This window comes from Rhizobium freirei PRF 81, from assembly GCF_000359745.1.
GTDB lineage: Bacteria > Pseudomonadota > Alphaproteobacteria > Rhizobiales > Rhizobiaceae > Rhizobium > Rhizobium freirei.
Genome location: NZ_AQHN01000089.1, coordinates 411,852 through 455,000, shown reverse-complemented (window position 1 = coordinate 455,000; position 43,149 = coordinate 411,852). Strand labels below are relative to the sequence as shown.

Annotated in this window: 44 protein-coding genes and 1 other RNA gene (2 of these 45 running past the window's edge); 30 read left to right on the top strand and 15 right to left on the bottom strand. The window is 61.5% G+C overall.

Annotated features, from left to right (window positions below; genetic code table 11):
- Together RHSP_RS29865 and RHSP_RS29860 are read right to left on the bottom strand one after the other, a co-directional pair.
- On the bottom strand, positions 1-1,305 hold the 5' portion of the coding sequence (locus RHSP_RS29865) for an ATP-binding protein (RefSeq protein WP_004127863.1). It extends 48 nt beyond the left edge of the window; the window shows 1,305 of its 1,353 coding nt (coding positions 1-1,305); it begins with the start codon at positions 1,303-1,305; the stop codon falls past the left edge of the window.
- Between the two features lie 3 nt (positions 1,306-1,308).
- Positions 1,309-2,028, bottom strand: a complete 720-nt coding sequence (locus RHSP_RS29860) for a response regulator (protein ID WP_037155306.1) — start codon at positions 2,026-2,028, stop codon at positions 1,309-1,311.
- A gap of 338 nt (positions 2,029-2,366) precedes the next feature.
- Between RHSP_RS29860 and RHSP_RS29855 the strand changes: the two genes are divergently transcribed.
- From RHSP_RS29855 to RHSP_RS29830, 6 genes are all read left to right on the top strand, one after another.
- Positions 2,367-3,203: a pseudouridine synthase gene (locus RHSP_RS29855; protein ID WP_037155303.1), complete on the top strand. Its 837-nt coding sequence runs from the start codon at positions 2,367-2,369 to the stop codon at positions 3,201-3,203.
- A complete protein-coding gene (locus RHSP_RS29850) occupies positions 3,190-3,873 on the top strand; it encodes a phosphoribosyltransferase (protein WP_004127857.1) in 684 nt (227 codons plus the stop codon). The genes RHSP_RS29855 and RHSP_RS29850 overlap by 14 nt, the downstream gene beginning before the upstream one ends.
- Positions 3,874-4,016: 143 nt before the next feature.
- Positions 4,017-4,961 carry a phosphoribosylaminoimidazolesuccinocarboxamide synthase gene (locus RHSP_RS29845; protein ID WP_037155522.1) on the top strand — a complete coding sequence of 315 codons (945 nt, stop codon included), beginning with the start codon at positions 4,017-4,019 and terminating at the stop codon, positions 4,959-4,961.
- Between the two features lie 340 nt (positions 4,962-5,301).
- Positions 5,302-6,768 carry an efflux transporter outer membrane subunit gene (locus tag RHSP_RS29840; protein WP_004127845.1) on the top strand — a complete coding sequence of 489 codons (1,467 nt, stop codon included), beginning with the start codon at positions 5,302-5,304 and terminating at the stop codon, positions 6,766-6,768.
- 38 nt (positions 6,769-6,806) lie between these two features.
- Entirely contained in the window at positions 6,807-7,013 is a 207-nt protein-coding gene (locus RHSP_RS29835; protein WP_037155300.1) for a hypothetical protein, read from the top strand.
- A gap of 478 nt (positions 7,014-7,491) precedes the next feature.
- The gene (locus tag RHSP_RS29830) at positions 7,492-8,328 is read left to right on the top strand and encodes an SH3 domain-containing protein (protein ID WP_037155297.1); all 837 of its coding nucleotides are present in this window, start codon (positions 7,492-7,494) and stop codon (positions 8,326-8,328) included.
- A gap of 338 nt (positions 8,329-8,666) precedes the next feature.
- On the opposite strand, the gene RHSP_RS29825 is transcribed toward RHSP_RS29830, so the two are convergent.
- From RHSP_RS29825 to RHSP_RS29820, 3 genes are all read right to left on the bottom strand, one after another.
- The gene (locus RHSP_RS29825; RefSeq protein ID WP_004127841.1) at positions 8,667-8,909 is read right to left on the bottom strand and encodes a DUF982 domain-containing protein; all 243 of its coding nucleotides are present in this window, start codon (positions 8,907-8,909) and stop codon (positions 8,667-8,669) included.
- Positions 8,910-9,152: 243 nt separating this feature from the next.
- The gene (locus tag RHSP_RS35925; protein ID WP_276307856.1) at positions 9,153-9,284 is read right to left on the bottom strand and encodes a hypothetical protein; all 132 of its coding nucleotides are present in this window, start codon (positions 9,282-9,284) and stop codon (positions 9,153-9,155) included.
- Positions 9,285-9,362: 78 nt separating this feature from the next.
- Positions 9,363-9,551, bottom strand: a complete 189-nt coding sequence (locus RHSP_RS29820) for a hypothetical protein (RefSeq protein WP_037155293.1) — start codon at positions 9,549-9,551, stop codon at positions 9,363-9,365.
- 343 nt (positions 9,552-9,894) lie between these two features.
- Between RHSP_RS29820 and RHSP_RS29815 the strand changes: the two genes are divergently transcribed.
- The 6 genes from RHSP_RS29815 (at position 9,895) to RHSP_RS29790 (ending at position 18,551) form a co-directional block, all read left to right on the top strand.
- The gene (locus RHSP_RS29815; RefSeq protein ID WP_004127838.1) at positions 9,895-12,282 is read left to right on the top strand and encodes a transglycosylase domain-containing protein; all 2,388 of its coding nucleotides are present in this window, start codon (positions 9,895-9,897) and stop codon (positions 12,280-12,282) included.
- A 293-nt stretch (positions 12,283-12,575) separates the two neighbouring features.
- Entirely contained in the window at positions 12,576-14,492 is a 1,917-nt protein-coding gene (gene dnaK, locus RHSP_RS29810; RefSeq protein ID WP_037155287.1) for a molecular chaperone DnaK, read from the top strand.
- Between the two features lie 181 nt (positions 14,493-14,673).
- Positions 14,674-15,819 carry a molecular chaperone DnaJ gene (gene dnaJ, locus RHSP_RS29805; RefSeq protein WP_037155282.1) on the top strand — a complete coding sequence of 382 codons (1,146 nt, stop codon included), beginning with the start codon at positions 14,674-14,676 and terminating at the stop codon, positions 15,817-15,819.
- A gap of 321 nt (positions 15,820-16,140) precedes the next feature.
- On the top strand, positions 16,141-17,268 hold the full coding sequence (recF, locus tag RHSP_RS34405; RefSeq protein ID WP_004127828.1) for a DNA replication/repair protein RecF: 1,128 nt from the start codon (positions 16,141-16,143) through the stop codon (positions 17,266-17,268).
- A gap of 36 nt (positions 17,269-17,304) precedes the next feature.
- Positions 17,305-18,075 (top strand): molybdopterin-synthase adenylyltransferase MoeB, encoded by a 771-nt coding sequence (locus RHSP_RS34400; RefSeq protein WP_004127813.1) that lies wholly within the window; start codon positions 17,305-17,307, stop codon positions 18,073-18,075.
- Between the two features lie 5 nt (positions 18,076-18,080).
- A complete protein-coding gene (locus tag RHSP_RS29790) occupies positions 18,081-18,551 on the top strand; it encodes a GNAT family N-acetyltransferase (RefSeq protein ID WP_200863312.1) in 471 nt (156 codons plus the stop codon).
- Positions 18,552-18,655: 104 nt separating this feature from the next.
- Here the strand turns inward: RHSP_RS29790 and RHSP_RS29785 are convergent, their stop codons facing one another.
- Positions 18,656-19,657, bottom strand: a complete 1,002-nt coding sequence (locus RHSP_RS29785) for a 2-hydroxyacid dehydrogenase (RefSeq protein ID WP_037155276.1) — start codon at positions 19,655-19,657, stop codon at positions 18,656-18,658.
- Positions 19,658-19,847: 190 nt separating this feature from the next.
- On the opposite strand from RHSP_RS29785, the gene RHSP_RS29780 reads away from it, so the two are divergent.
- Positions 19,848-20,387 (top strand): SH3 domain-containing protein, encoded by a 540-nt coding sequence (locus RHSP_RS29780; RefSeq protein WP_037155273.1) that lies wholly within the window; start codon positions 19,848-19,850, stop codon positions 20,385-20,387.
- 193 nt (positions 20,388-20,580) lie between these two features.
- Complete coding sequence (locus RHSP_RS29775; protein ID WP_004127809.1) at positions 20,581-21,192, top strand: cadmium resistance transporter; 612 nt, start codon at positions 20,581-20,583, stop codon at positions 21,190-21,192.
- Between the two features lie 105 nt (positions 21,193-21,297).
- Here RHSP_RS29775 and RHSP_RS29770 read toward each other — a convergent pair whose 3' ends face one another.
- Positions 21,298-22,290: an adenosine kinase gene (locus RHSP_RS29770; RefSeq protein ID WP_004127807.1), complete on the bottom strand. Its 993-nt coding sequence runs from the start codon at positions 22,288-22,290 to the stop codon at positions 21,298-21,300.
- 502 nt (positions 22,291-22,792) lie between these two features.
- On the opposite strand from RHSP_RS29770, the gene RHSP_RS29765 reads away from it, so the two are divergent.
- Together RHSP_RS29765 and RHSP_RS29760 are read left to right on the top strand one after the other, a co-directional pair.
- Positions 22,793-23,737, top strand: coding sequence for an AEC family transporter (locus tag RHSP_RS29765; protein ID WP_037155269.1), 945 nt, complete (start codon positions 22,793-22,795; stop codon positions 23,735-23,737).
- 121 nt (positions 23,738-23,858) lie between these two features.
- Positions 23,859-25,016 carry a patatin-like phospholipase family protein gene (locus RHSP_RS29760; RefSeq protein ID WP_004127804.1) on the top strand — a complete coding sequence of 386 codons (1,158 nt, stop codon included), beginning with the start codon at positions 23,859-23,861 and terminating at the stop codon, positions 25,014-25,016.
- Positions 25,017-25,074: 58 nt separating this feature from the next.
- On the opposite strand, the gene RHSP_RS29755 is transcribed toward RHSP_RS29760, so the two are convergent.
- A complete protein-coding gene (locus RHSP_RS29755) occupies positions 25,075-25,653 on the bottom strand; it encodes a c-type cytochrome (RefSeq protein WP_004127802.1) in 579 nt (192 codons plus the stop codon).
- Positions 25,654-25,804: 151 nt separating this feature from the next.
- Between RHSP_RS29755 and RHSP_RS29750 the strand changes: the two genes are divergently transcribed.
- Together RHSP_RS29750 and RHSP_RS29745 are read left to right on the top strand one after the other, a co-directional pair.
- Positions 25,805-26,560, top strand: a complete 756-nt coding sequence (locus RHSP_RS29750; protein WP_037155266.1) for a 3-deoxy-manno-octulosonate cytidylyltransferase — start codon at positions 25,805-25,807, stop codon at positions 26,558-26,560.
- 24 nt (positions 26,561-26,584) lie between these two features.
- Positions 26,585-27,439, top strand: coding sequence for a prephenate dehydratase (locus tag RHSP_RS29745; RefSeq protein ID WP_037155262.1), 855 nt, complete (start codon positions 26,585-26,587; stop codon positions 27,437-27,439).
- A gap of 141 nt (positions 27,440-27,580) precedes the next feature.
- On the opposite strand, the gene RHSP_RS29740 is transcribed toward RHSP_RS29745, so the two are convergent.
- From RHSP_RS29740 to RHSP_RS29725, 5 genes are all read right to left on the bottom strand, one after another.
- A complete protein-coding gene (locus tag RHSP_RS29740; RefSeq protein ID WP_004127798.1) occupies positions 27,581-27,949 on the bottom strand; it encodes a VOC family protein in 369 nt (122 codons plus the stop codon).
- 120 nt (positions 27,950-28,069) lie between these two features.
- Positions 28,070-28,300 carry a hypothetical protein gene (locus RHSP_RS34960; protein ID WP_004127794.1) on the bottom strand — a complete coding sequence of 77 codons (231 nt, stop codon included), beginning with the start codon at positions 28,298-28,300 and terminating at the stop codon, positions 28,070-28,072.
- Positions 28,301-28,383: 83 nt separating this feature from the next.
- On the bottom strand, positions 28,384-29,070 hold the full coding sequence (locus RHSP_RS29735) for a helix-turn-helix transcriptional regulator (protein ID WP_004127790.1): 687 nt from the start codon (positions 29,068-29,070) through the stop codon (positions 28,384-28,386).
- A 13-nt stretch (positions 29,071-29,083) separates the two neighbouring features.
- A complete protein-coding gene (gene nudC / locus RHSP_RS29730) occupies positions 29,084-30,043 on the bottom strand; it encodes an NAD(+) diphosphatase (RefSeq protein ID WP_037155259.1) in 960 nt (319 codons plus the stop codon).
- Positions 30,040-30,450, bottom strand: a complete 411-nt coding sequence (locus RHSP_RS29725) for an HIT family protein (protein ID WP_081615376.1) — start codon at positions 30,448-30,450, stop codon at positions 30,040-30,042. The genes nudC and RHSP_RS29725 overlap by 4 nt, the downstream gene beginning before the upstream one ends.
- Before the next feature lie 91 nt (positions 30,451-30,541).
- On the opposite strand from RHSP_RS29725, the gene ffs reads away from it, so the two are divergent.
- The 3 genes from ffs (at position 30,542) to RHSP_RS29715 (ending at position 33,016) form a co-directional block, all read left to right on the top strand.
- Positions 30,542-30,638, top strand: an RNA gene (gene ffs / locus RHSP_RS34135) — signal recognition particle sRNA small type.
- A 67-nt stretch (positions 30,639-30,705) separates the two neighbouring features.
- Positions 30,706-32,583, top strand: coding sequence for a DNA polymerase III subunit gamma/tau (locus RHSP_RS29720; RefSeq protein WP_004127781.1), 1,878 nt, complete (start codon positions 30,706-30,708; stop codon positions 32,581-32,583).
- Positions 32,584-32,692: 109 nt separating this feature from the next.
- Positions 32,693-33,016, top strand: a complete 324-nt coding sequence (locus tag RHSP_RS29715) for a YbaB/EbfC family nucleoid-associated protein (RefSeq protein ID WP_037155519.1) — start codon at positions 32,693-32,695, stop codon at positions 33,014-33,016.
- Between the two features lie 18 nt (positions 33,017-33,034).
- Here the strand turns inward: RHSP_RS29715 and RHSP_RS29710 are convergent, their stop codons facing one another.
- On the bottom strand, positions 33,035-33,511 hold the full coding sequence (locus tag RHSP_RS29710; RefSeq protein WP_004127775.1) for an Lrp/AsnC family transcriptional regulator: 477 nt from the start codon (positions 33,509-33,511) through the stop codon (positions 33,035-33,037).
- A gap of 113 nt (positions 33,512-33,624) precedes the next feature.
- Between RHSP_RS29710 and RHSP_RS29705 the strand changes: the two genes are divergently transcribed.
- The 5 genes from RHSP_RS29705 to RHSP_RS29685 all read left to right on the top strand — a co-directional run bounded on the left by RHSP_RS29705 (position 33,625) and on the right by RHSP_RS29685 (position 37,705).
- Positions 33,625-34,167: an RBBP9/YdeN family alpha/beta hydrolase gene (locus RHSP_RS29705; protein ID WP_004127772.1), complete on the top strand. Its 543-nt coding sequence runs from the start codon at positions 33,625-33,627 to the stop codon at positions 34,165-34,167.
- Between the two features lie 87 nt (positions 34,168-34,254).
- Entirely contained in the window at positions 34,255-34,866 is a 612-nt protein-coding gene (locus RHSP_RS29700; RefSeq protein ID WP_004127771.1) for a LysE family translocator, read from the top strand.
- A 229-nt stretch (positions 34,867-35,095) separates the two neighbouring features.
- Complete coding sequence (gene recR, locus RHSP_RS29695) at positions 35,096-35,701, top strand: recombination mediator RecR (RefSeq protein WP_004127770.1); 606 nt, start codon at positions 35,096-35,098, stop codon at positions 35,699-35,701.
- A 185-nt stretch (positions 35,702-35,886) separates the two neighbouring features.
- A complete protein-coding gene (locus RHSP_RS29690; RefSeq protein ID WP_200863303.1) occupies positions 35,887-37,179 on the top strand; it encodes a lytic murein transglycosylase in 1,293 nt (430 codons plus the stop codon).
- A gap of 256 nt (positions 37,180-37,435) precedes the next feature.
- Positions 37,436-37,705: an antibiotic biosynthesis monooxygenase gene (locus RHSP_RS29685; protein WP_004127768.1), complete on the top strand. Its 270-nt coding sequence runs from the start codon at positions 37,436-37,438 to the stop codon at positions 37,703-37,705.
- A gap of 102 nt (positions 37,706-37,807) precedes the next feature.
- Here the strand turns inward: RHSP_RS29685 and RHSP_RS29680 are convergent, their stop codons facing one another.
- Complete coding sequence (locus RHSP_RS29680) at positions 37,808-37,999, bottom strand: DUF6494 family protein (protein ID WP_037155250.1); 192 nt, start codon at positions 37,997-37,999, stop codon at positions 37,808-37,810.
- A 398-nt stretch (positions 38,000-38,397) separates the two neighbouring features.
- Between RHSP_RS29680 and rimP the strand changes: the two genes are divergently transcribed.
- The 4 genes from rimP to infB form a co-directional block, all read left to right on the top strand.
- Positions 38,398-39,006: a ribosome maturation factor RimP gene (gene rimP / locus RHSP_RS29675; RefSeq protein WP_004127766.1), complete on the top strand. Its 609-nt coding sequence runs from the start codon at positions 38,398-38,400 to the stop codon at positions 39,004-39,006.
- A 59-nt stretch (positions 39,007-39,065) separates the two neighbouring features.
- Positions 39,066-40,670, top strand: coding sequence for a transcription termination factor NusA (gene nusA / locus RHSP_RS29670; RefSeq protein ID WP_004127763.1), 1,605 nt, complete (start codon positions 39,066-39,068; stop codon positions 40,668-40,670).
- The gene (locus RHSP_RS29665) at positions 40,667-41,359 is read left to right on the top strand and encodes an RNA-binding protein (RefSeq protein ID WP_004127760.1); all 693 of its coding nucleotides are present in this window, start codon (positions 40,667-40,669) and stop codon (positions 41,357-41,359) included. Before nusA ends, RHSP_RS29665 begins: the two co-directional genes overlap by 4 nt.
- Before the next feature lie 101 nt (positions 41,360-41,460).
- Positions 41,461-43,149: the 5' portion of a translation initiation factor IF-2 gene (gene infB, locus RHSP_RS29660; RefSeq protein WP_004127758.1), read on the top strand. 1,038 nt of this gene lie beyond the right edge of the window; 1,689 of the gene's 2,727 nt are visible here — the first part of the coding sequence; its start codon is at positions 41,461-41,463; its stop codon lies off the right edge, out of view.

Below are 43,149 nucleotides of genomic sequence, written 5' to 3'. Positions count from 1 at the left end.
GTTGAGCCCGCCGCCGTCGCGATCCTCCAGACAAAGCGCGCCACCATGCGCATCGAGAATCTGCCGGACGATCGCCAGCCCCAGTCCGCTGCCGCCAAGATCGCGGTTGCGGGACTCTTCCAATCGGACGAAGGGTTCCAGCACTTCCTTGCGCCGCTCGGTCGGAATGCCCGGCCCGCGATCGCCGATGGTGATGACGCCCTGATCGCCACGCTGCTCGACGCTGATATCGGCACGGCCGCCATAGCGCAGCGCATTGTCCACGAGATTGTCCAGCACCCGCATCAGGGCGGTCTCGGACATGGCGACAGCCAGAGGCTGCCCCGGGAGCGAGAAAGCGATAAGACCGGAGCCATCCAGACGCTCGGCAACGTGCGAGCAGATGGCGGCATCGAGATCGACGATGTTCCTGCCATCCGACCCGACCGTGCTGCGGGCAAATCCCAGCGCATCCTCGACGAGGCGCTGCATGGCCTCGACATCGGCGATGGCGCGGTCGCGATGGGGCGTATCCGGCATCATTTCCATGCGCAGGCGAAAGCGCGTGAGATAGGTGCGCAGATCGTGCGAGATCGCTCCGAGGATCAGGGTGCGGTTGTTGACCAGGGCGGCGATGCGCAGCTGCATCGCATTGATGGCCTTGATCAGCATGCGGAGTTCACACGCGCCTCGTTCGGGGATCGGGACCGGCTGCAGGCCGTTGCCGATGGAATTGACGGTGCGGGACAGGCGTGTCAGCGGCCGGGTTTCCCGCGCCACGGCAACGATGGCGATAACGGCGACCAGCATGCCGAGGACGCCGGCAATGAGGCCGACAGGAACGCCGTGCAGCCGGACCGTCGGCGTATCGGTGAGATTGAAGACGGCGACCTTGCCACCGGCAACGCCGATCGACACTTCCACGATCCTGTCCGGCGCGCCGACGGAGAACCAGCCTTGCTGCCTTGGCGACAGCGAGCGTATGTTGAAATAGCGATTGCCGAAAGCGATGCTGGCGAATTCGCGCGCCAGCTTGTCGGTCAGCGTCATATCAGAGGCATCCCCGCTCTGATCCGGCACAGGGACATCGATCAGGCGAAGCGCCAGGCCATTGGCATTCAGGGCGCGGACCGCCTTCGGCTGCGCCTCCGGCGAAATGGCATCCAGCAGGCGGATTGCCGACTTGACCTGCATTGCCGGCGAAATCTCGGGATTGAGCGGCGTATCCGGCTTCAATTGAGCCGCGGCGAATGCCGCAAGCTGGATGACGAACAGTGCCACGGCGACGATCATGATGATGCGGGCGACGAGACCGAGTTTCAGCATGACTCAGATATCCTTCACGTCGGTGGTGAGGAGATAGCCGGCATTGCGCACGGTGGTGATGATATGGGCGCCATCGGGCAGGCAGTGCCCGAGCTTGGTGCGAAGGCGCGAGACCGTGACGTCGATGGTGCGGTCGAAGGGATCGGCGCCGCGCCCGCGCGTCCAGTCGAGCAATTGATCGCGCGACAGGACACGGCGCGGCCTTTCAAGAAAGCAGACCAGCAGATCGAATTCCGCGGTCGTCAGATGCACGACGCGCTCGCCTTCCATCTCGATCACCCGCCCGTCGAGATCGACGGTCAGGCCGGCAAAACGCTTGCGCCGGGCGGGAACGGCCCCCTCCTCCGGACGCTCCGGGCCGGAACGGCGCAGGATGGCGCGAACACGCGCCAGAAGCTCGCGCGGATTGAAGGGTTTGCCGAGATAATCGTCGGCGCCCATCTCCAGGCCGAGAATGCGATCGATATCCTCGGTCTTCGCCGTCAGCATGAGGATCGGCACCTGGCTGCGGGTGCGGATGCGGCGGCAGGCCGAAAGGCCATCCTCGCCCGGCAGCATCAGATCGAGAATGATGAGATCGGGAAAGCCCTTGGCAAGGATGCGGTCCATCGCGGCAGCGCTGTCGGCGGCCTGCACGGCAAAGCCCTCGCGGCTCAGGAACTCCTCCAGGAGCGCTCTAATCTCGCGGTCGTCCTCGACCAGAAGAAGCGATGCGGAAACCATAACCCTCCATGCGGGGCGGAAGGCGGTTTTGGCAACAGGGAAACCGCCGACGTTACAAACTGTAACAAATCTCGGCCGTTTTGAAAAACTCCAGCAAAGGAAGCGGTGCAGTTTTCCGGGCAACATCATCCCTCCGGAGCGAATGACGGCAGCCGCTTGCCGTCTACCCGACCCCATCGCCCGCTCCGGCCCAAGGCAGGGCTTGCATCCACGAAATGCGAGCCCTGCCGCCCCATTTCCAAACATCCGATTTGCCTCGTGGCGATCCTCGTGCGAAAGGATTGCTCTTCAGGGACATCGCGCCCAAACACTCCAGCGACGAGCACGAGGCAAGACCGTTGAGCCAACGGCATTCACCGCAGCGGTCCGGCAGGACGGCGAAAGGCAGACAGGAGCCCGACGGCAAGCGCGTAACCTTGCCGCGGGCGCTTTCCAAACTCGGCTATTGCTCCCGCACCCAGGCGGAAACGCTGATTGCGGCCGGCCGCGTGACCGTGGACGGCCGCAAGGTGACGGATCCGTCGACCTGGGTCGATCTGGAGCATGGGCAGTTTGCCGTCGACGGCGTTGCGATATCGGCCGAAGAAAAACTCTATTTCATGCTCAACAAGCCGCGCGGGCTGGTGACCACCCGCGACGACCCCGACGGGCGTCCGACGGTTTATGATTGCCTCAAGGATATCGATGCGCGGCACCTCGCCCCTGTCGGGCGGCTCGACAAGGCGAGCGAGGGCCTGCTGCTTTTCACCAACGATACCGTATTGGCGCAGACCCTGCTCGATCCCGTCAGCCATGTCGGCAAGGTCTATCATGTCCAGGTCGACCGCATCATGGACGAAGAGCAGCTCGCGCGCATGGAACGCGGCATCATCGACGACGGCGAGCTTCTGACCGCGAGCTCCGCGCGCCTCCTGCGCAGCGGAGATCGCAACAGCTGGATCGAAGTGGAGCTCAAGGAAGGCCGCAACCGGCAGATCCGGCGGATGCTGGAAGCGCTCGGCATCGAATGCCTGCGGCTGGTGCGTGTGGCTTTCGGCGAGATCGAGCTCGGCGATCTGCCGAAGGGCGCCGTCCGCGCCTTGACCGAGGGTGAAATCCGGCGGCTCCGCCAACGCGCCGACCTGAAGACGAACGGACACAACGGAGCGAAGACAAAACGCGATGCAGCCTCATGATTTCTGGCAGGAACTCCATCCGCCGCAAAGCTTTTCGGCTGAGCAAGAGTGCGGCGATTTCTATGTGGCCGAACTGCCGGATGGGCGTCAGCTGCAGCTGCCGATCCGCGTTCTGGCCGATGGCGAGCACGCGCTGGCATCGCTAATCGTCAACCAGGCCAGTTTTGCGGTGCAGGAAGCACTGGCCGAAGCGCTGGCGGCGCGGATTGCCGACTACGATATCGACGTCGTTGCCGGATTGCCGACACTTGGCCTGACACTGGCAAGTGCGGTCGCGCGGGCTCTCGGCCATGCGCGTTACGTGCCGCTCGGCACCTCGCGCAAATTCTGGTATCGCGACGAGCTTTCCGTTTCACTTTCGTCGATCACCACACCGAACCAGGAGAAGCGCCTCTATATCGATCCGCGCATGCTGCCGCTGCTTAAGGGCAAGCGCGTGGCGCTGATCGACGACGTCATTTCCAGTGGAGCCTCGATCGTTTCCGGTCTCGCGCTCGTCGCCTCATGCGGTATCGAGCCGGTGGTGATCGGCGCAGCCATGCTGCAATCCGAGCGCTGGCGGGAGCGCGTCGATGCCGGCGGCAAGCAATGGAGCGAGCGGATCGTCGGCGTCTTCTCCACGCCGATCCTCGAGCGGAGCGAAAACGGCGCTTGGCGGCGGCCGGGCTGATCGCTTTTCGCTGCTATCCATAGGATAAGAACCGGCTCATATATTATAATCTGTGAAAATCATTCCGATTCCCGCCGCAATGCGCTAAGGGTCCGCTCAAGAAGCATCCGTCGGGCGGATGCACGAGCCTGTTGGTGGACGCGTTGCGAATTCTCTCCGAAGCCCATTTCCCGGAACTGCCCAATTACTATCGCGGCAAGGTGCGCGAAAATTACGACCTGCCGGATGGCAGCCGCATCATTATCAGTACCGACCGGCTCAGCGCCTTTGACCGCATTCTCACCTGCATTCCCTATAAGGGACAGGTTCTGACGCAGACGGCGCGCTACTGGTTCGAGCAGACGCGCGATATCTGCCCGAACCACGTCATCGACTATCCGGACCCGAACGTCGTCATCGGCAAGCGGCTGAATATTCTGCCGGTCGAAGTCGTCGTACGCGGCTATCTCGCAGGCACCACGGGCACCTCGATCCTGACACTCTATAAGAAGGGTGAGCGCGACATGTACGGCATCACCCTGCCTGACGGCATGCGCGACAACCAGATCCTGCCGGAGCCGATCATCACCCCGACGAGCAAGGAATTCGACGGCGGTCATGACGAACCGCTGACGCCGGCCCAGATCGTGGAGAACGGGCTTCTGACGAAGGAGCAATGGCAGACGCTATCGGACTATGCCCTGGCGCTCTTCGCCCGCGGACAGGAGATCGCCCGCAAGCGAGGGCTGATCCTCGTGGATACCAAGTATGAATTCGGCACTGACGAAAACGGCAAGATCATCCTCGCCGACGAGATCCACACGCCCGACAGCAGCCGCTATTGGCTGGCCGACAGCTATCAGGAGCGTTTCGAAAAGGGCGCGCGTCCGGAGAGCTTCGACAAGGATTTCGTAAGGGCCTGGGTTACCGAGCGCTGCGATCCCTACAAGGACGAGATTCCCGAAATCCCGGTCGACCTCGTCGAGCAGACATCGAAGGTTTATATCCGCGCCTTTGAAGCGATTACGGGCATGCCGTTCGTGGCCGATGATCGCGGCGCGACGCCGCGCGACAGGGTTCGCACAAGCCTGGCTCGCTATTTCCCGTAGGCACGAGCTTACCGAATCAGCACAACGAAAGCCATGGGCAAGGTTGTATTGACCGCTATATCGGGTATTTCCCGCACCCCTGAGTAGGGTGCGGAAGGGTATGCTTTTTGCAACACTTCATATTTTTTTTACTCAGACCCTGCTATTTCGCCCGATCACACATATGTTCGCGTTCGAGTTTTCGTAAAAGCCACTGTGCTATTGCAAAACTCATTGCTAGATTGACGACGACTGCTTCGGGTCATTTGTTCGTACTGCGTAAGACTGGAGCGCCTAAACACATGGGGTCAGTTCGACCCTTTAAAACACTGATCAGTAAATTGAATTGTGGGACAATGTGATGGTTTCCATTCGTACTGCCGCCCCCGCCCTGCTGCTTATTCTGGCAGGTTGCGTCACCGGCCCAGACCATAAGCCACCGGAAATGCCTCTGCCGGCCAAGTTCTCGGAGGGCGGTACGAAAATCAATGGCGATATCGCCGGTTCACAATGGTGGACCGCTTTTGGCGACTCCAGACTGAATGCGTTTGCTTCCCAAGGGCTCTCGCAGAACCTCAACATCCAGCAATCGCTGGAACGTATCAATCAGGCCGAAGCTGCAGTCGTTACGGCAGGTGCCGGCGGCCTTCCGAGCCTGACCGTCAGCGGCGATAACACCACCAGCGGCCAGAAGGGCTCGCTGCGTACCCAGACCGGAACGCGAAACGTCACCGGCGGCAGTGCCTCGGTTTCGTGGCTGCTCGACCTCTGGGGTCAGTATCGCCGCGCGCGCGAAGGCGCAAACGCCTCGCTCGACGCAGCCTACTCCAGCGTCGACGTTGCGCGCCTGACCTATCTGCAGGATCTGGCCAAGAGCTATGTCAACGCCCGCTACTACCAGGCACTTGTGTCGATCGCTCAGGAAAACCTGAAGTCTCGGCGCGACACGCTTTCGCTGACGAAGTTCCAGCTCGAAGCCGGTGCTGCCTCCCGCCTCGACGTCGTTCAGGCCGAAGGCCTCGTCAACTCGACGCTTTCGACCATTCCCGGCTATGAAATCAGCTATCGTCAGGCGGTGCATCACATCGCGACGCTGCTGAACGTGCCTTCTGCCACCGTCATCGCGCAGATGCAGGGCGGCGGCAAGCAGCCGGTATTCCGTGGCAGCGTCCGCAGCGGCGTTCCCGCCGATCTCATCCGCAATCGTCCGGACATCCGCGTGGCAGAGCGCAATCTTGCCGCTGCCACGGCCCAGATCGGCGTGGCGGAAGCAAAGCTCTTCCCGTCGATTTCGCTCAGTGGCGCGATTTCGCCGTCCTATATCCACAATACCGGGTCCGCTAGCGGCAGCCTGACCAGCTGGTCGTTCGGCCCGACGCTGAACCTGCCGATCTTCGACGGCGGTTCGCTGCGTGCGGGTGTCAAGAATGCGGAATCCTCGAGCCGCGAACAGTACATCGTCTGGAAACAGACGGTGACGACTGCCGTCGAGCAGGTTGAAAACGCCCTGTCGGCCGTCAGCCGCGATGCTCAGACGGTTGCCGCCCTGCATGCCCAGGTCAAGTCCTATCAGGAAGCCCTGCAGCTCTCGACCGCCAGCTACAAGGACGGCGCGTCCTCGCTGCTCGACGTTCTCGACGCTCAGCGTAACGTGACCTCTGCCCAGCAGAGCCTGGCACAGGCCGTTCAGCAGAGCGCCCTCGACTACATCTCGCTGAACATTGCCATCGGTGCCGGCTATGTGCCGGCCAGCAAGGCAAACGTGGGTCAAGTCCCGGCCGCGGCTCCGGCCAAGGTCATCAAGGCTTCGGTCAAGAAGGCGAGCTAACGATATCGCGCTGGCCCGCTGGCCGCGCTGCTTGAATTTTGAAAACCGCCGCAGTCATCTGCGGCGGTTTTTCTTTTGCGGGAAAGAGCGCTGAAATTGAAAATGGCGCGTTCCCGCCTTCGCAAGAAACACGCCATCGCCATCAAAACAAAAAGGCCGGAACGATCCGGCCTTTCGTCATCCGCCTTCGCAACAGTGCCAGTACATCCGTGGTCAAAGGGAAAGCGGAACTGCAGCCAGATTGATTGTGAAAGGTTAACGAGAGGTCAACTTTCTTCAACAATCCCAAAGGGCGAAACGGCTCGCTTTCAAGCGCGCCAGCCATCCATGGGCTGCATGACTGGGCCGTATATCGGAGAGCAAGGTGGCGATTTCAAGGCCGTGACGATCTTTTCCTTCCAGACCTCCTCTTGCCCGCCGCGAAAGAGGGGAAACACGAAAGCGACAGTAATCCACCGAATAGCAAGCAGACCTTACTAAAAACGCCATGACTTTCGAACATGTCGCGCGCTGCCGTTCAAGCTGCATTCATGCAGATACTTTTAAAACACAGGCAAAGATTGCAGATGCAGCGCTTTATCCTATCATATTCGGTGCATGCGCAGGTCTTTATATTGCCGGAATTGGCAAGTCATACCGAATGGCGCCCGGGGTAGGCGCACCACATACGGAACGGGCACAGGCGGCGATGTCGCAGCGATGGTGTGCAAAGGGAGAATATTCATGAGGTTCAAGGTTCTCGCCGCGAGCTTGCTGGCCGCATTCATTGCGCTGCCGGCCATCGCGGAAGCAGCGGAAGGCTTCGCCACCGCAAACGTCAACATGCGGTCGGGTCCAAGCACCGCCTATCCGGCGGTAACCATGATCCCCGTCGGCGCACCGCTGCAGATCAACGGCTGCCTTAACGAAACTCCCTGGTGCGACGTCTCGTTCTATGGCGGTCGCGGATGGGTCGCCGGCCGCTATATCCAGGCGACCTACCAGTCGCGCCGCATCTATGTCGACAGGCAATATTACCGGCCACTCGGCATCCCGACCATTGTCTTCAATTTCGACGACTATTGGGGTCGCTACTATCGCGGCCGCGACTTCTACCGCGATCGCGACCGCTGGCGTCGTGGCCCAGGCTGGGTCGACCGCCGTCCGGACAACAATTGGGATCGCAATCCGGGATGGGATCGCGGGTCGGACTGGAATAACGGACCGGACCGCAACTGGGACCGCCGCCCTGACCGCAACCGCGACTGGAACAACGAGCCGGATCGCGACTGGGGCCGTCGCCCCGACCGTAATTGGGACGGGCAGCGTGATCGCAATCGCGACTGGGGCCGCCGCCAGCCTGACAACAACCAGGACTGGGGTAACCGCCCGGATCGCCCGCGCGACAACAATCGCCCGGATAACCAGCCACGCCCGCAGCCGCAGCAACAGCCCCCGGTCGCGCAGCCTCAGCCGCAGCCCAACCCTGGAACGCCCGCGCCCTACAGATACAAGGACTGCCCTGCATCGCAGCCGGATTGCAACCTCTCCACCGTCTCTCCCAGAGGGCCAAGCCGCTGACGGCAACCTTCCACCAGAGCACTTCAAGAAAAGTGCACAGCGGCTTTCCGTGCGGAATGTGTGAGGGAGATCGATAGAATAAAGCGTCTTCGCAGTTCGAAGCGAAACGGAAGCGTTCTGGTTCCTGGAAAACCAAAGGCCGGCGGCTTTTCAAAGCCGCCGGCCTTTGTCATGAGAGACATTCCATTCAAGGAGTGATGGCCTTCCGCAAATGCTGCAGCGGCATGATAATGGGCGCCTCTGCCGGGCGGCACCGTCCCGAACCTATCAGTATCTGCATTGCCTCCGTTGGCCCTCGATAGCCGAGCGGTCAAGCAATCGGTCAGGAGCAATGCACCCTAGTGCATTTTCAGATGCGCTTCCCGCGTTGCCGAAATGAACATTTCCCGAGCTTCCTCGGCGGACTTGCGACCGTCGATCGCTGCACGGCAGACACTTCTTGCCGCTACATACAACGGACCGCGCCGGTCAGGCCAGAGATTGGCCATGCAATTCAGGGCCTCCGACGGACCCGTCACGATCTGGAAACTACCTTGAGCAAAACCGATTTCGATTGGATTGCTCCATTTGATGTGTCGCATGAACACTCCTCCTCACGCGCTACCAAACCGTCTGGATCGTCCTCCAAGACAGCTAGATGACAGTACTATAACCTCGATCAGACCATTCGAAAATACGGAAATTTGCGCGCGTCGCGCGAAGTATCGGCGCATGTGATCGGAATGGTTATGCCAGCACATGAAGCGCGCAAAACCAATTCCAATGATCTTTTTGAGGAAACCGAGCATGAGTGCGGATATCCTTTGAGGTCGCGCGCGAGTGACCTATCTTTCGCGCGCGATCCGCTTTGCCTCGTCCGGTGAGAAGCCAGCGCGGCGGGCAAGCCATTCCAGCCCGAAAATCCGGTCGATCAGGTCGACCAAGTCGACCAGCCATTGTTCAAAACGCTTCCACATCGGCATAGCCTCCACCGCTACAAGCCTTTCGGCTGTGACGGCCCACGATGAACATCGCGCCTGGCCAGCTCATCCGGTTCAGCGGAATTGTGGTGGCCTCTGCGCGTTGGCGAGCAGTTCCTGCTTTGTCGCGAAGTCGCCAAACAGCTTTTTCAGCCTGGCTTCCTCCTCCTTGCCGATCCGGTGGCGCCGAGCGAAATCCTCGACGCTCCAGACCTCCCGCAGCTTGCTCTCGCAGACGTCCTCAACCTTGATCAACGAACTCATGCGCTCGCCCCTCGTTTTTGTTATCGGGTAAATGCCTGGAGCGCGAAAAAGTTCCTTGACCGGCTCAACCAGACATCGCAGAAGCCTATGTCGCAGGCTGATCGGAAATGTTCTTAATCCCTCCTTAAATCGCCGCATTTAAAGTTCAGGCGGGATTTGATGTCTTCACGAGGGGGTTCGTGAGCGAATGGCAGGCGACGGCCTGTCCCGGAATCCGGGATCCATTTTTGAGCCGGCATACCGGTGCAGAGCGACCGCATGCGCGAGAGCACCTATGCCGCCGCTATGATCAGCCTGATGGAAGATACGACAACGCTAGGCATCGAGGTACGACCGGCCCGCAATGGCAGATAAGAAAAAGTCACGCCAGAGGATAGAACCATCCTTTTCCAGCGGTCGGGAACGCATCGATGACGGATTCAATGCCGGCGAGCGCATCGTCGGCCATAGGCGCGCGGTCAAGCGGTACGAAGAGCCCGAACCCGACGAAGATGACGACGACGACTATGAGGACGAGCCGGTGGTTGAGAAGTCGCGCCGTTCGCGCAGCCGCCGCAAGCCGGCCCGGCGTGCGCCACGCCGCGGCTTTTTCGGCTTCATCCGGTCAACGATCTATTGGAGCCTCGTGCTTTGCCTCTGGGCCGGTATCGGCCTTGCAGGTCTCGTCGCCTATTACGGATCGCGCATGCCGAGCGCCAGCACCTGGTCCATTCCCGAACGGCCGCCGAACGTCAAGATCACGGGTCTCGACGGCAATCTGATCGCCAATCGCGGCACGACCGGCGGCGAGGCCGTAACGCTCAGCGACATGTCGCCCTACATTCCCGAAGCCATCATCGCCATCGAGGATCGCCGCTTCTATTCGCATTTCGGCTTCGACCCGATCGGCCTTGGCCGCGCCGTCGTGACCAACGTCGTGACGGGACACGCCGCCCAGGGCGGCTCGACGCTGACGCAGCAGCTCGCCAAGAACCTGTTCCTGTCGCCGGACCGCACGCTGGAGCGCAAGGTGCAGGAAGTGCTGTTGGCGCTGTGGCTGGAGCATAAATACACCAAGGATCAGATCCTGACGATGTATCTGAACCGGGTCTATTTCGGCTCGAACGCCTATGGTGTCGAGGCCGCTTCGCGGCGCTACTTCAACAAGTCGGCCAAGGACGTCAATCTCGGCGAAGCGGCCATGCTGGCCGGTCTGGTCAAGGCGCCCTCGCGGCTTTCGCCCGCCCGCGACCCCGCGGCCGCCGAGGCCCGCGCCCAGCTGGTGCTGCAGGCCATGCGCGATCAGGGCTTCATCAGTGAATCCGACATCAAGACGGCGATGGCACAGCCGCCGACGCGAACCAAGAGCTATTGGAGCGGCGCGGAAAACTACGTTGCCGACATGGTCATGGATCAGCTGCCGAAGCTGATCGGCGGCCCCGTCAAGGAGGACCTGATTGTCGACACCACCCTCGACATGTCGCTGGAGGAGAAGGCCGAGAAGGCGCTCAGCGACGTGCTCGAAAAGGAGGGCAAGAAGCTGAACGCCTCGCAGGCCTCGCTCGTCTCCGTCGACGCGACGGGCGCCGTCCGCGCCCTGGTCGGCGGCCGCGACTATGCCCAGAGTCAGTTCAACCGCGCCGTCACCGCCAAGCGTCAGCCGGGCTCCGCCTTCAAGCCGTTCGTCTATACCGCAGCGCTGGAGGCGGGCCTGACGCCCAACTCGATCCGCAACGACCTGCCGGTCAAGATCGGCAATTGGGCACCGGAGAACTACGAGCAGCGCTATAGCGGCCCGGTGACGCTTGCGACCGCCGTGGCGAAATCGCTGAACACTGTTGCCGTCCAGCTCGTCGCCGAGGTCGGTCCCGAGCAGGTGATCAAGGTGGCGCACAGGCTCGGCATCGAATCCGATCTGCAGGCCAATGCCTCCATCGCGCTCGGCACCTCCGAAGTATCGCTGCTGGAACTGACCTCGGCCTATGCCACGTTCATGAACGGCGGCTTCAAAGTGGCGCCGCATGTCATCACCAAGGTGACGACCGCCTCCGGCAAGGTGCTCTACCAGACCAATACCGACAATCCGCAGCGAGTGCTGAACCCGGATATCGTCACCAACATGAACACGATGATGGCCGGCGTCATCGCGTCGGGAACCGGCAAGGCTGCCCGCATTCCCGGCTGGCAGGCCGCCGGCAAATCGGGCACGACGCAATCGTTCCGCGACGCGCTGTTTGTCGGTTTCACCGGCCATCTGACGACCGGCGTCTGGTTCGGCAACGACGACGGCAAGTCGATGCGCAAGGTGACCGGGGGCGGGCTGCCGGCCAAGGCGTGGAAGGAATTCATGGTCGCTGCCCATAAGGGCATCGCTCCGATGCCGATCTTCGGCGGCGGCCAAATCATCGACAGTGGCTTGCCGATGGCGCAGACGGAGCCGTTGGGCGACCAGCCGACGACGATCGGCAATATCATCTCAGGCGCCGGCAATGCGGGACAGCCGACCTTGCAGCAGCGGCCGTCGCAGCAGCCGATCCAGCCACAGGTCGTCAACCAGACCGCAGCCAATGAAGACCCGCAGGATCTGCCGCCGGCAAACCTCACCGACGACACCAACCCCTATAGTTCGAATCCCTACAATTCGAACCCCTATGACAGCGAGATCCCGCCCGCCGATGTCGGCGACAGCGGCCCGCCCAGGGCTGCGCGGCCGCATCGCACCTCGCTGCTCGACGTGATCCTCGGCCGATAAAATCGCAATTTTCTACCTTGCCGCTTGCATGGCTGCGGCAAGGCTGCTCAAATGCGCGATTGCTTCAAATCCACGGGCTCTTGGCGCAACTTCGGCCATGTGGAATTTGGGCGACAAACCATTCGTTTTGCTGGATTCCGGGTGATTTCCTGCCTTGCAGTCAGTAAAACCGCTACTTATATACGCGGCATCACCGCAGTCATGGCTGCGCAATCCTCAAGACCATCCCGTTAGGGGCTGTCAATGGAATGCCTGACAGGGGTTCCGACAGCTTGCTTCAAGGAGAGAATGATATGGCAAAAGTAATTGGTATCGACCTTGGAACCACAAATTCCTGCGTCGCCGTCATGGACGGTAAAGATGCGAAAGTGATCGAAAATGCCGAAGGCGCCCGCACGACCCCCTCGATGGTCGCCTTCTCCGACGACGGCGAACGTCTCGTCGGCCAGCCGGCCAAGCGCCAGGCTGTCACGAACCCCACGAACACCCTCTTCGCTGTCAAGCGCCTGATCGGCCGCCGCTACGAAGATCCGACCGTTGAGAAGGACAAGCATCTCGTCCCGTTCAACATTGTTCGCGGCGACAATGGCGACGCCTGGGTAGAAGCCAACGGCAAGGGCTATTCGCCCGCGCAGATTTCCGCAATGATCCTTCAGAAGATGAAGGAAACCGCCGAATCCTACCTCGGTGAGAAGGTCGACAAGGCCGTTATCACCGTTCCCGCATACTTCAACGACGCTCAGCGCCAGGCAACCAAGGATGCCGGCAAGATCGCCGGTCTTGAAGTTCTGCGCATCATCAACGAGCCGACGGCTGCAGCGCTCGCCTATGGCCTCGACAAGAAGGACGGCAAGACCATCGCCGTTTACGACCTTGGCGGCGGCACCTTCGATATCTCCATCCTGGAAATCGGCGACGGCGTCTTCGAAGTGAAGTCGACCAACGGCGACACCTTCCTCGGTGGTGAAGACTTCGACATGCGCCTCGTCGAATACCTCGTTGCCGAGTTCAAGAAGGACAACGGCATCGACCTCAAGGGTGACAAGCTTGCTCTGCAGCGCCTCAAGGAAGCTGCCGAAAAGGCCAAGATCGAACTTTCGTCCGCCCAGCAGACCGAAATCAACCTGCCGTTCATCACGGCAGACGCCACCGGCCCGAAGCACCTGACGCTGAAGCTGACCCGCGCCAAGCTGGAAAGCCTGGTCGACGATCTCGTCCAGCGCACCATCGCTCCGTGCAAGGCAGCGCTCAAGGATGCCGGCGTCACCGCTGCTGAAATCGACGAAGTCGTTCTCGTCGGCGGCATGAGCCGCATGCCGAAGGTACAGGAAGTCGTCAAGCAGCTGTTCGGCAAGGAGCCGCACAAGGGCGTCAACCCGGATGAAGTCGTCGCTCTCGGCGCCGCCATCCAGGCCGGCGTTCTGCAGGGCGACGTCAAGGACGTTCTGCTGCTCGACGTGACCCCGCTGTCTCTCGGCATCGAAACGCTCGGCGGCGTCTTCACCCGTCTGATCGAACGCAACACGACGATCCCGACGAAGAAGTCGCAGACCTTCTCGACCGCTGACGACAACCAGTCGGCCGTGACCATCCGCGTCTCGCAGGGCGAGCGCGAAATGGCTGCAGACAACAAGCTGCTCGGCCAGTTCGACCTCGTCGGCCTGCCGCCGGCGCCGCGCGGCGTCCCGCAGATCGAAGTCACCTTCGATATCGACGCCAACGGCATCGTCCAGGTTTCGGCCAAGGACAAGGGCACGGGCAAGGAACAGCAGATCCGCATCCAGGCTTCCGGTGGTCTTTCCGACGCCGACATCGAGAAGATGGTCAAGGATGCCGAAGCCCATGCTGCGGAAGACAAGAAGCGCCGCGAGGGCGTCGAAGCCAAGAACCAGGCTGAAAGCCTGATCCATTCCAGCGAGAAGTCGCTGAAGGATTACGGCGACAAGGTCACCGAAGCCGATCGCACCGCGATCTCCGACGCCATCGCAGCCCTGAAGACGGCAACCGAAGCTTCCGAACCGAATGCCGAAGACATCAAGGCCAAGACCCAGACGCTCATGGAAGTTTCCATGAAGCTCGGCCAGGCGATCTATGAGTCCCAGCAGGCGGAAGCAGCTTCGGGCGATCACTCGGCAGGCGGCAAGGACGACGTCGTCGACGCCGACTACGAGGAAATCAAGAACGAAGACGACCGCAAGCGGTCTGCATAAGCGCGAGCCGAAAGGTTCTCGAGGAACTACTGCGCCGCGCGTCCTTTTGGACGCGCAAAGGCCGCAGTGGAAATTAAAGTGGCGCGTAAGCCTTCCTTAAATTGCGCGAATTTAAGGGATTATGCGCATGATCCGGCTGCCTTCGGGCAGCCGGAAATCCATTTCCGGGGTCGAATGCTGAATGGCAAAAGCGGATTTTTACGAGACATTGGGCGTCTCCAAGACGGCGGACGAGAAAGAGCTGAAGAGCGCCTTTCGTAAGCTGGCGATGCAATTTCATCCGGACAAGAATCCGGACGACAGCAACGCCGAGCGGAAGTTCAAGGAAATCAACGAAGCCTACGAAACGCTCAAGGATCCGCAGAAGCGCGCAGCCTATGACCGCTATGGCCACGCTGCTTTCGAGCATGGTGGCATGGGCGGCGGCGGCGGTTTTGGCGCCGGCTTCGGCGGCGGCGGCTTCTCCGATATCTTCGAGGATATTTTCGGCGAGATGATGGGCGGCGGTCGCTCGCGCGGGCGCTCCTCTGGCGGTCGCGAACGCGGCGCCGATCTTCGCTACAACATGGAAATCTCGCTCGAAGAGGCCTTTAGCGGCAAGACGGCGCAGATTCGTGTGCCGACCTCGATCACCTGCGACGTCTGTTCCGGCTCTGGCGCCAAGCCCGGCACGCAGCCGAAGACCTGCGGCACCTGCCAAGGTTCCGGTCGCGTACGCGCCGCACAGGGCTTCTTCTCGGTCGAGCGCACCTGCCCCACCTGTCACGGCCGCGGTCAGATCATTCCCGATCCCTGCAGCAAGTGTCATGGCCAGGGCCGTGTGACCGAGGAGCGTTCGCTCTCCGTCAACATCCCGGCCGGCATCGAAGACGGCACGCGCATCCGCCTGCAGGGCGAAGGGGAAGCGGGCCTGCGTGGCGGGCCTTCCGGCGACCTCTATATCTTCCTTTCCGTCAAGCCGCATGAGTTCTTCCAGCGCGATGGCGCCGATCTCTATTGCGCCGTGCCGATCTCGATGACGACGGCGGCACTTGGCGGCACTTTCGATGTGGCAACGCTCGACGGCACCAAATCCCGCGTTACCGTTCCCGAGGGAACGCAGGTCGGCAAGCAATTCCGTCTGAAGGCCAAGGGCATGCCGGTGCTGCGTTCCAGCCAGGTTGGCGATCTCTATATCCAGATCCAGATCGAGACGCCGCAGAAGCTCACCAAGCGTCAGCGCGAACTGCTGCAGGAATTCGAGCAGATCTCTTCGAAGGACAACAATCCGGAATCGACGGGCTTCTTTGCCCGCATGAAGGATTTCTTCGACACCTTCAGCGACTGATTCGCGAATCAGACATGTTTCGCATGAATCCGGCCGGTGATTCGGCCGGATTTTTTGTTTGGTGCCGAATCACCGCCCTCGTGGTTCGAGACGGCCTTGCGGACCTCCTCACCATGAGGGGTGAATCTCTCATCCGGCCTGCAGTTCACCCTATCCTCTTCCTGCGCTCGCCATTCCACCCTCATCCTGAGCCTGTCGAAGGACGAGGGTGGCCCTTGACGGCGCTTCCATTCCATCGACACCACGAACCATCGGCAAAATCCTTGCACTTGGGCAGGGTTCGGCATACCCCTCGGCCATCGACACGAATCTCAAAGACCCATGCCGGACAAGGTTTTCATCTCGCGCCTGAAGCTCACCGACTTCCGCAATTATGCGGCAGCGGCGCTGACGCTTGACGAGCGACATGTGGTGCTGACCGGCGACAACGGCGCCGGCAAGACCAACCTGATGGAAGCGGTCTCGCTGCTGTCGCCCGGTCGTGGCCTGCGCCGGGCCAGCTATGCCGATGCCACTCGCATCCATGCGCCGGGTGGCTTTTCGATCTTTGCCGAGCTGGAAGGTATGGATGGCGTAGTCGAGATCGGCACCGGCATCGATACCACGGATGAATCGACCGCCCGCAGGCTGCGAATCAACGGGACGCCGGCCAAGACGGTTGACGAACTGACCGATCATTTGCGCGTTCTCTGGCTGACGCCGGCCATGGACGGCCTATTCACCGGCGGCTCTTCGGAACGCCGCCGCTTTCTCGATCGGCTGGTGCTGTCGCTCGATCCCGCCCATGGCCGCCGTGCCAGCGATTTCGAGCGCGCCATGCGCAGCCGCAACAAGCTGCTTTCGGAAGGGCGCTTCGATCCATCCTGGCTTGCCGGCATCGAGGAGCAGATGGCAAGCCTCGGCATCGCCATGGCCATCGCACGACAGGAGATGCTCGGCCTTCTCTCGCGGCTCGTCGCCGAAACGGGCGAGGCAACGCCATTTCCTTCGGCAGCACTGGAGCTTTCCGGCTTTCTCGACGGTCAATTCGACCGGCCGGCCGTCGATCTGGAAGATGCCTATGCCGCGATGCTGCGCGACGGACGCTACCGAGATGCCGCGGCCGGGCGCACGCTGGATGGACCGCACAGGGCCGATCTGCTGGTGCGCCACCGTGAAAAGGACATGGAGGCGGAACGCTGCTCGACGGGCGAGCAAAAGGCCTTGCTGGTCGGCCTGATCCTCGCCCATGCGCGCCTCGTGGGCAATCTCACGGGATATGCGCCGATCCTGCTGCTGGATGAAATCGCCGCCCATCTCGACGAGGGCCGGCGTGCCGCGCTTTTCGACCTGATCGACGGACTTGGAGGGCAGGCCTTCATGACCGGCACGGACAAAGCCATGTTCTCGGCGCTTGGCGAGCGCGCGCAATTCCTTACCGTTTCGCATGGCGGGATTACAAAATCCTAGCATCTCAAAATCGCCGATCATGATAGGATCGTCGCCATGGACCCTTTAAGCTCAGACGAAATCGCCCGCTACCAGCGTCACATCCTGCTGCCAGAAGTCGGCGGAACCGGCCAGCAGAAGCTGAAGGCTGCGAGCGTGCTTGTGATCGGCGCCGGCGGCCTCGGCGCTCCGGTGCTGCAATATCTTGCCGCCGCCGGCATCGGGACGCTCGGCATTGCCGACGATGACCGCGTTTCGCTGTCCAACCTGCAGCGACAGGTGATCCACGATACCGGCACCATCGGCGAGTTGAAGACGCAGAGTGCAGCCGACGCCATCGCGCGGCTCAATCCGCATGTGCGGGTCATCCGCTTCGAAGAGCGCTTTACGCCCGATACGGCGGCCCGGCACCTTGCAGGTTTCGATCTCGTTATCGACGGCTCCGACAATTTCGATACGCGCTACACCGCGGCGGACGCGGCCGAGGCGGCAAGCTTGCCGCTCGTGACGGGTGCGGTCGGGCGATTCGACGGATCGGTGACGACGCTGAAGCCCTACGAGAGCGATGCCGACGGCGCGGCCAATCCGCGCTATCGCGATCTCTTCCCTGCGCCACCGCCGCAGGGTCTCATCCCCAGTTGCGCCGAGGCGGGCATCATCGGCGCGTTGACCGGGGTCATCGGCACGCTGATGGCGATGGAAGCGATCAAGCTCATCACCGGTATCGGCGAACCGCTGATCGGCCGCCTGCTGCTGTACGACGCACTCGCGGCGCGCTTCGAGACTGTTCGTTATCGCCGCAAGCGCGCCAAAGTGGCGGCAGAATGAGCGATATCACGCTTCAACGCCTGGATGGCAGCTTTCATCGCTGGAGCGAATTGCTCGATCTCATTCTCGCTTCTTTCGCTTACATGAACGGACGGATCGACCCGCCCTCCTCCGCGCTCGCGCTGACAGCGCAGTCTCTTCAAGAAAAAGCGCGCAGCGAAATCGGCTATATCGCGCTGGACGATAACAATATAGTCGGCTGTGTATTTTGCCGCACCGAACCGAATACCCTCTATATCGGCAAGCTCGCCGTCCTGCCCCGTGCGCAAGGCAACGGGATCGGCAGGCGCCTGCTGACATCGGCGGAGGCCGAAGCACGCAGGCTGAGCCTTTTCACCCTGCGGCTGGAAACCCGCATCGAGCTCACCGAAAACCACGCCATGTTCGCCGGCTGGGGATTTCGGAAAACTGCCGAAAATCGTCATGCCGGCTTCGATCGCACCACGTCGATCGAGATGCGCAAGGTCCTGACCTAGAGCATTTCCGCTTTTCTTCGAATCGCGAAAACGCTCTATCTTCTTGTTTTATTCCGCATTCCGGACGGAAAATCGCTGCGCACTTTTCCTGGAATTGCTCCGGCTCAGCGAAACGGCAGCACGCGATTGGGCGGGCGATGACCGTCGATGAAGGTGCGGATGTTGATGATGACCTTGTCGCCCATGTCGATGCGGCCCTCGAGGGTCGCCGAGCTCATATGCGGCAGAAGTACCACCTTGCCCTCATTGGCGAGCTTCACCAGCTTCGGATTGACGGCGGGTTCGTTCTCGAACACGTCGAGGCCGGCGCCGGCGATCTTGCCTTCGCGCAGGATCTTGATCAGCGCCGCCTCATCGATGACATCGCCGCGCGCCGTGTTGACGATGTAGCTTGTCGGCTGCAGCAGCGCCAGGCGGCGGGCGGAGATCAAATGATACGTCGCAGGCGTAGACGGGCAGTTGACCGAAACGATGTCGACGCGGGCGAGCATCTGGTCGAGGCTGTCCCAATAGGTCGCCTCCAGTTCGTCCTCCGTCGCCGGATTGACCCGCTTGCGATTGTGATAATGGATCGAAAGGCCGAATGCCTTGGCGCGGCGGGCAACGGCGGTGCCTATGCGCCCCATGCCGACAATGCCGATACGCTTGCCGTGAATGCGTCGCCCCAGCATCCAGGTCGGCGACCATCCGGCCCATTCGCCGGGATTATCCGTCAGGACGCGGGCACCTTCCGCCAGCCGTCGCGGGACGGCGAGAATGAGCGCCATGGTCATGTCGGCGGTATCTTCGGTCAGGACATTGGGCGTGTTGGTCACGGTGATGCCGCGACGAGCCGCAGCTTCGACATCGATATGATCGGTGCCGTTGGAGAAACTGGCAATCAGCTTCATCTGAGGCCCGGCCTCATCGATCAGCTCAGCGTCGATGCGGTCCGTCACCGTGGGCACCAGCACGTCGACCGATCGGATAGCCTGAATGAGTTCGGTCTTGGTGCGCGGACGATCGTCAATGTTGAGTTCGGCATCGAAGAGCTCGCGCATCCGCGTTTCCACTGCATCCGGCAGTTTGCGCGTGACGTAGACTTTCGGTTTTTTCTTCGTCGTCATGGAGAGCGGCGATGCCTTGTTCAGATGTTGTTAACCAAAAAGCGGGATAATTTTCCCGTTCCGGGCATTTCTACCAGACCCGCAAGCGAAGACAAACAAAACTCGCAGGCGCGATCGGAGGATTTGCAACTGGCGGAGCAAAAGGGCGATGCAAGCAGCGCCCTTGTCATGACGAAAGAACGGAAATCCCATGCGTGGCAAGGCATCAAAGTCCTGCGCTATTTTCTCGATCGGCCTGATGATGGCCGTGGCAATGGCGGACCTTGCCGCCGCCCAGGCCGCCAAGGGGCCGAGCGGTTTGCCGCTGCCGCGCTTCGTCACGCTGAAATCCAAGCGCGTCAACTTGCGTATCGGCCCGAGCTCGGATTACGCCGTATCATGGCTCTATCTCAAGCAGGGGCTGCCAGTCGAAATCATTCAGGAATACGATAATTGGCGACGCATTCGCGATGCCGACGGCACCGAAGGCTGGGTCAACCAATCGCTGCTGTCGGGCCAGCGTTCGGCCATTGCCGCACCTTGGATGAAGGGCAAGGGCAAGGCCGTCTTCGTCAATATGCGCCGCGAAGCCCAGCCATCCGCCAGCGTCATCGCCAAGCTTCAGCCCGGCGTGATGATGAGCGTTCGCGAATGCACCGGCGACTGGTGCCACGTCACCGCCGACGGCACCGAAGGTTGGGTGGCGCAGTCCGAGATCTGGGGCGCCTATCCTGGCGAGGCTTTCAAGTAACGCTCCCAAAGACGTCCTGCGAGAAATGCCAAAGCGCATCGCAATTTTTCAGATTCGCTTCTTGCGCTTTGGATCTTTGATTCTACACATGTCGTTATCGCAAAACCGCTGCGCATTTTTACGCGACATGCTTTAGCGCGCAGCTTTTCCGGCGCGATGATAGGTCCCCACGTCGGAAAAGGAGGCAGCTGTCTTGGACTATCTACTGGGTGCTCTGGGCGTTGCAATCGTCGTGTTCGCATCAACGGATGTGGACGACCTCTTCGTCCTTCTCGGCTTCTTCGCCGATCCGAAATTCCGATTAAGGCAGATCATCATCGGCCAGTATCTCGGAATTGCCACCCTCTTTGGCGCCAGCGTCGCCGCCTCTCTTCTCGTGCTCGTCATTCCCGCAGCCTATATCGGCCTCCTCGGCTTGGCGCCGATCTATTTCGGTCTGAAGAGGTTATGGGAGGTCTGGAACGGCATCGACACGGGCGACAATCCCGAAGACCATGAGAAGGCTTCCGCCGGACACGGCAATATCGTGGCCGTCGCGCTCGTGACGATCGCCAATGGCGGCGACAATATCAGCGTCTATACGCCGCTCTTCGCCACACGCTCAGCCTATGAAATCCTCGCCTTCGGCTGCGTCTTTGCGATTCTGACAGCGGTCTGGCTCGGCGTTGCACATGCTCTCGTCAATCACCCGAAACTTGGCGCACCGATCAAGCGGCACGGGTATAGGGTCGTACCGTTCATCCTGATCGCGATCGGCGTCCTGATCCTCTACGAAGCCGGGACAGCAGGGCTTTTCTGGAACTAAAGCTCTCACGCGCTTCACGGCATCACAATGAAAGGGCCGCCCCGACGATCTGCCGAAGGCGGCTCCCATTGTCTGCATTCAAAAAGCTTCAGAGGCCAAGCCCGATCAGAGAAGACCGAATTTCTTGGCCTTTTCCGACAGCGATTGCATCGGCCGCGGGCCGATCTGCTCGATGACGGTTGCTGCGGCGAGGTTGCCGAGCTTGCCACAATCTTCCAGGCTACGGCCCTGCGTGTATCCGAACAGGAAACCGGCGGCGAAAAGATCGCCCGCGCCTGTCGTATCGACACGCTCTTCGATCGGATGGGCATCGACGATATAGCGTTCGTTGCCGCGTATGATCACGGCGCCATCCTTGCCAGTCGTCACGGCTGCGATCTTGCAATCGGCCGCAATCAGCGTCAGCGCCTTTTCGAAATCCTCGGTCTCGTAGAGCGACAGTGCCTCATCGCTATTGGCGAAGACGATATCGACGGTGCCCGAACGCATGAGATCGAGGAACTCCTCGCGATAACGGCCGACGCAGAAGCTGTCGGATAGCGTCATCGACATTTCACGGCCATTGGCATGGGCGATGCGGGCGCATTCGCGAATCGCTTCCTTGGCGCGCGGCGGATCCCAGAGGTAGCCTTCGAAATAGGTGACCTTGGCATCGGCGACGACATTTTCCTCGACATCTTCCGGGCCGAGTTCGACGCAGGCGCCGAGATAGGTGTTCATGGAGCGCTCGCCGTCCTCAGTCACGAAGATCATCGAGCGCGCCGTCGGCGGGAAAGTGCCCTTTGCCTTGGTCTGGTAGTGCACGCCCTGGGCGCGGATATCGTGAGCGAAGATCTCTCCGAGCTGGTCTTCGGCGACCTTACCGAAATAGGCGGCCCTGCCGCCGAAATTCGCGACGCCTGCCGCCGTATTGCCAGCGCTGCCGCCGGAGGCCTCCAAGGCCGGGCCCATACGCGAATAAAGCAGTTCGGCGCGTTCGGCGTCGATGAGGTTCATCGCGGCCTTGGTGATCTTGTTGTCGATCAGGAACTGATCATTGCAACGGGCGATAATGTCGACGATGGCGTTGCCAACGGTCAGTACATCGAAGCGAGTCATCTATAGGAGGATCCCGGTATTGGTGATAGCCGGTATCCGGTAATATCGGTTTTTCCGAAGTTTGGAAGAAGAATCAGCGTCGGCGCGGCCAACTTAATTGCAATCAGTCATTTGCCTGTCACTTTCTATGTTTAAATGCTTATCAAGCGGCTGGGATGGGAAGTTCGAAAGACTTCCGAGCCAGTCTGGGAAGGAATGATGCCTTCCGCCTCACCGGTACGCGGGCCGACCACGGATGAACTGGCGGCATGTGCACCGGGGGGACTCTCCGGCGAGACCGGACAAGTATGAGCGGGCCTAGCCCGCTTTTTTGTTTTTGCGGGCCTGACACCCACTGCGCATCGCGATCTTCCAGATTCGCTCCTAGCGCTTTAAGCTCTTGATTTTGTGCATGTCGTCCTCGCAAAATCACTGCACGCTTTTGCGCGACATGCTTTAAGCAAGCTGCTACAACTCCTCGATCGCCCTTCTCGAGCCACGATTTCCACGGCCCACGCCCGGCATGTCCGAAACTCTCACCGATGTCCTTCCTATCTTCCTGCTGATTCTCGTCGGCTGGGTCATCGTCCGCACCGGCCTGTTGAAGGCCGATGTCGGCGAGGCGATGAGCGAGTTCGTCTTCAAGATCGCCGTGCCGCTCCTGTTGTTCCGGACCATCGCCGAAGCGGATTTTCGCGGCGCTTCGCCGTTTCGATTGTGGATCGCCTATTTTTCCGGCGTCGCCGTGACCTGGGCCGCCGGCCATATCGTGGCCACACGGCTGTTTGGGCGGGATGCGCGTATCGGCGTTCTGGCCGGCGTCTCCTCGGCCTTTGCCAATACGATCTTCATCGGCCTGCCGCTTGTCGGCCGCACGGTCGGACCGGATGGCGTCATGGCCATGTCGATCCTGATCGCCGTGCACCTGCCGACGATGATGATCGCCGGCACGCTGCTGATGGAACAGGCGGAACGCAAGGAAAATGCCGGGGCCGGCCGCACCACCGGCGAACTGCTGCGGCAGGTCGGCCGGAATCTGGTGCGCAATCCGCTGGTCATCGGCCTTTTCTGTGGCCTTATCGTCCACCTGACCGGCATTCGCATCCCCGCCACGCTCCGCAGCGTCGTCGACAGCATCGCCAATATCGCCGGACCGGCTGCGTTGATTTCGCTCGGCATGGCGCTGCGCCAATACGGGCTTTCGGGCAATCTCGGCATCACAAGCGCCATTGCCGCCTTCAAGCTGTTCCTGCTGCCGGCCTGCGTGCTGGCGGCCGGTCATCTCCTTGGCCTGAGCCCGGAATGGCGGGCCGCATTGGTGCTCACCGCTGCCGTTCCCACAGGTGTGAACGCCTGGCTGATTGCCAATCGCTTCGGCGTCGGTCACAGTCTCGCCGCCTCGACGATCACCTTGACGACAGCGCTCGGGGCATTTTCGGTGTCGCTTTGGGCCTATTTGCTCGCATAGCGCAGGCTTTGGCCCGCCGATTCGCAATGACATGTCTCCGCATCCGGAGAAGCAGGCAGGAAAATGGTCATAGTTTTGCGCATCCCGGCCTTCCCACCCGGAGCGCAGCAAAGGATGGCACATGAATATTGCAGCTCCGCATACCAATCCCGCGTCGGCCTATTCGCACAAAGTGTTCGTACTTCAGGGCGGCGGCGCGCTCGGTTCCTATCAGGCCGGCGCCTTTCAAGCACTCAGAGAACAGAATATCGACCCGGACTGGATCGCCGGCATCTCGATCGGCGCCATCAACGCTTCCATCATGGCCGGCAACGTGCCCGGAGAGCGGCTTGAGAAACTGCGCTCCTTCTGGAACAAGGTCACCATCCAGCTTCCCGTCGATGTTCTGATGGAACGACAGCGCGAGACCAGCCCCTTCTATCGCACGGTCAGCAGCTGGTGGGTATCGACCTTCGGAGCGCCGGGCTTCTTTTCCCCCTGGCAGATCCCCGCCTGGTTCCAGGCACGCGGCTCGGCAGGCGCGACCAGCATCTACGATACCGAGCAATTGCGCCAGACGCTGCTCGACCATGTCGATTTCGACCGAATCAATCACGGCCCCGTGCGGCTAAGCCTCGGCGCCGTCAACGTGCGGACCGGCAACTTCGCCTTCTTCGACAACAGGGATATCAAGATCGCGCCGGAACACATCATGGCGAGCGGCGCCCTGCCGCCGGGCTTTCCGGCCATCAAGATCGGCAGTGAATACTACTGGGACGGCGGCCTGGTCTCCAACACGCCGCTCACCTACGTGCTGCGCAATGGCGCAAGCGTCGATACGGTGGTGTTTCAGGTCGATCTCTTCAGCGCCGTCGGCCCCTTGCCGCAGGACCTCGAGGAAGTCGAGGAACGACGTAAGGACATCACCTATTCCAGCCGTACGCGCCTCAACACCGATCTCTTCCTGGAGCGTCATCGCCTGCGTCGCGCCATATCGGAACTTTATGCGCGGCTTCCCGAAGAGGCCAAGGCCGATCCGGAGATCAAGAAGCTGGAGAAGCATTGCTCGGACTATGGCGTCACCATCATCCATCTGATCTACCGCAACAAGCAGTTCCGGTCGAACTCCAAAGATTACGAGTTTTCGTCGCTATCGATGCACGAGCATTGGGAGGCCGGCCTGCGCGATGCCAGAAAGGCGCTGATCGCGGAGGACTGGCGCAAACCGCCAAGCGCCGAAGATGGGCTGAAGGTCTTCGACCTCGATCAAAGGACGCGTTCACGCCGGCATTCGATCTGATTCGCAACCGCGAAAAACCCGGCCTCGACGGCCGGGTTTTCAATCCTTCATGCGGTTTTTAGTTCGTAGCAGCCGGCGCGTTCGGGTCCGGCAGCGGCACCTGCGTATCGGCGAGCGTGCGCAGGTAGGCAATCACGTTGGCGCGATCCTCTTCCTTGGGCAGGCCTGCAAAGCCCATCGCGGTTCCCGCAACGAACTTCTTCGGGGAAGCCAGGAAGTGATAGAGGTGATCGTAGGTCCACTTCTGCGAGCCGCCCTTGGAAAAATCCTTCATGCCGGCCGAATAGGCGAAGCCCTCATGCTCGGCGACCGGGCGATCGACGATACCCCAGAGATCCGGGCCAACCTTGTTCGGCCCCCCCTTCTCTCCGGAATGACAGGCCTGACACTTCTTGAAGATCGTCTCGCCGACCTTGGCATCCGCCTTCTGCATCAGCTGAGCGATCGGCGTATCCGGCTTGGCGGCTGCGCCCTTGTCACCGCCGGCTGCCGGTTCTTCGGCGGCAGCAATGGCAAAACCCGGCTTTTCCGGTGTCTCTGAATGGAAAATAAATCCTGACGCGAGCGACACGGACTTCAACACGAACAGCGTGGCCAAAAGTGCCCCGACTCCCATGTTCACGTAGGATGAATTCATCTGCTATGCTCCCCTCGCCGCCAGCATCCTCAGCCGGCCCATCTTGAATTCGCGCGAAACCTATGTCTTTTGGCTGTTTCTTGCAACTCTGTAAACGGCCTCCACCGTGAGACGTTTTGACACTTTTCCTGCAGGAATAGAAGGCCCAACAATGACAGATTCAAATTTAGACAAGACGCTGGTCCTTATTCCCGCCCGAATGGCCTCCACCCGCCTGCCGGGGAAGCCGCTCGCTGACATTTGCGGCCTGCCCATGATCGTACAGGTTGCCAAGCGTGCGCGCGAGGCGGCGATCGGTCGCATCGTCGTCGCCGTCGACCATCAGGATACCTATGACGCGGTCGCCAAAGCCGGCTTCGATGTCGTCATGACGCGAGGCGATCATCAGTCCGGCTCGGACCGCATTTACGAGGCGCTGCAGGCCGTAGACCCGCACGGCCGCGCCGAAATCGTCGTCAACGTGCAGGGCGACCTGCCGACGATCGATCCCGAGACCATCCGCGCCTCACTGCGTCCGCTCGAAGATCCGGCCGTCGACATCGCCACGCTGACCGTCGAGATCAAGGACGAGGAAGAGAAGACGCTGCCGAGCGTGGTCAAGGTGGTCGGCTCGGCCATTTCACCCAGCCGCCTGCGCGCGCTTTACTTCACCCGTGCCACCGCCCCTTACGGCAACGGCCCGCTCTACCATCATATCGGCCTCTACACTTATCGCCGCGCAGCTCTGGAGAAATTCGTGAGCCTCGGCCCATCGACGCTCGAGCGGCGCGAATCGCTGGAGCAGCTGCGGGCGCTGGAAGCCGGCATGCGCATCGATGTGGAGATCGTTGACACGGTCCCGCTCGGTGTCGATACTCCCAAGGACCTTGAAAAGGCCCGACGCATTCTTTCCGCCGCCTCTCTCTGACGGCATTCCCCCAAAGGCAGTCCCATGATCACCAAGACCAACAAGATCTCCTTCCAGGGCGACTACGGCGCCAATTCCGATATGGCGAGCCGTGACATGTTCCCGACCATGGAGCCGCTGCCCTGCCAGACCTTTGAGGACGCCTTTACTGCGATCGACAATGGCGAAGCCGATCTCGGCATGATCCCGATCGAGAACACCATTGCCGGGCGCGTCGCCGACATCCACCACCTGCTGCCGGAATCGCGCCTGCATATCGTCGGCGAATATTTCATGCCGATCCGCTTCCAGCTGATGGTGCTGCCAGGCGTCAAGAAGGAAGAGATCCGCACGGTGCATAGCCACATCCATGCGCTCGGCCAGTGCCGCAAGATCGTGCGCGCCAATGGCTGGAAGCCGGTCATCGCCGGCGATACCGCCGGTGCCGCCAAGCTGGTGAAGGAAACCGGCGACCGCAGCATGGCAGCGCTGGCGCCACGGCTGGCGGCCGACCTCTACGGCCTGGAAATCATTGCCGAGAATGTCGAGGATACCGAAGACAACATGACGCGCTTCGTCGTGCTGTCGCGTGACGAGAACTGGGCGGAGCGCAGCTCGCCAGAGGAGAAGATCGTCACCACCTTCGTCTTCAACGTGCGCAACATTCCAGCCGCACTCTACAAGGCGCTCGGCGGCTTTGCCACCAACGGCATCAACATGACGAAGCTGGAAAGCTATCAGCTCGGCGGCCGTTTTGTCGCGACGCAGTTCTATGCCGACATCGAGGGCCATCCCTCCGATGCGCATGTGCGCCGTGCGCTGGAAGAATTGCGCTTCTTCTCCGAAAAGGTCCGCATCCTCGGCGTCTACAAGGGCCATCCGATGCGGGGCGATCTCTAAGTCTTCCCGTTGAGCCCCCTCATCCGGCCTCCTGAGCCTCCGAAGGGCGGCCGCCTTCTCAAGCGAGGGTACAGAGGTCTTCCCCTCCCTCCGCGAGCGGGGGAGAGGGCTAGAGTGAGGGGCAAGCCCTACGCTATCGCCTTACTTATCCGGCTCACAAACGCGGAGGCGATGGCCGTCCGGATCGAGCACGACGAAAGTCGGGCCGAAATCCATCGTCGTCAGTTCCTGCGCGATCGGCAGGCCGCGCGCCTTCCATTCCTTGTAGTGCTTCTCGACCGCACCTTCGCCCTCGACCATGAAGCCCAGTTCGCCGCGATTGCCGATGGCGGAGGGCTGCGGCTCGACGCTACTGCGGCGCCAGAGGCCGAGGTTGAAACCATTGTCGAGCGCGAAAGCCACGAAAGTCGGCGAAGCGAAAGCCGGCTCGCGGCCGAGCAGATCCTTGTAGAACGGCGTGCTTTCGGCCGGATCCTTGACGTAGAAGATGATGAGGTTTGGACTGGTCATTTGGATATTCCTCTCGGTTGTTGTGGATATGAAGGCATGATGGTTGCTGACCGGCGGACAGGCGGTGCCTGCCGGTGATGAATGCGTTGGCGGATAGTCCGATGGTTATGAGGATGCGCGTCAGCGCATCCCGTTTTCCTCGCGATACGGGGCATGCCCGTCGAGGAAGCCGAGATCGCGCTTCACGAAATCCGGCGTCTCATCAAGATCGAGGCGATAACGGCAGCCGACGAAATATCGACCTGCAATCTGCAGAAGGTGCTTTAGCCACGCAAACGGAGAGAAGCCCCTGTCTTCGCGCGCCACGACGCCGTGTGTTTCCCTCGAGACGATAAGAACTGGGCTTGCCATGATCGGTGCTCCTTCCTGCTTGGATGGTGCCCATCATAGTCATGCCTACTGACAGTTTCTGGCAGTAGCGTTGAGTCGGCCAATCAATTGTGGGCAATGCCCTCTTTGGCCTGCCATTCCTTTGCGAGGACAACACGGCGGCGCGGATAGCGTGCCTCCAGCACGGCGAAATCGACGATGCGGTCGGCGCGGAAATGGCGGTAGTCCTGCCGCAGCTCGCACCAGGCCATGATGATGCGCGAATTGTCGAAATAGCCGAGTGCAAAAGGCCAGATGCGCCGGGTCGAAATAGTGCCGTTCACGTCGCCATAGGTCAGCTGTACCATGCGCTCGGTGCGGATCGCCTTGCGCATGAGCGAGAGGTCGGCCTTGTCCTCGGTGATGCGCCGCGTGCCGACGACCACCGCGGCCTGATCGATCGCCTCGCGCATTTCGGCGGGCAGCACGGCGGCGATCTTGGCAAGAGCATCGGCGCCGGCCGCCGCCAGTCGCGAATCGGTCGCGCGGGCCACCCATCGCGACCCCAGCACCAGCGCCTCGATCTCGTCCTGAGAGAACATCATCGGCGGCAGCATGAAGCCGGGCTTCAGCACATAGCCGATACCAGGCTCACCATCGATCATGGCGCCCTGCGACTGCAGGCTGGCGATATCGCGGTAGAGCGTGCGCAGGCTGACGCCGGTTTCCTCCGCCAAGACCGCACCACTGACCGGGCGGCGGTAGCGCCGCAGCGTCTGCAACAGCGTCAGCAATCGTTCCGAGCGGGCCATGGCAAGACAGAACCTAGCGTTTCCACTCCACCCAGTCGCGCATCAGGCGATGGGCGATGGCGCCCTTGGGCGGAGACGTATTGCCTGATGCCGAGACGTGGTCGAGCATGGCAAGCGTTTCTTCCGGCGTGAACCAGCGGCAATCCTCAAGCTCGGCATCATCCATATGGATTTCGGTCGACTTCGCCTCGGCGTAGCAGCCGATCATCAGCGAATGCGGCATCGGCCAGGGCTGGGAGGCATGATAACGCACACGACCGGTATGAATACCCGATTCCTCATAGGTCTCGCGACGCACGGCATTCTCGATAGTTTCGCCCGGCTCGACGAAGCCGGCCAGACAGGAATACATGCCCGGCGCGAAATGGTGGCTGCGGCCGAGCAGGCAGCGATTGCGCTCCTCGTCGATCGTCAACATGATGACGACCGGGTCGGTGCGCGGGAAGATCATGTGTTCGCAGGCCGTGCATACCCGCTTGTAACCGCCGATGCGGCTTTCCATGATCGATCCGCAACGGCCGCAGAAGCGATTGTCGCTGTTCCAGCGAACAAGACTCATGCCCTGCGCCGCCTCGCCCAGGATTTCCCCTTCCAGCAGAAGATCGCGCCAGAGCGAGCGCATGTCGGCCGGCTTGTAATGGCTGGCAAGTTCGTCCGCATTGATGCGCACCGGCACGGCCAGCCGGGGCTCGCCGGTGTTGCGATAGCCGAGCAACACGGCTTCATCCCAATTCGGATCAAGGTCCTGCAGCTCGTAGCGGGCAAATAGCGGGTCGAGCACCTGCCCGTCATGTTTCAAGACCAGCCGATCCTGGGCAAAGGCCAGGATATGCGTGCCTTCCTTGGCCAGTGCATGCTTGATCGATTCCTCGTCGCGATGCTCGGCATCCCGGTTGAGCTGGTTTTCCGCAAAGGCGGTGAGACTGCTGGCTTCCGGATGCGGCGCATCCGAGGAAAAGATGGAATGGCTCATTGTGAAAGCGTTTCCCGCAACTTGGCTATGAGGCTGTTCATGTCTTCGTCCGAATAGGGCTCCGCCTTGCCGTAGCCCCAGACCGGGCCTGGCCAGTTGGCATCCCCTTCGAACCGCGCAATGACATGAACATGCAGCTGACGGACGATATTTCCAAGTGCCCCGACGTTGATTTTTGTGGCACCCGTCAGCGTCTTCAGCGCACTTGCGACCTTGTCCGTTTCGAAGGTCAGCAAGACCCGATCGAGCGGGGTCAGATCGAAAACCTCCGATTTGTCCGGGCGGCGCGGGATCAGCACAAGCCAGGGCCAGCGGCGATCCTTCATCAGCCGCACGTCGCAAAGGCCTGTGATGGCGACGGAAACGCTGTCATTCGCCAGACGATCGTCGAGCGCAAACTCCTTCAAGGGGGCATCCTCCATTGTTTTATCAAATGTTTAGCAGTTTTTTTTGACCTTGGCTTGCTTTTGATGACGATATTGCCGATATGTGCATCCGGGAGGTTGGTGGTGGACGAGCCACTCGCCAACCGGGTCAGGTCCGGAAGGAAGCAGCCCTAACGAGCCCGGCACGGGTCATCGTGCCAGCCTCCCACCCTTTCTGAAAGCAAGACCCGGCTTTCGCCGGGCTATAAGCTAGGGCACCGGGCAATAAGCAGGGCGATGAGCGACAGCGAGCGACAAGCAAAAGATGCCGCCTCGACCGGCACCGGTTACCGGGTACTGGCCCGCAAATACAGACCCAAGGACTTCACGGACCTGATGGTCGGCCAGGAGCCGATGGTTCGCACGCTGACCAACGCGTTCGAGACCGGACGCATCGCGCAGGCCTATATGCTGACCGGCGTGCGCGGCGTCGGCAAGACGACGACCGCCCGCATCCTTGCGCGCGGCCTCAACTACAAGACCGCATCGATCGATCGGCCCACCATCGACCTGCGCGAACCCGGCGAGCATTGCCAGGCGATCATGGAAGGCCGGCATGTCGACGTCATCGAGATGGACGCCGCCTCGCATACCGGTATCGACGATATCCGGGAGATCATCGAGCAGGTGCGCTACCGTCCGGTTTCGGCCCGCTACAAGGTCTACATCATCGACGAAGTGCATATGCTGTCGACGGCGGCCTTCAACGGGCTATTGAAGACGCTGGAAGAGCCGCCCGAGCATGTGAAATTCATCTTCGCCACCACCGAAATCCGCAAGGTGCCGATCACGGTGCTGTCGCGCTGCCAGCGATTCGATCTGCGCCGCATCAGCGCCTCCGATCTCGTCGGCCTTTTCACCACCATCGCCGGCAAGGAAGGCATCGAGGCTGAGCCGGAAGCGCTCGCCATGATCGCCCGTGCTGCCGAAGGCTCGGCGCGCGACGGTCTGTCGCTGCTCGACCAGGCGATCGCCCATGGCAGCGGCTTCGTCGCTGCCGAAGCGGTACGTGCGATGCTTGGGCTTGCCGACCGCGCCCGCATCGTCGATCTCTTCGGCCATATCGTCAAAGGCGACGTTTCGGCAGCGCTTGCCGAATTCAACAGCCAGTATGAAGCCGGCGCCAATCCTGTCGTCGTGCTGACAGACCTTGCCGATTTCACCCATCTCGTCACCCGCCTCAAATATGTGCCCGACGCCGCCGACGATCCGTCGCTGAGCGAAGTCGAGCGCACGAAAGCAATGGAATTTGCCCAGGGTGTGGCGGTGACGGCGCTGTCGCGCATCTGGCAGATGCTGCTCAAGGGCATTGCCGAGACGGAAAATGCCTCGCGCACCGCGGGTGCTGCCGAAATGGTGCTGATCCGGCTGGCGCATGCCGCCCACCTTCCGGCGCCGGAAGATGCGGCACGCAGGCTGGCGGAATTTTCCGAGGGCAATGGCGGCTCCCGCCCATCTCCGTCGGCACCGATGGGCAACGGCGGCGGAGGAGCGATTTCCTATCAAGGCAACGCCATGGCGCGAGCCGTCGAAACGCCGGCACCACGCCCCGCGCCTTCGGCACCGGTCGCCATGTTGCGCGCCGTGCCCAATACGCAGCCGGATTCGCAACCCGTCGGCCGCATCGAGCAGAGGCCTGCCGAAGCCCCGAAGCCGCTCGTGCCGGTCAACTCGATGGCCGATATTGCCGAGCTTGCCAGCCAGAAGCGCGATCCGAAGCTGAAGGCGCTGGTCCGCACCTTCGTGCGCCCGGTCAAGCTGGAGCCGGGCCGGCTCGATGTCAGCCTGACGCCAGGCGCTCCCGGCACGCTGCTGAACGAACTGGCCGTCAAGCTGAAGGAATGGACCGGCATCCATTGGATCGTCAGCCTCAGCCGCGAAGAAGGCCAGCCGACGCTGGTAGAGGCCGAGGCCAACGCACAGAAGCAACGGGTCGCCGATGCGCGGCAGGACCCCGATGTCGCGGCAATCCTCGCTCAATTTCCGGGCGCAAAGATCATCGACGTGCGGGTGCGGGCACCCGAGACGGACGACGAAGAGGAAGCCGCGGCTCCGCCGGCAGCCGCCGAATCCGTCGATGGCGATATCCTGCCGGGCGACGATATAGAATTCTAAGGCTAAGATGGGCGGCAGCGAAACCGTATCGGCTTGACGCCGGCGGCAACCATGGCGGCATATCCTGGCCGAAGAGAAACAGACACTTGCAGAAGAAGGACCAATGACGATGCGCGACATCATGGGCATGATGGGCAAAGTGAAGGAAATGCAGGCGAAGATGGAGAAGATGCAGTCGGAGATCGCCGACATTCGCGTCGAAGGCAAGGCCGGCGGCGGCCTCGTCACCGTCACCGTCAACGGCAAGGGTCTGATGGTAGGCCTCAAGATCGATCCGTCGCTCTTCAAGGAAGACGACGTCGAAATCCTCGAAGACCTGATCGTTGCCGCCAACAAGGATGCCCAGGAAAAGGCCGAGGCGATCGCCGCCGAAAAGACCCGCGAACTGACCGCCGGCCTGCCGATCCCGCCCGGCTTCAAGCTGCCGTTCTAAGACTGGCGGGCTCATCCATCAGCGGGCGGCCGCCTTGCGAATGAGATCGCGGCCGATCGCCTTTGTCGGTTCGTTTCGCAGCACCAGCGATGTCGTCACCGCGCCATGGCGGGCAATGGAATCGACGATGGTTTCAAGGTCTGACGGTGTCGGCACGAGAACCTTGAGCAGGAAGCAATCCTCGCCCGTCAGCCTGAGCACTTCGATGATCTCGGGCATTTCGGAAAATTGCTTCAGATAGGGCCGGATATGCTCATGCGTGGTGCGCAGCCGGATGACTGCCATCATGCCGAGCCCGACGGCGACGGGATCGATGACCGCGCGGTATCCGGCAATCACGCCGCGCTCTTCCAGCCGCTTCAGCCGCTCCGACGCCGCCGGCTGCGAAAGACCGACGCGGCGGCCGAGCTCCGATACCGAGATTCGTCCGTCCTGCTGCAGGATTTCGATGACCGACAAATCGGTCGGATCCAGCCCTCTTTCCACACTATCCATTGCTCACCTTCAATTCATCGGTTGGCGAAAGTTTTATCCGATGAATTGCAATGTCAATCGATCAAACGACATGTCAGCTTTTCTCCATCACCAACTGTGGAGAAAAGATAGGGATGAGCGACATCATCATGCTTCCGGGGCTCGGCGGCTCCGGCGAAGGTCACTGGCAAACATTATGGGAGCGGCAGGATCATGGCGCGCGGCGGTTTCAGCCATCGAGCTGGGACAATCCGGAGCTGCCGGACTGGATCGCCGCACTTGAGCAAGAAATCGCCCGCTCGGCAACGCCGCCGATCCTGATCGCGCACAGCCTTGCCTGCCAGCTCATAGCCCATTGGGCGCCGGCAAGGAAAACGGCAATCCTAGGCGCCTTCCTGGTGGCTGCGCCCGACCCCACAGGCGACATCTATCTCGCCGAAGCCGGCAGCTTCGCCAATCCGCCCCGGCAGCGGCTACCTTTTCCATCCGTGCTCGTCGCCAGCACCGACGATCCATTCGGCTCGTTCGACCATGCACGCCGTAGCGCCGAAATATGGGACAGCACTCTCGTCGACGTTGGGGCGCGAGGCCATATCAACGCCGCATCCGGTCTGGGGGATTGGCCGGAAGGCAAGACAATCTTCGAAGACTTTCGCGCGCGGCTCTGCCGCGAGTAAAACCTAGCGTTTGGAAAAGCCAGGCCGGAATGCTATCTCTGGGCATCTTTCTAAATATCGTATGGCCTGCCTGACGGAGGGAATGCAATGAGCCTGTCGACGCTGCTTGTTTTTGCCGGTGCCCTGTTCATTGCCGCGGGATCGCCGGGGCCGAACATCGCCGCGCTGGTGGCGCGCGTGCTGACGAAGGGCGCGCGCAACGTGCTGCCCTTCCTCTCCGCCATGTGGCTCGGCGAAGCGATCTGGCTGACCTTCGCCGTCGCCGGCCTTGCGACCATTGCCGAAACTTTCCATGTCGCCTTCGTCGTGATCAAATGGATCGGTGTCGCCTATCTGCTCTATCTCGCCTGGAAAATGTGGTTTGCGGCCGCCGATACGACGGAAGAAGAGCTCCCGGATGCGCAGTCGCCTGCCCGGCTCTTCCTTGCCGGCTTCACGGTGACCATGGGCAATCCGAAAATCATGGTCTTTTATGTGGCGCTGCTGCCCTCGATCATCGATCTGCACGCCGTCACGCTTTCCGGCTGGGCCGAGCTGGTGGCGACGATGTTCGTGGTGCTGATCGTCATCGATCTGTCCTGGGCGATGCTTGCCGCGAAAGCTCGAACTTTCCTGAAGAGCCGCCGCGCCGTGCGCATCGCCAACCGCGCCAGCGCCGGCACCATGGCAGGCGCGGCCGTGGCCATCGCCATACGGTGAGCTTGGAATTCGGTCTCGAGCATGATGCGCGGCTTGTGGTGGAGGGGTGCCGCAAGATAGCGCGCCTGATCCTCCGGCGACAAGCGCCTGCCGAAGGTTGTCATCATGTCCCGCATGGTCACCCAGTCGCCCATCTGCACAGGGCAGATAGGCAAACGGCCGGAATTTTCATCGCTTAACCATCGCTTCCGTGATTCCGTTCCTTGAGCATATGAGCTAAAAGCCTCGCATGGCAAAGCGAGTCACCGGCCCCGAAATCGAAAAACTCATCCAGCTTCTGGCGAAGGTGCCGGGGCTCGGGCCACGCTCGGCGCGCCGGGCGGCGCTGCATCTGATCAAGAAGAAGGATCAGCTTCTCGGGCCTTTGTCCCACGCCATGGGCGAAGCCTACGACAAGGTGAAGATCTGCTCGCGCTGCGGCAATGTCGATACCGTCGACCCCTGCACCGTCTGCACCGATGATCGCCGCGACCAGTCCGTCATCATCGTCGTAGAGGATGTCTCCGACCTCTGGGCACTGGAGCGCGCCGGCGCGATGAACGCCGCCTATCACGTGCTCGGCGGCGTCCTGTCGCCGCTCGATGGCGTAGGGCCTGACGATCTCAACATTCGCGGCCTGATAGCCCGCGTCGGCGAAGGCGGCGTCCGAGAGATCATCATCGCCGTCAACGCCACGGTCGAAGGGCAAACCACAGCACACTATATAACCGATCAGCTCGTAGGCCTCGAGGTCAAGATCACGCGCCTTGCCCATGGCGTGCCTGTCGGCGGCGAGCTCGATTATCTCGACGAAGGCACGCTGACGGCGGCGCTCAGGGCGAGAACGACGATTTGAGACGGAGAGGATCGCGCATGAGGAGAGTGCATACCCCCCTCTGTCACTTTGTGACATCTCCCCCACAGGGGGGGAGATTGGTTGCCTGTAGCACCCACCTGCCTCAAACCAATATTGCAGCCGCAGAAACCAAAGCAGATAACGCCGAGGGAAGCGACTGCGAACTCCCAACAATCTCCCCCCTTATGGGGGAGATGTTGCGACAGCGACAGAGGGGGGTATCGTCGGCTCTGCGCGCGCAAAACCTACTTTCCCTGCTCTTCATCCTTCTCCTCGCCCTCCTCCCCCTGCCCGCACTCGCCGCCTCCAAGGCCGATGTCGAAGTCCAGTTTCAGGCCTGGATACAGAAGGATCTCTGGCCGGAGGCGCAGAAAGCCGGGATTTCAGAAAAGACCTTCAAGGCCGCCTTCGCCGGCGTGACTTTGAACTGGGATCTGCCTGACCTCGTGCCGCCGGGCTTTCCGAAACCCAAGGAGCAGAAGCAGACGCAGGCCGAGTTCTCCTCCCCCGCCCCCTACTTCAACGAGGCGCGGCTGCAGAAACTGGCCGCGACCGGGCGAGGCCTCGCCTCGCAATATGCGCCGGTGCTGCGCCGGATCGAGAAGACCTATGGCGTCCCGGGACCGATCCTGCTCGCCATCTGGGGCCGCGAGACCGGCTTCGGCATTGCCAAGCTGCCGAACTCGGCCATCCAGGTGCTGGCGACCAAGGCCTTCATGTCCACCCGCAAGGACATGTTCCGCACCGAGATCATCGCAGCGCTGCGCATTCTCGAACATGGCGACGTCACGCCGGATCAGTTCCGGGGTTCCTGGGCGGGTGCGCTGGGCCAGCCGCAGTTCATGCCGACCAACTATCTGAAATATGCGGTCGATTTCGATGGCGACGGCCACCGCGATATCTGGACCTCCGTGCCGGATACCCTGGCATCCATAGCCAACTATATGGTTCAGAAGGGCTGGCAGCGCGGACGAAGCTGGGGCTATGAAGTCACCATTCCGCAGAATGTCTCCTGCGCCCAGGAGGGGCCGGATCTTGCCAAGCCGATCTCGCAATGGGCATCGCTCGGGATCAAGCGGGTTGCCGACAAGGCATTTCCGTCCGACGAGATGCGCGCCGGCGGCATGATGCTGGTGCCGGCCGGCCGCGACGGGCCGGAATTCATCGTCACGCCGAATTTCTACGTCATCAAGGAATACAACAATTCCGATCTCTACGGCCTCTATATCGGCAATCTCGCCGACCGGATCGCGAATGGCTCCGGCGCCTTCCAGGGCCAATGGGGCGATGTCGGCAAGATGCTGCGTTCCGACGTCGCCGGTATGCAGGTGACCCTGGAGCACAAGGGATACGATGTCGGCGGCACAGACGGATTGCCGGGCTATAAGACCCGACGGTCGATCGGCCAATGGCAGGAAAAGAGCGGCCGCAAGCCCACCTGCTATCCCGACAGCTCGATGCTCGGCCTGCTGAAATAGGCGGAATTCAGCGGCAGATGCTGCCAGTGGCGGCTTTCGGGCGCTTTCCGGAAGTAGTGTGCTTCTTCGCTCCGGTCCCAGGCCGACCGGGCTGAAAGAACTGGCCTGACCCAGACGCAAGGTCGCTCTGTCCGCATTCGGCAAGCGAATAACCCCAAGTACAAACAGCCGGATATTCCCCAAGCGCGAACGTCATTTCAGTGGTATCCTAACGACGGGACGTCCCAACGTGAAAATGCAAACGCCGGAGGATGAGATGACGACGCTGTTTGTGAGGCACGATGTTTCGGACTACGCGGCCTGGCGTAAAGTATATGATGAGTTTCGGCCCGTACAGAAGGCAAACGGGGTTACGGCAGAGGCGGTCTATCAGGCCACCGACAATCCCAACGACGTTACCGTCACCCATGAGTTTGCCACGATTGAAGCAGCTCAAGCCTTCGGCAAGCTGGAAGAGCTAAAAGCGGCGATGCGCAAGGGAGGCGTGTTGGGCACACCGACGGTGTGGTTCACCAACAAGGCCTGAAAACCGGTTAAGATGACTTTCGCGGCGCGCGGCACGGCTGACGTAAGCACCGTTGCGTTGCTTTGGTCGCATCAGAAGATGCCGCTTGATCACTTCGCCTGCTTACGGAAGTTCGATTTCGCCGTCCACAACGTGGTTGAGGCCGGTGCCTTCCGCCGTCAGCGTCATGCGGACCTTCAGCTTTTTGCCTCCGGTCCGCCCTTCGCGCACCGTCTCCTCAATCTTGCGCTGCGAGGTCACGCCGACTTCCTTCAGGAACTTACGGATCGACATGTTGAAGGCGTCTTCGCTCATGGTGGAATCCTCCGCATCCGGACGGGATTGTAAGGGAAGGCAAGCGGTCAGGGAAGTTGCTTGGGACGCACGGTGCCACAATTCGACCCGAGCCAGGAGATCGACTGGTTCCGCAGGCATGCTAAGGAATGCGCGGTTCGTCCTCGGCGTCAGGTAGAACTTCCATGGTGAGCCACCAGCGCCTCGCGCGCTGGCTTCGGAAGACGTGGCGGTATTTGCTGCAGAATTCCGCAAATAACCGCCAAAGCCGGGTTTCAGTGCGAAGACCTTGCAATTTGACGGGAACAGGCTTATATCGGCTTCAAATTCTTGATCGTGTGATGAAGAGTGGGCCGCAAGGACCCGCTCTTTTTTATTAGCGCGATCTCCCAATGCATGAACAATGCAGGAGTGAATGCTTGTCGGACGTGACAAACGCAGACAATACCAATGAACCGCGGCTGATCGTCGAAACCGGCCTTGATCAGCGTGTCGCCGCCATCATCGAGCCCGTCCTTGTGGGCATGGGCTACCGCCTGGTGCGCGTGCGCCTCCTCAACCTGAACGGCCTGACGCTGCAGATCATGACCGAACGCAACGACGGCACCATGACCGTCGAGGACTGCGAAGCGGTCTCTACGGCCATTTCGCCGGTTCTCGATGTGGAAGATCCGATCGACAAGGCGTATCATCTGGAAGTGTCGTCGCCGGGCATCGACCGTCCGATGGTGCGCAAATCGGATTTCCAGCGCTGGATCGGCCACCTCGTCAAGTGCGAAACATCGATCCTCGTCGATAACCGCAAGCGCTTCCGCGGCAAGATCGTTGCCGTCGATGCCGATGGTTTCACGATCGAGCGCGACCAGCTTACCCGTGGCGAGGAACCGCTTGTAACAATTCCGTTCAGCACGTTGGCCGAAGCCAAGCTGATCCTGACGGACGATCTTATCCGCGACGCGCTGCGCGCCGACAAGCTGGCGAAAGCCGAGGCAGCGAACCAGAACGAAGCGGACGAAGACGAAGAATAACCGATCAACGAACCGCCTGACGGGACGGGAACCCCAGGGCAGGAAGACGGAGACTAAAAATGGCAGTCAGTGCGAACCGGCTAGAACTTCTGCAGATCGCAGATGCAGTGGCGCGCGAAAAGGTCATCGACCGCGAGATCGTGCTTGCCGCAATGGCGGACGCGATCCAGAAGGCGGCGCGCTCGCGTTACGGCACGGAGTCGAACATCCGCGCCGACATCAATCCGAAGACCGGTGAAATCCGTCTGCAGCGCCTGCTCGAAGTCGTCGAGAAGGCCGAGGACTATTCCACGCAGATCCCGCTGGAACTGGCCCGCGACCGCAACCCGGACGCCGCTCTTGGCGATTTCATCGCCGATCCGCTGCCGCCGATGGATTTCGGCCGCATCGCCGCCCAGTCGGCCAAGCAGGTCATCGTGCAGAAGGTGCGCGAAGCCGAGCGTGACCGTCAGTTCGACGAATTCAAGGATCGCGTCGGCGAAATCGTCAACGGCACGGTCAAGCGCGTCGAATACGGCAACGTCATCGTCGACCTCGGCCGCGGCGAAGGCATCATCCGCCGCGACGAGATGATCCCGCGCGAAAACTTCCGCTATGGCGACCGCGTCCGTGCCTATGTCTACGACGTCCGCCGCGAACAGCGCGGCCCGCAGATCTTCCTGTCGCGCACGCATCCGCAGTTCATGGTCAAGCTCTTCACCATGGAAGTGCCCGAAATCTACGACGGCATCATCCAGGTGAAGTCGGTTGCCCGTGATCCGGGCTCGCGCGCCAAGATCGCCGTCATCTCGAACGACTCGTCGATCGATCCGGTCGGCGCCTGCGTCGGTATGCGCGGTTCGCGTGTCCAGGCGGTCGTCGGCGAGCTGCAGGGCGAAAAGATCGACATCATTCCCTGGTCCAACGAGCCGGCGAACTTCGTCGTCAACGCGCTGCAGCCAGCCGAAGTCGCCAAGGTCGTTCTCGACGAAGATGCAGAGCGCATCGAAGTCGTGGTTCCGGACGAGCAGCTGTCGCTCGCCATCGGCCGCCGCGGTCAGAACGTCCGTCTCGCTTCGCAGCTGACCGGCTGGGATATCGACATCATGACGGAAGCCGAGGAATCGGAACGCCGTCAGAAGGAATTCAACGAGCGCACCAACCTGTTCATGGACGCGCTCGACGTCGACGAAATGGTCGGCCAGGTTCTGGCCTCCGAAGGCTTTGCCGCCGTCGAGGAACTGGCTTACGTCGATCTCGATGAAATCGCTTCCATCGACGGTTTCGACGAAGATACCGCCCAGGAAATCCAGACCCGCGCCCGCGAATATCTTGAGAAGCTCGAGGCCGAAATGGACGAGAAGCGCAAGGCGCTCGGCGTCTCCGACGAGCTGCGGCAGATCAACGGCATGACCGCACAGATGATGGTCGCGCTTGGCGAGGACGGCATCAAGACGATCGAGGACTTCGCCGGCTGCGCCGCAGACGACCTCGTCGGCTGGAGCGAACGCAAGAACGGCGAGACGAAGAAGTTCGAAGGCCTGTTCTCCAAGCTCGAAGTCTCGCGCGTCGAAGCAGAACAGATGGTCGTGCAGGCTCGCCTGCTCGCCGGCTGGATCACCGAGGCCGATCTCGCCGCTGAGACCGAAGAGGTCGCGGAGGACGAAACCGAGCAACAAGCATGACGATCACCGAGGGGCCTGGCGCACCGCCCGAGGACGATGATCTCGGCGGTGACGGCGCAAATGGCCGCATGTGCATCGTGACACGCGAAAGCGGATCGCCTGACGAATTGATCCGCTTCGTCGCCGCTCCAGACGGGACCGTTGTTCCCGATCTGAAGCGGCAACTGCCGGGACGCGGCTGCTGGGTCAAGCTCGACCGGGCGCTGGTGGACAAGGCAGTGGCAAAGAAACTGTTTTCTCGCGCCCTGAAGGCGGAAGTGACGGCACCGGCCGATCTTGGTGCCATCGTCGACCGTCTTCTCGTGGCGCAACTGGCCGGGATGATGCACATGGCGCGCAAGGCGGGCCGGTTCGTCAGCGGTTCGTCGAAGGTTGATGGCGCCGTTCGCAACGGCTCGGCACTTGCCGTGTTCCATGCGATCGCCGCTGCCGACGACGGCGTCCGCAAGATCGACCAGGCACGAAAGGCCTGGCATCTCGGTATGGAAACCGAAAAGGAAATACCTTCCTTCCGTGTCTTTACGGAAGCGGAGATGGAAGAACTGATGGGCCAGAACGCTTTTATCCATGCCGCAGCGCTTGCAGGGCAGGCGGGTGAGGGTGTAGTGAAGCGCGCAAACCTGCTCGAACGGTACCGCAACGGCGGTCAGTCCCGGGCAACGGGCGGCGCTGGCCGGCGAAAACAATGACGCGGTCACCGGCCTATGCCGGACGCCTCATTAAGGTACATGCATTGAACGACAGGGCCTGACGGACTACTCCGAGCCCTGTCCGAAGGAACGGGAACGGAATGACCGACAATCAAGACGACAAGACGCTGAATGTTTCAGGTAAGAAGACTCTCACCCTGAAACCATCAGGCGTAAACCAGGGCACCGTGCGCCAGGACATGGGCCGCGGTCGCACCAAGGCGGTCGTGGTTGAAACCCGCAAGCGCCGCCCGCTGCGCCCTGAAGACGAAAAGCCGATCGCAGCTTCGACGGCGGCGGCTGCCGCAACGCCATCGGTGACGCGCGTCGCGGAACCGACGCCACAGCCGCCGCGTCCGCCGCAGCCAGCGCCGCGCATTCATCAGCCGGGTGGCCAGCAGCAGCGATCGGGACAGCCCAACCAGGGCTACCAGCAGCGTCCGCAGCAGGAACGCACGTCGCGGCCGGTGGTTCTGAACCATTTGTCCGCCGATGAAATGGACGCGCGCCGTCGCGCCCTCGCCGATGCCCAGGCCCGCGACGCCGCGGATGCCGTTCGTCGCGCCGAGGAAGAAGCACGTCGCCGCCAAGAAGAGGAAGTACGTCGCATCGCCGAGCAGGCCGAAGCCGCGCGCCGCGCCGCCGAAGAGGCTGCCCGCGCTGCCGAAGCCAAGGTCGCGACTCCCGCGCCGGTGGAAGCTCCGAAGCCAGCAGTCCAGGCGGCAGCGGCTCCTGTCGTTGCGCGTCGTCCGGATGCGGCTCCGCAGCCCGCGCGTCCCGGCGCTCCCGCCGGCGAGGCGCCGGCCAACCGCCGTCGGGTCAATGAAGAAGAGAGCGATCGTGGTCCGCCGCGCGGTGCCCCGGCACGCGGCAAGGTCATCCGCCCCGAGCCGGCTAAGCCTGTCACCACGCGCCCAAAAACCGACGACGAGCGCCGTCGCGGCAAGTTGACGGTAACGACGGCGAATGTCGACGAGGACGGCTCCGCCCGCGGACGCTCACTTTCGGCCATGCGTCGCCGCCAGGAAAAGTTCCGCCGCAGCCAGATGCAGGAAACGCGCGAAAAGATCTCGCGAGAAGTCGTTCTGCCTGAAACCATCACCATTCAGGAATTGTCGCAGCGCATGTCCGAACGCGCCGTCGACGTCATCAAGTTCCTGATGAAGGAAGGTCAGATGATGAAGCCGGGCGACGTGATCGACGCCGATCTGGCCGAACTCATCGCGAGCGAATTCGGCCACACGGTCAAGCGCGTTTCGGAATCCGACGTCGAACAGGGCATCTTCAACGTTGCCGACGAGGAAGGCGAACTGGTTTCCCGTCCGCCCGTCGTCACCATCATGGGTCACGTCGACCACGGCAAGACCTCGCTGCTCGACGCTATCCGCCATGCCAACGTGGTGGCCGGCGAAGCCGGTGGCATCACCCAGCATATCGGCGCCTATCAGGTCGAGCAGAACGGTCAGAAGATCACCTTCATCGACACGCCCGGCCACGCCGCCTTCACGGCGATGCGTGCCCGCGGCGCCCAGGCGACCGACATCGCGATCCTGGTTGTCGCAGCCGACGACAGCGTGATGCCGCAGACGATCGAATCGATCAACCACGCCAAGGCGGCGGGTGTTCCGATCATCGTGGCGATCAACAAGATCGACAAGCACGAAGCCAACCCGCAGAAGGTCCGCACGGAACTGCTGCAGCACGAAGTCTTCGTCGAATCCATGGGCGGTGAAGTGCTCGACGTGGAAGTTTCCGCGAAGAACCGCACCAACCTCGACAAGCTGCTCGAA

Bases quoted from the DNA above. Each gene is read 5' to 3' on its own strand.
- RHSP_RS29860 (WP_037155306.1), bottom strand. From the start codon at position 2,028: ATGGTTTCCGCATCGCTTCTTCTGGTCGAGGACGACCGCGAGATTAGA.
- RHSP_RS29850 (WP_004127857.1), top strand. From the start codon at position 3,190: ATGCAGCCTCATGATTTCTGGCAGGAACTCCATCCGCCGCAAAGCTTT.
- RHSP_RS29840 (WP_004127845.1), top strand. From the start codon at position 5,302: ATGGTTTCCATTCGTACTGCCGCCCCCGCCCTGCTGCTTATTCTGGCA.
- RHSP_RS29830 (WP_037155297.1), top strand. From the start codon at position 7,492: ATGAGGTTCAAGGTTCTCGCCGCGAGCTTGCTGGCCGCATTCATTGCG.
- RHSP_RS29825 (WP_004127841.1), bottom strand. From the start codon at position 8,909: ATGCGACACATCAAATGGAGCAATCCAATCGAAATCGGTTTTGCTCAA.
- RHSP_RS35925 (WP_276307856.1), bottom strand. From the start codon at position 9,284: ATGTGGAAGCGTTTTGAACAATGGCTGGTCGACTTGGTCGACCTGATC.
- RHSP_RS29820 (WP_037155293.1), bottom strand. From the start codon at position 9,551: ATGAGTTCGTTGATCAAGGTTGAGGACGTCTGCGAGAGCAAGCTGCGG.
- RHSP_RS29815 (WP_004127838.1), top strand. From the start codon at position 9,895: ATGGCAGATAAGAAAAAGTCACGCCAGAGGATAGAACCATCCTTTTCC.
- dnaK (WP_037155287.1), top strand. From the start codon at position 12,576: ATGGCAAAAGTAATTGGTATCGACCTTGGAACCACAAATTCCTGCGTC.
- dnaJ (WP_037155282.1), top strand. From the start codon at position 14,674: ATGGCAAAAGCGGATTTTTACGAGACATTGGGCGTCTCCAAGACGGCG.
- recF (WP_004127828.1), top strand. From the start codon at position 16,141: ATGCCGGACAAGGTTTTCATCTCGCGCCTGAAGCTCACCGACTTCCGC.
- RHSP_RS34400 (WP_004127813.1), top strand. From the start codon at position 17,305: ATGGACCCTTTAAGCTCAGACGAAATCGCCCGCTACCAGCGTCACATC.
- RHSP_RS29785 (WP_037155276.1), bottom strand. From the start codon at position 19,657: ATGACGACGAAGAAAAAACCGAAAGTCTACGTCACGCGCAAACTGCCG.
- RHSP_RS29780 (WP_037155273.1), top strand. From the start codon at position 19,848: ATGCGTGGCAAGGCATCAAAGTCCTGCGCTATTTTCTCGATCGGCCTG.
- RHSP_RS29770 (WP_004127807.1), bottom strand. From the start codon at position 22,290: ATGACTCGCTTCGATGTACTGACCGTTGGCAACGCCATCGTCGACATT.
- RHSP_RS29765 (WP_037155269.1), top strand. From the start codon at position 22,793: ATGTCCGAAACTCTCACCGATGTCCTTCCTATCTTCCTGCTGATTCTC.
- RHSP_RS29760 (WP_004127804.1), top strand. From the start codon at position 23,859: ATGAATATTGCAGCTCCGCATACCAATCCCGCGTCGGCCTATTCGCAC.
- RHSP_RS29755 (WP_004127802.1), bottom strand. From the start codon at position 25,653: ATGAATTCATCCTACGTGAACATGGGAGTCGGGGCACTTTTGGCCACG.
- RHSP_RS29750 (WP_037155266.1), top strand. From the start codon at position 25,805: ATGACAGATTCAAATTTAGACAAGACGCTGGTCCTTATTCCCGCCCGA.
- RHSP_RS29745 (WP_037155262.1), top strand. From the start codon at position 26,585: ATGATCACCAAGACCAACAAGATCTCCTTCCAGGGCGACTACGGCGCC.
- RHSP_RS29740 (WP_004127798.1), bottom strand. From the start codon at position 27,949: ATGACCAGTCCAAACCTCATCATCTTCTACGTCAAGGATCCGGCCGAA.
- RHSP_RS34960 (WP_004127794.1), bottom strand. From the start codon at position 28,300: ATGGCAAGCCCAGTTCTTATCGTCTCGAGGGAAACACACGGCGTCGTG.
- RHSP_RS29735 (WP_004127790.1), bottom strand. From the start codon at position 29,070: ATGGCCCGCTCGGAACGATTGCTGACGCTGTTGCAGACGCTGCGGCGC.
- nudC (WP_037155259.1), bottom strand. From the start codon at position 30,043: ATGAGCCATTCCATCTTTTCCTCGGATGCGCCGCATCCGGAAGCCAGC.
- RHSP_RS29720 (WP_004127781.1), top strand. From the start codon at position 30,706: ATGAGCGACAGCGAGCGACAAGCAAAAGATGCCGCCTCGACCGGCACC.
- RHSP_RS29715 (WP_037155519.1), top strand. From the start codon at position 32,693: ATGCGCGACATCATGGGCATGATGGGCAAAGTGAAGGAAATGCAGGCG.
- RHSP_RS29710 (WP_004127775.1), bottom strand. From the start codon at position 33,511: ATGGATAGTGTGGAAAGAGGGCTGGATCCGACCGATTTGTCGGTCATC.
- RHSP_RS29705 (WP_004127772.1), top strand. From the start codon at position 33,625: ATGAGCGACATCATCATGCTTCCGGGGCTCGGCGGCTCCGGCGAAGGT.
- RHSP_RS29700 (WP_004127771.1), top strand. From the start codon at position 34,255: ATGAGCCTGTCGACGCTGCTTGTTTTTGCCGGTGCCCTGTTCATTGCC.
- recR (WP_004127770.1), top strand. From the start codon at position 35,096: ATGGCAAAGCGAGTCACCGGCCCCGAAATCGAAAAACTCATCCAGCTT.
- RHSP_RS29690 (WP_200863303.1), top strand. From the start codon at position 35,887: ATGGGGGAGATGTTGCGACAGCGACAGAGGGGGGTATCGTCGGCTCTG.
- RHSP_RS29685 (WP_004127768.1), top strand. From the start codon at position 37,436: ATGACGACGCTGTTTGTGAGGCACGATGTTTCGGACTACGCGGCCTGG.
- RHSP_RS29680 (WP_037155250.1), bottom strand. From the start codon at position 37,999: ATGAGCGAAGACGCCTTCAACATGTCGATCCGTAAGTTCCTGAAGGAA.
- nusA (WP_004127763.1), top strand. From the start codon at position 39,066: ATGGCAGTCAGTGCGAACCGGCTAGAACTTCTGCAGATCGCAGATGCA.
- RHSP_RS29665 (WP_004127760.1), top strand. From the start codon at position 40,667: ATGACGATCACCGAGGGGCCTGGCGCACCGCCCGAGGACGATGATCTC.